This window comes from Halodesulfovibrio sp. MK-HDV, from assembly GCF_009914765.1.
Classification (GTDB): Bacteria; Desulfobacterota; Desulfovibrionia; order Desulfovibrionales; family Desulfovibrionaceae; genus Halodesulfovibrio.
On sequence record NZ_WYDS01000007.1, the window covers coordinates 1 to 57,671 of the forward strand.

Below are 57,671 nucleotides of genomic sequence, written 5' to 3' on the forward strand. Positions count from 1 at the left end.
GCGATTGCTACAACGATACCGCCTTTTTGCGGTGCCATCAAGCTTAGTAAGAATAATTTCATCAAGCTTTGCAACTTCGTTAAACAGCTTTGTCTGTGACAATGCGTTCTGACCGGTTGTTGCGTCGATGGTGAGAATTGTGCGATGTGGCGCACCGTCATGTTTTTTACCGAGTACGTTGCGAATTTTCTGCAACTCATCCATCAAACCGACTTTGGTCTGGAGACGCCCTGCGGTATCAATAAACAGCAAGTCATAACCGCCTTCAACAGCTCTTTCTACGGCTTCGTAGGCAACTGCTGCCGGATCTGAGTTTGCAGCTTTTGCATGAATATCAGCACCGACGCGATCAGCCCATACTTGCATCTGTTCGATTGCAGCCGCACGGAAGGTATCGCCTGCGGCGATAAGTACCTTTTTACCCTGAAGCTGTGCACGGTATGCAAGTTTGGCAATTGTTGTGGTTTTACCCACACCGTTAACACCAACCATGAGGACAACCTCCGGCATGTTAACAGCAGTAATGCGAGGACCTGTTTTGAAGATTTCTTCCAGTTCTTCGCGCATAAATTCTTTAAATTTGGCAGGATCTTTTGTGTCTGCTTTACGCACACGCTCACGAAGACGCCCAACAAGCTTCATTGTCGGTTCAAAACCAACATCAGACATGATGAGAATTTCTTCAAACTCTTCCCAGAAAGATTCATCAATTTCTGAGTGCGTTGCAAGCAACCCATCAATCTGTTTTGTAATCTGCTCTCTGGTCTTGGAAAGACTTTCGGAAAGCTTCAGGAACAGTCGGGAGCGTTCATCGTCTTCATCTTCGAGATCAAGAGCGAGTGCTAATCTATACTGAAGTTCAGATCGGAAATCGCTGACATAGTCATATTCCATGTCATCAAGCCAATCTGCAAACTTGTTAATGAATTCTTCAGTTTCATTTTTCGGAGCATCGAGTGCGTCAAAGAAGAATCGCAATCGGTCCCAAAGCGGGTCGCCAACTTCTTCAATACCGTCGAGAACAAGCTCAAGCCAGATGGAAAGCTTTGGCTCTGCACCACGAAGGGAAACAGTAAGATCTTTCTGCCACTGAGGCTGATCGTCTGTAATTACTTTTGCGGTTTCAGTCTGTGTTGGCTCGATAGGCGCAGTAGCTGGTGCTGAAACAGGAGCGGCGCCATGTGCGACAGGTGCGACAGGCGCAACAGGTTCAGGAGTTGGCTCAGGAATAACTTCCGGTTCAAGAGTTGACTCCGGTGTTACTTCTGGAGCAGGCGCGGCTGTCACTTCAGGTTCAACCCGAGGTTCCACAGCTTCGACTACTTCTACAACCGGTTCAGCTTCTTTATAGATAAACTCAGGCTCAAGAACAATTTCAGCCTCTACGCTTGTTGGAACTTCAACAGGCGCTTCCTGAACAGGTTCTTCTGACTCTGAAACCACTTCTTCCACAGCAGGTTCTGGCACTTCGGCAACAGGTGCTGCTTCAGGCTGCACTTCTTCTACGTGCAGGTCTTGTGGCGCAGGCTCCGCAGCTATCGGTTCAGTACTCTCTAATTCTTCCGCACCAGCTTCGATAGCACTTTCCGGTGCTTCCTGTTCTGCTGGCTTAGTAGAATCGTCAGTTGTCCAAAGTCGTTTCAGTTTAGAAAAGAACCCCATAGTCCATCCTTTACATACCAGAGATAAAATTCTCTGTTGTTTTTTATCTTATATACGAATCGGAATACTTTGCTCATTACTGCGTTAGAGTCAAGTCGCCAAGGGTCTCGGGGATTTTTTTATACCTGTTTTAAACATTTTCCCACTATTCTCATCCCCAATTATACGCACTACGATCCTTAAAGCATATCCGCGTATGTTTATTGACTATCTGTACTAAGTCTATAGTATTGTGGCTCGTTTTAACAGTGACCATATTTTTTGATTCGGGATTACAGGAGTGTACATGCAAGGCCCCAACTCTCGCACTTTAGTACGATTCTTCTGCGGCAATTCGCTCTCTCACAGTTTATTACTTGGCATTACTGTCACAGTATGTGGGATGATCATGCTACTTGGAGTCTTTCATTACTCACAACTATACAGCAGTGCACTCGATCAAGTTGAAAAAAATGCTACAAGTCGCATCCAGCGCATTTCTGAAATCCTCTCTATACCTATCTGGAATATTGAATATGACACTGTAGACAGGGTCATTGCTGTTTTCTCTGAATCTATCAGCGTACTTAGGATTCAAGTTGAAGAACCGAATGGGAAAATTATTGCTGATAAGATAAGTGATTCATCCGTTCCTGCAGATAGAATTATCTCCAGAGATATTTATTATAATGATCAACATATCGGTCGGCTGACCACACATCTTTCTTTTGCTGCGTTTAAAAAGAGTCAACATGAAGAGTTAATAAACTATCTCATGACGATTGGCTTTCTACTTATTGCTCTGCTCATTATTACTCATAGGATTCTGGAAATATATCTAAAAAAGCCTCTTGTACAACTGAGCAAGATGATCGATCAGTTGCGCACAGGGACATATCCAGAGCACTACCCCACGCTCCGCACACGGGAGTTACAACACATCGCCATCAATTTTAAAGAAATGGCGAAGCAAGTTGCGTTGCGTGAAACAGAGCTGACAAAAATAAACACACAGCTTCATGAAAATATTGAAGAAAGAAAGAATATTGAATACCAGCTGCGAACAAGTCAGGAGCAATTCAGTCTCATTGCCACGACCACTATGGACGGCATTGTTGACCGTAATTTTGATCAGGACTTTCTTTTGTACACGCCGCGTTGGAAAGATCTTTTGGGATATACAGATGCTGAACTGACAAATTCAGTTTCAATCTGGCTTGAACGAGTTCACCCTGACGACCGTGCACTTGTAGATTCTCTTACAAACGGAAAGTTGTATGATCCGGCAGGTCGAGCGGAGATGGAATACCGCATTAAACACAAAGACGGGGATTATCGCTGGTTCCTTGGTCGTGAACAAGTCCTGAAAAATCAAAACGGAACTCCGTACAGGCTTATCGGGACTCATTCAGATATCACGCCTAAAAAACGAGCCGAACAACGTCTCCTTTCTACAAAAGAAATGCTTCAAAATATTATTAACTGCATGCCGTCATTAATTGTAGGCGTCACAGAGCAAATGACTGTGACGTTATGGAATGACATGGTGGAAGGCAGCACAGGAATTTTAGCAAAAGATGCTGAAGGACAACGCTTTAGAGAACTGTTACCTGAGCTTTCGTTTATTGAGCGGCATATTCAAAAATCATTCAAAGCTGTCACACCGATAACTGTTCCCAAAGTTACTTCCATTCGAAATGGCGTGCCCGTTACGTACGACATCGTCATCTTCCCTGTTACTATCAGCACAAAACACGTTGCAGTATTGCGTATTGATGACATTTCAGAACGACTGCGTATGGAAGAGCGGATTATTCAGACAGAAAAAATGGCATCCATCAGCGGTTTGGCAGCAGGCATGGCGCACGAAATCAACAACCCGCTGGGTGGGATTCTTCAAGGAATACAGAACGTCCAACGCAGATTCAGCACCGACCTTGCGCCAAATATTCGAGTTGCCGATGAGCTTGATGTTTCGCTAAAAAAAATGAAAAATTACATGGAAGCACGGGAAATTTTCGGTCTACTGGATGGCGTTGCAGAAAGTGGAAAGCGCGCAGCTTCCATTGTTGCCAACATGCTTGAATTTAGCAGAAGTTCGAATATAAAACGAATCCCTAGCAGTGTGCATAGCATCATTGATAAATCCATTGAGCTTGCAGCTAATGACTACTTATTGAAGACACAGCAGAATTTTGATCAAATTGAAATCATCAGAGAATATGACGAGGCAGTTTCCCAGATATCCTGTGCGCCGCAGGAAATAGAACAGGTACTTCTTAATCTGTTAAAGAACGCGGCACAGGCTTTTTCAATGACGGTTCCTGCCATTGAAAATCCTACGATAGCCATTACGACTCAGCAATCAGCATCGGGCGTTATGATTACCGTGGCAGACAACGGCCCCGGCATGAATGAAGACGTACGCAAACGTGTGTTTGAACCGTTTTATACAACAAAACCCGTAGGCGATGGTACCGGCCTTGGGCTTTCTGTTTCCTACTTTATTATTACCAACAACCACAGTGGAACAATTTCGGTTACAGCAGCACAGGATCAAGGTTCTACATTTAATGTATACCTACCTCATGCAATGTAAGCAGGATAAGCTTTTGTAGGTTGGATAAGCTTTGGTAGCGGGAATTAGATAAAGACAATGGCAGAGCATAAAAACTGCTCTGTTCAAAATATTGAATTGAAAACTGACACCCGCCTGCAATAGACAATAAAAAAGTGCACATTTTCCGGTGACCGGCAAGTTCATGAATAAATTCAAGAACCTTTTTTGTGCACGAACTCAGGGCGACAATCCAACCCCACGTTGTGGGCAACTCTATTTGCCATTATGGTGATACCGATTTTCCGTAAGTCTGAACCTCCCGTTGGGGTTGTTCTTGTAAGCCGCCTATAACGCTCTTCTCTCAACTCGTCTCAACTCTTCTCAACTCGTCTTCTTCTCTCAACTCAACTCAACTCTACTCTCTTCTCTCAACTCGCGCAGACTATTGGTCAGTCTAATCGCCTGTGCTTCTAACCCACCACAGTGCGATGCGCCTTACAGGTTAACAGGATGCATGCATCAATCTTCACTTCACCGAGACTCCTGCGATAGCCCCTATCCAAACTCATCTAGGGACGCCTCACAGTTCTCTTTACCTAATTAGAGAATAACACACGATTTGAAACTGTCCAGTAGTAGCAGAATCACTCATTGCATCTATAACAATAAGCCCATTCATCGCATCATTTCCATGCAATACAACCGTAGAATCAGACTAACGACCATTCTTCAAAACAACCACATTACAATAACAATCTGTAATTATTATATTTTATAAAAACAAATTTATATTTAAAAATGTCGAATATAAGTCTGTTCGAAAAGTAAAAAATTTTTGACTACTTTCTCATCACACTAATTACCGCAGCCAGTTACCCACAAACCATTGGTAACAGCCAATCGCATTCTTCATTCGACTCTTTTTTACCGGAATGTCTTCTTCACCTGGTTAAAAATCCTATCCCAACGCTATTAGATTGCAGATTGAATCTGATTTTTAACCTGCACAAATTACGTCCAATATTTCTTGCCGCATTAGAACGTGATTAGAAAGCAGTTCTGGCATTATTTTTTGTATAGGTATCTCCTTCGTACACCGTAAAATTTGACACACAAAATCTAACAACAGCCAAATCGTGCAAAAATTTATACTGCTTTTATTGGACTTCACCCCCCTTAGTACAATTTTTTCTACAGTTATATTTCACAAGCAAATCATCAAAAAACTGCAACCACCTGCTTTTAAAGGATATGATCTAAAATTTGTCACTGTTCAATTTTTGGCACACATCCTGCTATATAAAAAGTACTTCTTAAATTCACTAAAGACATATTTTCGGCTTGAGGTGGCTCCTCAAGCCTTTGTCTTTTCTGAGGGTAAATTTTCGGGCCAGCGCGGTCGAATACAACCTCAGAGTATCTTCTTTTGAAAAAACGAAAAGGCCCTTACGGAATATCCGTAAGGGCCTTTTTTTATGTCTCAAGTAAAGAGGACTAATTTACCATGCCGCGTTCCCAGTCAATGCGGTCAATAATCTCCTGCGAGATCTCATCAAGCCCCATTCTGTTCTTTGCAGCAGCATGAATTGCATGCGGATACAAATGCATCAAAGCTTCCTTCTGTTCATTATCAAGTGCATCCCACTTGTTTAAGATCAGCGTTGTCGGAATCTCATGCAAATCCATATCTTCCAAAATTTTGTCAACGGCGGCAATTTGCTTTTCAAGCTCAGGATGCCCAGCGTCTGCCACATGCAAAAGTAAATCGGCAGCTTCAAGCTCTTCAAGCGTTGCACGGAATGCTTCGCGCAGCTCTTTCGGCAGATTTCGGATAAATCCTACGGTATCTGTCAAAATAAGTTCGCGGTCTTCTGGGAAACGCAATCTACGAGTTGTGGGATCAAGCGTTGCGAACAACTTGTTTTCAGCAAGCACTGTCGAGTTGGTTAACGCGTTCAGAGTGGTAGACTTACCCGCGTTGGTATAGCCAACAAGCGCTGCAACAGGCACGCGTGCCTTGTTACGACGGTCTCGCGCAAAAGAACGTTGCTTGCGCAGTGAATCCAGCTCTTTTTTAAAGCGGGAAATACGGTCACGTACTTTACGTCGGTCAGTCTCAAGCTTGGTTTCACCCGGACCACGTCCGCCGATTCCACCCATCAATCTGTCCATTGCGCGGTTTTTACCAACCAGACGCGGCAAAGAATACTGCAACTGCGCCATCTCGACCTGCAATTTACCAGCGCGTGTTGTCGCGTGCTGAGCAAAAATATCAAGAATAAGCTGCGTTCTATCGATAACCTTTCGTTCTGTTACTTCCGTAAGGTTACGTAGCTGCGCAGGGGAAAGCTCACCATCAAAAATGATCATGGAAGCATTGCCCTGCAGGCAAAGGATTTCCAGCTCTGAAAGCTTACCTCTGCCCATAATAAATTTGTGATTTACCTGACGCACCCGCTGCACAAGTCTACCTGCAACCGAAACACCGGCAGTGTCAGCAAGTTCTGCCAACTCGTTCAAGTGTGATTCCTGAACATCCTTTGGCAACGTGCTTACACTTACCAAAACCGCATGTTCAGTGCCGCCTTGTTTTCGAGCGCTGTCGGCTGTTCGTGCAAGTTCTTCTTCAAGGGCGTCTGTCTGCGCTTCAAAATCAATATCAACATTTTCCCATGAGGTGACGCCGTGCACATTGTACGCAGTGCCGTCTTCTGAAGGAACAGGAAGAATATGAGCAGACTGAAAAAGTCCAGGAGTACCCATGCCATCAACGGTGAGCACAGATATAGAATCCAAACGCAAGAAGAGCATATCCATTAAGTCTTCCTGCGAAAGAAGAGACTCGTTCAAATGAGTATGAACAAGACGCAGACCGCGTAAACGGTCGCTACTGGAACGAGCGCGAGGAAGTTCCGGAATGTAGATAGCACCAGTATCGCCCACCAGCACCATCTGAGGCTTGCCTTGGCGGTCGATAAGTAATGCGATCTGTCTGCCAACGATGCGGGAAAGAGCCGCAAGCTCGTGCGCCTGATCTGTAGTGTATCCCTCTTTTACTGGATAACGGCGGGCAAATAGCCGCTGGAGAGATTTTAACTGACTCGGTTTGAGTCCCTGTGTGTTGCCGAGAACCTTAGAGGCTATGACGAACTCCTGTTTTTTCTATTGCCTCCGGCAGCGCTTATCAGCGGGATTTGCCTCCGGCGGCGCTTGTCAGCGGGATGCCTTTGGCTACCTTGCAGAAATTGCCTCCGGCGGCCAGAGAACCTTTTTGAAAAAAGGCTTCTCTGGACTCTCCAAAAACTTTTATCCGCGAGGTCTAACCATTGTTTAAAACGTTGGTCAGCTTATACCTGCTCTCTTCAACTCCCATAAAGTAAATGTACTTCATCCAAACCCTAACGGTTTTTCAGGAGGGGGAGTCTGAGGGGGGAACCTCGTTTAAATCGAGGATGATTAGATTGAGACAAAGCTGTGCAGTGCAAGGTGCGAGGAAAAACCAAGATCGATGCATACATAAACGTATGTGAGGATTTGGTTTTTCCGAAGCAACGCAGCAAAGTGCGGGTTTGTCATCAATCTAAACGGGGTTCCCCCTCAGCCGCCGGAGGCATTTCAATCTATGTTTTTAAATATCTTTGCTAGCAAGATACTCCGTAATCATTCCATCGTACTGAGAAGTACGTGCGAATGTTTTTACCGCCATATCACGACGAAGCGCAAGCCCTACTCGCATTTCATTTTCGAGCAGTTCCTTCTGTACAGCGTTGTACTCGGAAGGATCAGGAAGAACGAGGATAGAATGGAAGTTTTTAGCTGCGGCACGAAGCATACAAGGGCCGCCGATGTCGATTTCTTCAACCGCACCACGTAAATCAAGACCGCGTGCTGCTGCATTTTCGAAATTGTAGAGGTTTACTACAATCAAATCGAACGCTGCAATCTCGTGTTCTTTAAGGGTAGCAAGATGTTCAGGGTTGTCCTTGTCTGCAAGGATACCACCATGAATGAACGGATTAAGAGTCTTTACTCTGCCGCCAAGGATTTCAGGGAATCCTGTAACATCACTTACAGGTGTAACCTTCAGCCCGGCTTCTTTAAGCATACGTGCTGTACCGCCGGTAGAAACCAACTCTACACCATTCTCGCTCAAAAACGTCGCAAATTCGACCAAACCAGTCTTATCTGTGGCACTCAACAGTGCTCGTTTAATAGGCAAAAGGTCCATTACTTCTCCAAAGTTTGTGAATTCCAGTCTATTAACAAAAATCCTTTTCGTACATTAAGACAGTTTGCTGCAAATACAAATAAAAATGCAAACAAAGCCTTACCATGCAGATTGAGACAAAGCTGTGCAGTGCAAGGCACAAGAAAAAGACAAGGTCAAAGCATACTTATCCGTATGCGAGAGTTTGGCTTTTTTGCAGTAACGCCGCAATGTGCGGGTTTGTCATCAATCTGCGTGGAGTGCCAGAATCATACCCACTTTGCAAGGGCGTCATCAGTCTGACAGGTTGAGACAGGTTGAGATGTCCCACGACGCGAAAAGCCTTATTTTTCAAGGACTGGCGCAACTCTTGCTATTCTTTATATATGGACATCTTTAATTTTGATATGGCAGAATTTCTAAGCTTTCTGCTCACACTTATGCGACTCAGCCTTGTAGTCTTTCTGCTGCCATTCTTCGAGGGAAAAACCATCCCCCGTGTGGTTAAAGCATCTGTGTGCCTCATGCTCACCCTTGCCATATTCCCGTCGATATCATTCGAAGCAACAGATTTTCCAGCACATCCATTTGAAATTGCACTAATAATGCTCAGTGAAATTCTACTCGGAGTTCTGCTAGGGCTTGCTGTTAAATTTATTTTTGCAGGAATTAGAACCGGCGGTATGGTTATCGGCTTCCAGATGGGTTTTTCCATGCTTACCCTTGCTAACCCATCATCAGGTGAGCAAGAAGGCATCACGTCTATCCTACTATACCAATTGAGCTTTACCGTTTTCATTGTTGCAAACGGTCACTTATATCTCATTAAAGCGCTAACAGATTCCTTTGACCTTATTCCGCCGGGAGGACTCGTCCTCTCTGCCATGCTAGGTCAACAAATTCTTACTCTGTCGATGACCATGTTCGTTTTGGCAATTAAGGTTGCCGCTCCAGTTATGATCTCACTTATGCTGGTTGAATTGACCCTTGGTCTTATGGGTCGAGCAGCGCCACAGATGAACCTTCTTATGCTTGGTTTTCCAGTAAAAATCGCTGTAGGTCTTGTCTTTATCGGCATGTTGTTCACCCTCATGGGACAACGAATGGAAGGACTTATTTTAAGCCTTGGCCCGATGTTCTCCCATCTCATGAAAGCCGGCTCTCCGCTGCTACAGCAATAAACAGGATACACAGACATGCCACAAAGTGATCCGAGTAAGACAGAACAAGCGACGCCCAAAAAGCGGGAAAAGACCCGCGAAGATGGTGACGTCGCCAAGTCGCAAGAAGTTCCTAAAGCCGCAACAACCCTTGCAGGCATCATTATTGTTTATGCGTGGATTGGTACCATTAACGAGCAGATACAGCACATTATGCGTACCTGTTATACATTTGACGCTACGCTCGACATGACAACCAAGTCTGCCATCAACTTTATTAATGAAATGGCATACGATCTTGCGGTAATGCTCCTTCCAGTCTTCCTCTTCCTGTTTCTTTTTGCGGGATTATCCATGCGTGTTCAGGTTGGGCACCTGTGGACAATGAAGGTCTTTAAGCCGAAATGGAGTAAGTTCAACCCGATTAAAGGGATGAAAAACATGTTTTTGTCCATGCAGACACTGGTGCGACTCATTAAAAGCATCGCGTTTGCAGCCGTTATCGGTATTGCACCGTACATTGTTATTACGGATGAGATGGACAACTTCATTCAGCTCTATAACGCCACACCGGAAGGCATCGCAGAATACATGCTCAGCCTTATCTATAAGGTATCTCTGTACGCCACCATTGCCATGCTCGCTATTGCTCTTGCCGACTACTTTTACACTCGCTGGGACTATGATGAGAACATCAAGATGTCCAAAGACGAAGTAAAAGACGAACACAAGCAGTCAGAGGGTGATCCTAAGATTCGTCAACAGCAGCGTCAAAAAATGGCCGAGATGTCCCAGCAGCGCATGATGCAGGATGTTCCAAAGGCAGACGTTGTTGTTACAAACCCGACTCATATTTCCGTAGCCTTGCGCTACAACGCCATGGAAGCACCAGCACCAATTGTTGTTGCGATGGGTGCAGATCTTATGGCGAAGCGAATTAGAGAAATTGCAAAAGAAAACGACATTCCTCTACGAGAAAACGTCCCTCTGGCACGCGCTTTGTATAAGTCAGTACAGGTGGGTGATCAAATTCCGGAAGACCTCTACAAAGCAGTAGCTTCCATCCTTGCATCACTCAACAAGTTTAAGCAAAAACAGTAAGTTACAAATACAATTTGCTTTTACTCAGGCATTATTAAACTCTTCGAAAAAGGTGTCGGAAATATGGCTGCCAGCGCAAATACCTCTACAATGAATTACGAACGCTTCTCACAGCACGGAGATTTACTCCTCGCTGGCGGTGTAGTGCTCATTCTTTTTGTAATGCTCATTCCTATCCCGACCCTGCTTATGGACGTCATGCTCAGCATGTCCATTTCCTTGTCGCTGCTGGTGCTTGTTACATCTATGTTTATCAAGTCGCCGCTTGAATTTTCCATTTTCCCGACCCTGTTGCTGGTAACCACTCTTTTTCGCCTTGCTCTTAACGTGGCGACAACCCGCCTTATCCTGCTGCACGGCAGTGAAGGCCCAGACGCTGCCGGTGACGTAATTCAGTCCTTCGGGCAATTCGTTGTCGGTGGTAACTACGTTATCGGTATCGTAATTTTCGCAATTCTTTTTATTCTGAACAAAATGGTTATTACCTCCGGTACAACACGTATCGCCGAGGTTGCAGCCCGATTCACGCTTGATGCTATGCCGGGTAAGCAGATGGCAATTGAGGCAGACTTAAACGCAGGTCTCCTTGATGAAAAAACTGCTACACTGCGCCGCGAAACCATCCGCCGAGAAGCTGACTTCTACGGTGCAATGGACGGTGCCGGTAAGTTTGTTCAGGGTGACGTAATGGCGGGTTTGCTCATTACTATAGTTAACATCACCGCGGGCATCATGATTGCTGTTTTCCAGAACGACATGTCATGGAATGACGCACTTTCTACATATACTCTGCTCACCGTTGGTGACGGTCTTGTATCTACAATCCCTTCCATCATTATCTCTACCGCTGCCGGTATCATCGTATCCCGTGCTGCAGCTGAAGCGAAAATGGGCGAAGAGTTCATCGGCCAGCTTACATCTAATTCAAAAGCACTCAACCTTGTCGGTTGCGTACTCCTCGTATTCGCTTTGGTTCCGGGTATGCCTTTCATCTCATTCTCATTCTTCGCAATCTGCATGTTTGTTATCGCAAGACTGACATCCAACGCCAGCGACGAAGTTGCACAGCGTACCGGTGCCAGTGGAACGAGCGAACAAGGAAGCGGAGACAATTCTCAGGAAGCGCTGGATACTCCGGAAGCAGTACAATCACTTCTTCCTCTGGATGCTCTGGAACTGGAAGTTGGTTATGGCCTTATCCCGCTTGTTGATGAAGCACAGGACGGCAACCTGCTCTCACGTATCAGAACAATTCGCCGACAGTTTGCATTGGACATGGGTGTCATTATTCCGTCCCTGCATCTGCGTGACAACCTGCAGCTCAAACCGGGGCAGTACACAGTACTTATTAAAGGCAACGAAATGGCAGGGGCAGAAATCCTCATCGACCATTTCCTTGCAATGGACCCGGGCGATGCGCGCCATTCCATTAAAGGTATTGAAACCCGCGAACCGGCATTTAACTTGCCAGCTCTCTGGGTACCGGAAGCACAAAAAGAAGAAGCCATACTCGCAGGGTATACCGTTGTTGACCCATCCACGGTTATTGCAACGCACCTTACCGAAGTATTCAAACGCAGCCTCGCAGACTTCCTTGGCCGTCAGGAAATTCAGTCTCTTCTGGATAACCTTGCCAAGCATGCTCCAAAAGCTGTGGAAGAACTGGTACCAAACGTACTTACATTGGGCGCAGTACAGAAAGTTCTGCAGAACCTCGTACGAGAAAATATTTCGATCCGCGACCTGCTCACTATTGTTGAAACTCTCGCGGACTACGGAACAAGCGTTAAAAACCCAGATGTACTCACAGAGTATGTCCGCGAACGCTTAGCACGTACAATTGTTAGACCGTATATGGATCAGGAGAACACACTCCCGATCATTATGCTGGACCCGAATGTGGAAAAAACTGTTCAGGAAGCCATCCGGCAGACAGAAGGCGGAGCATATCTTGCACTTGACCCTGCAACAGCACAGCAAGTTATTCAGGCCGTAAATTCATCTGTAGAAAACGCAGTCGTTACCGATGGTCAGCCAGTGATTCTGACTTCCCCGATGGTACGACCACATCTTTCCCAGCTGATTATGCGATTCATTCCAAACATTCCGGTTATATCTCAAGCAGAAATACCTGCAGACATTCGTTTGAACACTGTTGGTAATGTAGGAATTTAATATGCAGGTAAAAACTTTTTCAGGACAGACAACACGTTCCGTACTCGCTCAGATCAAACAGGAAATGGGCGAAGAGGCAGTTATCCTTTCTAAACAGGAAGGCAAAGATGCGGAAAACCGCTGGTGCCAGATTACTGCCGGTGTTGAACGTGCGGTAGATGAAATTCAGGAAGCTGAGACTCAGGAATACGCAGCGCCTGCAGGCTGGAGCCGCTGGCATGAAGAATGGTCAGAAATTAAAGAGTACATTGCGGAACTCGTTAAGCCACGTCTTCAACTGCATAAGCTTTCTCCGCGTCAGCGTCTCGCGCTTGAACATCTTCAGCGCCATGATGTTGACGACACTGTAATCCTTCGTCTGCTGCGTCCGCTTAAAAGCGACGCGAGCATGTCTATCCTTGCTCCGCTTGGTGATCTGATCAAATTCAAGCCTTGGGGTAACGAATGGAAAAGTCGTGTACATACTTTTGTAGGTCCGTTCGGTGTAGGTAAAACCAGTGCTGCTGTACGCATGGCATTGGAGCTACGCAGACAAAATCCATCTATGCGTATCTGTTTTGTCAATGCAGACTGCGCTCGAGGCAACGGTAGATTACTGTTACGCCACTATGCACAGCTTTGTGACATGGGGTACTACGAAATTCGTGATAGTATTACCTTCGCAAATACAATACGCGACGCTGCAAAAAGTTATGACCGCATCATTATTGACATGCCGGGACTGGGTCTGCGTGACTCTTTCAAGGAACAAGTTGAGCATTTTGGACTGCACGCTATCCGCGAAAACTCTTTCCACAGGGTGCTTTCACCTACAGCGAGTAGTAAACAACTCACTGCAACGCTGGAAAAGTATCGTGCAGTAAAGGGTGGTAGCATTGTCTGGACTAAGATCGACGAAGCTTGTACATTCGGTACCATAATCAATACAGCTGTTTCCACGGGACTTCCTATTTCAGCCTTTTCATACGGCTCCGGACTTAAGAGCACACTTGCTCCGGCAAAAGACGTAATGCTGTGGAGACTCATTTTTAAAAACCAGCTTCCCGGCGAATATACAATTCACCAGAATGCCTAAGGGCATATTGGAGATAATAGAACCATGAGTGGCAACCTTCCTCTTGTCCTGTCTGTAACCTCCGGTAAAGGAGGCGTAGGCAAAACAAACCTATCCGTTAACCTTGCGTATTCATTAGCGCAAAAAGGGAAACGTGTTGTTTTGCTGGATGCAGATCTAGGACTTGCAAACGTAGATGTTTTGTTAGGCCTTACGCCTGAGCAAAACCTCTTTCACCTGTTCAGCGAAGGGGTTGCCCTTTCCGATATTCTGTATTCCACCCCTTACGGGTTTGATATTCTCCCCGCCTCTTCCGGCATAGGTGAAATGCTTACGCTTTCCACCGGCCAAAAACTTGACCTGCTCGAGTCAATGGACAGTCTGGAAGACAAGGTAGATTTTCTTATTGTGGATACCGGTGCAGGTATTAACGATAACGTTCTGTACTTCAACCTTGCAGTCCAAGAGCGCATCGTAGTGCTTACAGCAGAACCAACCTCACTGACCGATGCGTACTCCCTCATTAAAGTAATGAAGTTGAACCACGGCGTTGAGCACTTTAAAGTAGTTGTGAACATGGCTGAATCTGAAAAGATGGCTAAAGAAATGTTCGTCCGCCTTTACTCTGCCTGTGATCATTTCCTGTCCGGAGTTTCTTTGGATTACGCTGGCTGCCTGCCGCGCGATCCTGCTGTACGTAAAGCTATTGTGGCTCAACGTCCTGTCTGTCAACAGAATCCGGTCGCGCCGGTTTGCCAATCTATTGGTAAACTCGCAGACAAGATTCAAAATTGGGAAATAGCTGCGAATCTTGATGGAAATATCAAGTTTTTCTGGAAAAAACTCCTCTTCCAGCAGTAATGCTTGGGAGCTATTGGAGTCCGGCGAGAAGGCCTGGGTAGTCATGTCTGACCACGAACAAGAAAACGTGGTTCGTCACTATGCGCCTAAGGTTCGGTATCTTGCATCCCGTTTGAAAGTTAAGCTTCCTAAAAATGTGGAGCTTGGAGAACTTATCAGCGCGGGTACGCTTGGGCTTATGGAATCGCTGGGCAAGTTTAAGCCGGAAATGGGCATCAAATTCGATACCTACGCAGAAAACCGCATCCGCGGCGCAATGCTTGACGAATTACGACGCCTTGACTGGTTCCCTAGAAGCTTACGCCAACGCGTAAGACAAATCGAAGAAGCCATGCAGCAGGTGGAAAACGACAAAGGACGTTCCGCCACAGAAGAAGAACTGCAACATGCAACTGGTCTTGATAGAGCTGGAGTCCGCGAAGGGCTTGTTGCACTGCAAAGCCAGTTATGTCTCAATTTAGATCTAATACAAGACACCGTATCTGCCGATGAGTTAAGTGATGCAGATAGTCAGCCCTTTAAAAAAACTGCTTCAAAAGAAACATTATACCAGATTTCACAGCTAGTTGAACAATTGACACCTAGAGAAAAGTTGGTATTGTCCCTCTATTATAGTGATGATTTGAATATGCGTGAAGCAGCAGAGGTTATGGGGGTGACTGAGGGTCGCATTTCACAGTTGCACTCTCAGGCGTTACTTAAGCTGCGTAATAACTTTTATGCAGTGCATGGAAAAGACAGCGGATTATAAAGACTTAAGGAGTCTATGATGGGCTTTGATCCTAATATGCGTGTTCTTGTTGTGGACGACTTCTCTACTATGAGACGAATTGTTAAAAACATTCTTCGTCAAATTGGCTTCACTAACATTGTGGAAGCAGATGATGGAACTACCGCATGGGAAGTTCTTAATAAAGACCGCATCGAATTTGTTATTTCTGACTGGAATATGCCACAGATGACTGGTATCGAACTTCTTAGAAAAGTTCGCAGTAGCGAAGAATTTGCTGACATGCCTTTCTTGATGGTTACTGCTGAAGCACAGCAGGAAAACATCATTGAAGCTGTTCAGGCAAAAGTTTCCAACTATGTGGTAAAGCCATTTACAGCAGAAATTATGAAGCAGAAAATCGATAAGATTTTCCCTTAACTGCTCTTATTGCTTATAGAAATAATGCATTCCGGTTTAGGAAACCACTACATGTCGTATAAACGCTTGTCGTCTTCCTCTGCCGGATTGCCTTGTTTTAGTGATATTGAAAAGTAAACCGCAAGCTAGGTAACAGATGGCAAAAGCTCCAACCAACAGACCCGGCAGCGCCGGTACGAAAAAGGCTCAACTAGACGTGGATACCCTTTCTACACCAGACTCCATACCGCAGACAAAAGACGACAAGGTAGAACTTGATCTTGATGACGCGCCGTTTCTAATGGAAGACGAGGAAGAGGAAGAAGAACAGGTTTTTGACAACTCCACGTCTGCTAATGCTGACTCTTTCTCCGCTGCTGAACTGGAAATGGACCCTGAAGCTGCACGCAAACGTAAACGCAAGATTATGTTTGGCGGCATCGGTCTGCTTGTTATCGCCCTTGTCGCTTTAGGATGGAAAATGCTTCCATCGAAAGATGCACCGATACCTGTTAAGCGCGTTATTAAGAAAGAAAAAGGCAAGTACGACACTCCGCCTATCGTTCAAAAAGATAAGTTCGACGTCACATGGGAACCGTTCTGGGTGGAACAGCGCGACGGCAAAAAGGAAATTCGATTCCTTGTTTGCAAGTTTGCAGTGTTCACTGATAACGAAAAACTCTCATGGGAAGCGAAGAACAAAAAAGTGACGCTCCGCGACGCAATTTTCTATTATCTGCGGAACAAGGATCTCAAGTTTCTTTCTGATAAAGACAATGTGCAGCTGCTCAAATCTGACTTGCTGACTGTTGTTAACCAGTACATGGGTAATGGCCAGTTCAAGGATGTTTTTATTGAAAACTACTTGGTGAAATAGATATGTCCAATGAAATGGATATCCCATTAGTCATCCAGCAGATGGGGCGTGTGCAAAAGATTGCAGAGCAAGAAAAGTCACGCCCTGAACGGCAGCAGGCAGCAGCCCGCGATGCCGCACGCAAGGGTGGCGAACTCGCCCGTGACCACGTGGCTGAAACACAATCCGCTGAACAGACTCATTTTGATATCGATGAGGATGGTCACGGAGGACAAAACCAGCACCTTCCTTCCGATTCCAGACAAGGAGCAACACCCGAACAGGATGTTGAAACCAACCCTACGTCTGAAAGCGCCTGGCAAGGCAAAATTATAGATACCAAAGTATAATAATGACATTTTCCCAGCTTATCTTGCTTTTTATCAGCGGCTCCGAGCTACTGTTACTTGTTCTTCTTATCGTATTTTACTTGCGCTTACGCAAAAGCGAAGCGCTTCTTACAGCCATGCAAGCAGGGCAGGAATCATTAGTTGCCAAAATGCATTTCAATGCTGAACTCGAGCAGGAAATCGTCGAATCTTTCGCACGACGCCAGCAGGAGCTTCAGGGACTGGAAGTGCAGTTGGAAGCGCGCTCAAGTGAATTGCGTTCACTTCTTGAGCAGGCAGAAGCTATCAGCCGTTCCCCTCAGTTCTTACGAGAACTGATTTTTACTGGTCGTAAGAAAGGACAAACAATTCCTCAACTGGCAAAGGCAACCAACCTTTCCATTGATGAAGTTGAACTCATTCTTATGAAAGCTGAGTAAGCCCAGCGACAGCTCGGCACATTGCCAAGATCAATGTTCGTCCATGCTGGTCGTAATACCAGCGTACTGCCGGTTCTTATGCCGATTATAATGTTACGTGTGTTGGCGGATGCAATGTCTGCACGATTCTTGTTCGCGCTGCCAACCACGATACAGACCTTATCCACCACAGGTGTTCCATGCGTATTTCCAACAACAGTAATCCATATGGCGGCGGCCAGCCCTCCTCTACAACCAACCGCGGTGCTATTTTCAAGCGCAAGGTTAAGGTAGGCCAGCTCCTTAAAGGCAGAATGCTCCGCGTTGAGCAGGAAGGCTTTGCTTGGGTGCTTATTGGGGATATGGAACTACTGGCACAGGTTGAAAACATGCCGGAAACGGGTCAGTGGCTGGAATTTCTCGTGCTCTCACTAGAGCCGTCTATTCTGCTGCGCCAGCTTCAACAAGGAGCTGACCCGCGAAGTTCAATTTTTCTTCGAGATTACATCCGCTCCTATCTGACGGAGAGAGATAAGCTTGATACTATGCTGGCCTATTCCCTGTGGGATTCGCTCAACATCACGGATGACAAGCCTTTCACAGCATACCGCACAGTACTTATCAATTTTTTGACACAAGCCCCCACCGCCCTTGATCAATTCACACGGGTCATGCGGCTCCACTCCAGCGTACAAAAAATGGTTACGTCGTCAAAACACGGAACATTCCACTACATGCCATGGCTTATGCCTTCTGCAAAAGGTGTAGAGCTGCTCATTTCCACACCGGAAAACAATATTTGCACCGTTACGGCAGGTGTAATATTACATGGGGCACAGCATGTACTCACAGTGGGTCAAATGAACCTATCTGCCAATCCTGTCTCTTTCGCCTATCGACTCCTGCTTGATAAAAACTGTAAAGCAGGTAACAACACCTCTCGAGCAAACTCCGCATCTACCAACTGTATCTGCCTCGGCACCACTGAGTTGCCCGCAGGAGCGCACGATATTCTGTCCTTAATCTTCAAAGAGATGCCTACACAACGTAGTGGACTAGATCTGCGCGCATAATCCGGACCACGCTGCACCTTGCCGTGCAGCTGTACAATGCTCAAAATAAAAAATTTCAAAACGGTACTACATACATGCAGTATACTGACAATACAGGCTTAAACATAAGCCCTGATCGCCCTTGGCTGGCTCCGCTTGCCGGATACTCTGACCTTTGCTTCAGACTCTTGTGTAAAGAGTTCGGTGCAGCTGTTGTTTGCTCTGAAATGGTTAGCTCTAAGGGGCTCTATTACAATGGTAACAGCACGCGTAAGCTGCTTGAAACAACAGAAAAGGAAGCCCCTGCTATCTTCCAGCTTTTCGGCAACGACGTGGACATCATGTCGTACGCCATGGATTATCTGGTAAAAGGCGGCTACACATGGTTTGATTTGAATATGGGCTGCTCTGTGCGCAAAGTATTCAAACAGGGCTGCGGCTCTTCCATGATGGGTGATCTAAATAATTCACTTGAAGTTGCGAAAGCTATGATCCGCATTGGCGGCAAAGGCAAAGTGGGCTTCAAGTTCCGCCTTGGTGTTGATTCTGAGCAGGAAGTTTACAAAGAACTGGCTCTGCGACTTGAAGATGCCGGTGCAGGCTGGATTACTCTGCATCCGCGTACTGCTGCGCAAGGCTTTTCCGGCACTGCACGCTGGGCTGCCATCAAGGAAGTTGTAGACGCTGTCTCTATCCCAGTTATCGCCAGTGGCGACCTGCTGGAACCTGAAGATGGTGTGAGGTGCATCAAAGAAACTGGTGCAGCTTCTGTTATGTTTGCACGAGGTGCTATCGGCAACCCTGCTATTTTTGGCGAGTACACCACGCTCTATAAAGGCGAAACGCTCAAGCGCCCTGATCCACTCAAAACCATGCACCTTATTCAGCGCCACAAAGAAATTGCACTTGAATACGCCGATGAGCGCACCGCTCTCTTTAAGATGCGAACCTTTGTTCCCCGCTACGTGCGGTTGTTCAAAGGATCTAAGTTACTTCGTCAACAGCTTGCTACCTGTGCGGGGTTGGAACAGATTGATGCAGTCATAGAAAAATTTTTTGCTCGCTGCGAAGCGATTGATTTGGACGACACTTCAGAAACAATCAGCATGCAGAATACATCGGAGTAAGTATGGAAGTACGTAGAGCTACAACATCCGGCTTTTGTTTCGGAGTTTCTCTGGCACTGCAAAAGCTTGATGCAGAAGTTGAAAAACATGATGCAAAGATTGCGACTCTTGGACCCATCATCCATAACCCGCAAGTTCTTGAGCGGTATGAGAATCTCGACGTACGTTGCCTTAAACGTGCAGAAGAGGCCGATGTAAATGAACGGGTTGTTATCCGGGCACATGGCGTGCCAAGAGAAACGGAAGCAACATTGAACGATGCATGCAAAGAAGTTGTTGATGCAACCTGTCCAAAAGTTAAACGAGCTCAGATTGGCATCCGTAACATGATCCGCAAGGATCGTTTTCTTCTTTTGTACGGAGAAAAAGACCATCCGGAAGTGCGTGGCCTTATGAGTTACGCCGGTGACAGAGCATTTTTGTTTAATTCACTTGAAGAGCTCAAGAATTTTCCACTTTCTGCCGATATAGAATATTGCCTCGCTGCGCAGACTACACAGGACAGAGAGGAATTTGACCGGATAGATGAGTACCTTCAGGGACAGTTGTTTGAACGACTACAGGTACTTAATACTATTTGCAATGCAACAAGAGAACGACAACAAGAAGCCATTGCGCTTGCTAAAGAAGTAGATGCAATGGTTGTTGTGGGGGGCTATAGCAGCGGAAACACTCGCAGACTTGCGGATGTATCCCGTGCTCAAGGGTGCCTCACCTTCCATGTTGAACAACCGGAAGAGCTTTCAGCCTCTGATTTTAAAGGCATGAAGGTAGTTGGCCTCACCGCCGGTGCTTCAACCCCACGTTCGATTATTGATTCTACGGAAGAATTCCTTAACAAGTTGTAGAAGTACAATCTTTTGATTAGTCTGCGTGAACTAGAACTACGCACCGGAGAACGCCATGCAGACGAACATACTTTTAGAATCCGGCACTAACGAGCTGGAAATTGTTGAATTTTTCCTAGATGAACTCGAGATAGACGGACAAGTCTATCGCGGTTACTACGGAGTAAACGTAGCTAAGGTACTCGAAATTATCAGAATGCCTACCGTGACAGCACTTCCTGAAAGTGGTCACACCTGTATTTTGGGTGCTTTTAACCTGCGGTCACAGGTTATCCCACTTGTCGACCTGTCCATGTGGCTTGGTAAAACCCGTGAAGAAACGGAACCACCAAAAGTCATTGTGACAGAATTCAACAACGTATGTACCGCATTCCAGGTATCCGGCGTCAACCGTATTCACCGCATCAGCTGGGAAGAGGTTGAACCGCCAAGCGGCTACGTAGCAAATTTAAGCAGCCAGTCCATCACCGGTGTCGTTAAAATTAGCGACCGTATCATCTTCTTACTCGATCTCGAGAGAATTGTTGCGAATCTAAATCCAGATCTTGCGCTCAAACTTGATGACGCAATCGACTGGGACAGTGGCGAAAGCCGCCGTGCACTGATTACTGATGATTCCGGTCTGATCCGAGAAATGCTCACTGATCTGCTGGAAAAAGCAAACTTCCAGGTTGAAGCACACAACAACGGCAAAGAGGCGTGGGATAGGCTGAATCAGCTCAAAGCCATAGCAGAAGAAAACAACAGACCACTCACGGACTACGTTCAGGTTGTTGTGTCTGATATTGAAATGCCTGCAATGGATGGTCACTCCCTCTGTAAAGCAATCAAGGAAGATTCCGTTCTTGGGCAGCTGCCGGTTATCCTGTTCTCTTCACTTATTACGGATAAGCTGCGCCACAAAGGCGACTCCGTAGGGGCAGATATGCAGGTATCTAAGCCGGAAGTAACCTTGCTTGCACAGCGCGCTGTCGAATTAATCGATGAACGCCGCCAAAAAACAGCATAATTTTATTTTTCTTTGTTATCAAAAGGGTAGAGCTCCGGCTCTACCCTTTTCTTATTTTGCCATTGCTTATTTTTATGGACAGAGCACACCAACGCTATCATAATCGGCAACTCAAAGAACATTAAGGCTGGCAACCGCCAGTTTGCAGCAGGATATATTTCAATGGCTAAAAAGAAAAATTCAAAACCGGCACCATTACCGCAAAGCCTTGCGTTACCATATACCGGTGTAGAGTCACACGCGCATCTCGACTTACCACCATTCTCTTCAGACATTGAAGAGGTGCTGGAGCGCGCAAAAGAGTCCGGCGTACGCTACATCTGCAACGTATTTCTCGGACATGAAGCATGGAAAAACAACCGTCAGCTTTTTGAAAAGCACGACGAAGTCTTCTTCATTCTCGGCACACATCCAAGTCACATCGACCAGTGCACTGAGGAAGAGCTTGATGCCATGCGTACAGCTTTTGCCGAAGACAGCAGACTTCGCGGGATCGGTGAGATTGGTCTGGACTACTATTGGGATCATTTCCCGCGCGAAGCGCAGAAAGAAATTTTCATCAAACAACTCCATCTTGCAAAAGAGCTGGACACCCGCGTCATCATTCATTCAAGAGACGCAGCAGAAGATACTATTGACGTATTAGAAGCAGAAGGTTTTGTAGATTACCCTGTGCTCTGGCATTGTTTTGGTGGCAATACAGAGTTAGCGGAACGCATCGTAAAGAACGGCTGGCATCTTTCAATTCCGGGTACCGTAACATATCCGAAAAACGAAGAAGCACGCGAAGCGCTCAAGGTAATTCCATTGGATCGTATGCTAGTGGAAACAGACTGCCCGTATCTTACGCCTGTGCCGTATCGCGGTAAGCGCAACGAACCAGCGTACACCGTATTCACAGCAAAATGTATTGCCAAAGCACTCGGTATCGAAATCGAAGAACTTTGGACAACCTGCGGCGACAACGCAATTCGCTTTTTTGAGTTGTAATATTTTTTTGCCTATTGATTTTTTTGCCTCAGGTGCTCACAACACTTGGGGCTTTTTTTGCGCCTACGATATTTTCATTCACATGTATGAGTTGCCTTCGGCGAGTCTCCGACGGGGAGGAGACCTCCTCCACCCGCAAGGGGGACGCCCCCTTGACCCATTTTGCGACAACATTTTACGATTGAAGCTGTTTTCGGCTTCAACTCATGTGAAGGGGAGCTTTCTTATATTTCATCTGAGAAGTTGATTATCTACACTATACTCTTCTACCTATTGCTAAAAACGCCATATACTTGTCCTCTCTATTTTTGAAGGAAAAGCATATGACGAAAAATTTACTTGTCATCACCAGCTCTCTTGCAGAACAGGTTCGACTGTTACTGCTCCTCACTGCCGCAGGATACATTCCCACCTGCTGTGAAAGTCTGCCGTCTGCACTTACAGCGCTAGAATCCTCACCGTTTGATGCAATTATCACCGATCCAGTAATATTGGATGCTCCGCCACAAAAAATGACGGCCGTAGAGCTTGTGTCACTCATAAAAGAAACAGCGCTCAATTCGTCAACACCGGTTCTTGTAATGGGAGATGTGATCTCGCTTCAATACATCATGAACACACTTTGCAGTGGAATCGCCCGTTTTATTCCCAAGCCATTTTCGCCAACAGAGTTTATTGAAACTATTTCAGCAGAACTCAACTTGGCAGAACATAAGCAGGCGTAAGCATGATGGATAAAAAAGGTGAGCTATGCCAAAAAAAGGCCAAAATATCGTTAGCGCCTATTATTCTCATTATAACTTTTACTAGAACCACCCAAATCCACCAATATTGCTTGGGTGAAGTATGTGATCGTGGTATGAAGAACGCGGTCTCACAAACCAACACACAACTAAATCGCCTAACAGAACTTTATTGATCCTTCCCACAACTTGGATCTTTGAAGGGACAACACAAGCATGGATATTCTGCAACGCAGATATCCATGCTTGTTCCTTTTGGAAGGTAAAAAAGTACTCAATACAAAAAAAGACTCCCTTTCTAAATTTAGAAAGGGAGTCTTTTCTGAACAATATATGAATCAACGTGGAGGTTGCTGCAAAGTTGTTTTTAGAGAAACTAAGAAACACTTGTGAAGTGCAAGAAAAAGTTTGGAGCAAAGCATTGGTAGATCTATGTGAGCATTTGTTTTTTTCGAAATAACGCGGTCAACCGTTGCCGAGTCATAGAGCCTTACAGGAACAAGTGCCCCAGAGATGCGCAGCAATGTACGGATTTGTAAGCAATCTGGTGGGGTGATAATTACAATTCGAGCTCCATATCAAGAGCTGGGAGATCAAGCAGATCAAGAATCTTCTCTTCCCCAACCACGACAAAACCAAACTTCTCAAAAAACGGTACGGCTTCAGGCGTTGATTCTAGATGAATTCTTTTTGCACCCACCCGTTTTGAAATTTCAACACATTTTTGTATGAGCGAGGAACCGACACCTGTAAAACGGTGCTCTTCCCCCACAACTATATGTGAAAGCTCGGCTGTTTCGCCCTGCAATGTCAGCCTTCCACATCCTAAAAGTTTTCTATTTTTTAAGGCAACCAGCAGTGTACTTTTATCTTCCAGATCATCTTGAATGTAAGAACGGGTTACCCGTCCAACTGGAAACAAATCCACTCGCCGCATTGCCACGGTCGGTTCATACAAGTCAGACTCTTTATCAATTTCTTCAACAGAATAAAGCATATACTACTTCCCCCCGAAAGAGCTTTATGTGTTGTATTCTGACCATAAAATTATCATAAACAAACGTATGATACACACCGGAATCTACAAATTATCACGTCTGAATTCTAATATGCCTATATTGCAACTAAAAGAATCTTCCAGTTACGATTGATCCGTAGAAAAGCCCATGAACAAAGGCTCATCACCAAATAGTAATGTGCAGCAGGGGAAACATGGTAAGGAGGAAAATAATGTATAGGGAAAGATTGCACCAGAACCTGATTAAACAATAAACCGTTCACAGTGCCTACTATTCCACTCATGGAAAAGGAGTATAAACATAATGAAAATATGCTGTAACCATGAACTCGGTTCAAAATGCTTTTGGCTTATGCCACTGGCTACGGTGTCTGTTGTCCCCGCAACAGATAAATAGCCGCGCATCAGAGGGGTCTGATGCGCGGCTATAGTAATTTTTGTGCCTTTTCTATTCTGCGCACTTAACGCACAACGTCGCCCCCGGCATTGCCATTAAGCGAGCATGCGGGATGGGGGCACCACATTCCATGCAGTACCCAAAATCTGGATCATCAATATTGCGCAGTACAAACTCAAGCCCTGCAAGGCGCGATTCCGCTTTTGTCAGAGCTGCTGTATTCACACTGTTATTTACTATATTATCCATACGTGAAAGCCTGCCGATAGAGTCATCCGGCGCAACTGGCTTTGTGACTTCTTTCAACCGGCCAACTTCCATTTTCAAACGGCCAACTTCCTCGTACATTTTCTGCACGAGTGCTTCTTTTTGAATATCTTGCATATCTTTGCTCTAATGTTGGAAATAAATTGCAGAAAGGATGGAATATATAAGCCTAAGTCATAGGGAAAAATTCCGACTTAAGTACACAATGTAACCAACTACTTTTCCATGATAAATGTATTTTTCACGCATGGCCACTTTTTCTGCTATACTTTTACATATCATAACACGTTACAATACAAGAACAATACATATGGATAAAAAGAATACAATTACACGTTACCTGCACGCTTCCGGTTGGCTCGAAGAACTGCAATGCCGAAGCCTATCCGATGTCTCATTCCTTGCAGCGGGTGAGTACAATGAAAACTGGATAGTCAGTGCCGCCTCGCAAGATCAGATATTCAACCAGAAGCATTTTGTCTTCCGCATTAACCATGGAAGTCAGCTTGGGTTGGATAAAGAACAAATCCGATATGAATTTGAAGTACTTTCTGCCCTCAAAAATTCAGCAGTCACCCCAATTCCATATTTTGAAGATGCACAAGCCGGAAACTTTGATCCTGCCTTTGATCATGGTGTGTTGCTCATGGAATATATTTCGGGAACACCGTTGGATTACACGCAGGATTTAGATCATGCGGCTAAAGTCTTTGCAGCTGTGCATACACAACCTGTTCCTGAGCAGAATAATTTTATCCATCAGAAAAACCCTGTTGCGGACATTGTGACAGAATCTCTCGGGCTGCTCGCACGTTTTGAAGATCATCCCAAAATTGATGCACGACGAAAGCTGGAAACATACAGCGAAAGAATTACCAGCCTTGGGGAGGAATACGCATCAGCCTTTGCAGCTGAGCCGCAGCTCATTGTAAATACCGAAGTAAATTCCGGTAACTTCATCATCAATAGAGAACGTAACAGCGCACACCTTGTGGACTGGGAAAAAGCGGTTGTCTCAAGCCGTTATCAAGATCTCGGACATTTTATCGTTCCCACAACCACATTATGGAAAACGGACTTTATAGCAACGCCGGAGCACAGACACCACTTCCTTTCACGGTACAAAGAGTATGCAGGATTACATCAATCGATAGAAGAGCTTGCCATTCTTACCGGAATACTAGAAAAAACAATCATCCTTAGAGGGTTATCGTGGTGCTATATGGCATGGTACGAGTACACTCAACAAGACCGTACTCTTAAAAACAACGATACATTTTCAACAATTGAACGCTATCTGGACAATCTTGAATGGTTTTTACAATAGATTCCCTGTGTAAGAAATATAGCGGAAAAGCAGTGCTTTCCGATGTCTCATTCTCTGTAGATAAAGGAGACATCGTTTCCCTGATTGGCCCTTCAGGCGTGGGGAAAACAACACTGCTGCGCATTCTTGCCGGACTGGAAGAGCAAGACAGCGGTTCAATTTCATTTGAAACACCACCATCCAAGAACAATCCTGTCATCATGGTGTTTCAAGATTATCTGCTGTTCCCAAGCCTCACCGTTTTCGAAAATACGGCGTTTGCTTTAAAAGCACGAAAACTCCCTGCGTCAGAAATCGCAAAACGCGTGAACACCATTCTTGAATTCTTTCATCTTTCAGACAAACGAAAACAGTATCCTGCGCAGCTATCGGCTGGACAAAAGCAACGAGTCGCCATTGCCCGCGCTATGGTGGTAAATCCAGCAGTGCTGCTACTCGACGAACCTTTCGCAAATCTGGATCGAAATCTGAAGCTGGAAACCGCTGAATTTATCCGCGACACGCAAAAAGAGTTCGGCATCACAACAGTTAGTGTGACGCACGACCTTGAAGAAGCCTTTGCCATGTCCGACAAAATCGGCATCATGCTTAACGGAAGACTGGAACAATTCGACACGCCATCTGCACTATACAATTCACCAGAATCCATTGACGTTGCACGTTTTCTAGGACCTGTGAATATTTTGACACCTGAATTGTGTACTCATCTGAACATTCCCGCAGCAACCATCCCCAAAGGACGCGACTACGCCATCATCAGGCCGGAGCAGCTGACCCTGACACAAGGAACAGAGGCACGCATCAACCGTGTGCAATTTGGCGGACACTACATCAAATATTCACTGCAAGTGCAAAATACAGAACTGACAGCCTATGGCTTCACAGCACAATTTGCAGAAGGCGATACCGTTGGGATTCAAGTAAGTCAGCAATAGCAAAGTAGCTAGCTGGCCTTACAGGGATCTCGACAATAAATTTGGTACGTACCGAGCAAACGGTAATGTACCCGAAACTTATTAAAATGCTTTGGGATTAACCGGAAGCAACTCTCCAAGCTCAATCCCAGCTTCCGTAACAGTCGCTCTGTACGGGTATACCTCAACGCCAAGTTCCAACGCCTCATAAAAAAGATCTGCATACGCCGGATCAATCACATCTGCCGGAGCAAAACAATGCCCATCCGGACGTTGAATAAGATAGAAAAATGCTGCGCGCTGCCCTTGCTTCACAAGGTTGATCATATTGTTAAGATGTTTTCGTCCACGCTCTGTGACGGCGTCTGGAAAACAAGCAACTTCGTCTTCAACCATGGTTACGTTTTTACATTCAATCCATAGCGGCGGTAATGAGTCATCCGCTGTCCGCAACACACCGTCCGCACGGCTATCGCCAACCTTTGCTTCACTTTTAAAGAGAGTGTAGCCCTCTGCCCAATGCAATCTACCCGCCTCAAAAGCAGCTTTGAGCATTTTATTCGGCGTCTGAGTATTCACGCCGACCCATTTAACTCCGGATGCCATATTCAAACCAACTGCTTCCTGCGTCCATTTCAATTTTCTATTAGGATTCGCAGCAGGCGAAGCTAAAATTGGGGAACCCTGACGTAACAGCCCCATCATTGAGCCGGTATTATTGGAATGTATCCAGACGGACTCACCATCCACAAGAATTTCTACGCTAAAACGTTTCACGCGGCGAACAAAGGAACCGGCAATGCATCCCTCTGGATATGAAATAAGTGGCTCGTGTGTAGACATAAAATTTCCTAACTATTTATGTTTGATTACCAAAAAAGTTGGTAAGGAAACCGGTTCTAAAAGTTTACATGTGTGTTGTTAACTGGTACTCGGCAGAAAGCTAGAAGGCATCATAATTATTGTTTAAACGCACTGCATTTTAGCGCACGACGTTAACAGCAATTATTGCGGAGGGCTGCACAACAGTAAAATTCTGACTGTGCCCATTATCTGCTTTCGGTATACTTCTGGTTTTTTGATACGCCCACCATGTACGCATAAATTTTATTTTAGAGAGAGGCAACGAATGAAGACTTCAAGCCGTATCGCACAACTAAAACCGTCTGCTACCTTGGCCGTTAACGCAAAAGCTCTTGAGCTCAAAGCACAGGGTAAAGAAATTATTAGCCTAGCTGTTGGGGAACCTGATTTTCCAACGCCAGACTATGTACGTGACGCGTGTAAACGCGCGCTGGACGAAGGTTTTACCAGATATGGTGCTGTACCGGGGCTTCCTGAACTTCGTACTGCTGTAGCTAACTACTTCAACGTTATGTATGGCACGTCCGCACGTGCTGAACACACCATGATCACAAACGGTGGCAAGCAGGCGCTCTTCAACCTGTTCCAGAGTCTCATCAACCCTGGCGATGAAGTCATCATCCCAGCACCATACTGGGTAAGCTATCCGCCAATGGTACAACTCGCTGAAGGCGTACCTGTAGCGGTTGCAGCCTCTGCTGAAGCAGGATTTAAAGTTACCGTTGAACAGCTCGAAGCTGCACGTACTGAAAAAACAGCTGTGCTACTGCTTAACTCTCCATCCAACCCGACTGGCGCTGCGTACTCCCGAGATGAAATTAACGCCGTCGCGGAATGGGCTATCAGTCATAACATCTTTATTATTTCCGACGAAATTTACGATCAACTCGTATATGCACCAGCAGAGCACGCTTCACTTGCTCCATGGTGGGAAAAATTCCCAGAACAGGTCTGTATCGTAAACGGTCTGGCAAAAAGCTTTGCCATGACAGGTTGGCGCATCGGCTACGTTCTTGCGCATGTTGATCTCATCAAAGCAATGAGCAAGATTCAAGGTCAGTCCACATCAAACGTCTGCTCTTTCGCACAAAAAGGTGCTGTTGCAGCGCTTACTGGCGGCTTTGAAATCGTTGAATCCATGCGAGCCTCTTTCCGCAACCGCCGTGACCTTGCCATGAGCATTATCGGAAAATGGCCTAATGTTGTATGTCCTGTGCCACAGGGTGCGTTCTACCTTTTCCCAGATGTCCATCGTTTATACAACGAAACATACCCAGACTCTGCTGCAATGTGCACATACCTGCTTGAAGAGGCAGGCGTTGCGTTGGTTCCGGGTGCTGCATTCGGTGATGACAACTGCATTCGCATTTCATACGCAGTGGACGAAAAAACACTCGAAGAATCTTTGCATAAAATTGCTCGTATCCTTTTTAGATAAGAGAAATATAATATTGGGCTTTACACTTTTTCCCTACGCTTCATCAGACGAACCTCTGCCCTTTTTTATACTCGGGCGGCTCTACTTTTATACAAAGAAGCGGGGTAATACTTTATGACAATAAATACACTTGATTGGACAGGAGCATGGAACGGACGCCTTTCCGAAAAAGACGAGCAGCGTCATGCTGCCCGCTGTGAAAAGCTCGCCACGCACCTATATGAAGAAATTGACGGTGACAGACTGCCGTTTATCAACTTGCCCTATCGAGAAGAACTTGAGAAAAATCTCATAGAACACTCTCCGTGGCTGCAATCTTTTGACCATATGCTGCTTTTGGGCATTGGTGGCAGCGCATTAGGAACAAGAGCACTCCAGCGTGCATTTTTTCCTGAACAGGATATGCCGAATCATACCGGCAAACGCCTGTGGATTTCAGATAACGTTGATGCCGGAACAACAGAAGAATGGCTGACACGTTTACCTGCAGAAAAAACAGTCGTTATTGTTATTTCTAAATCCGGTGGAACCATTGAGACCATTGCACAGTACTTTGTTGTGCGTGAATGGCTTAAGGAGCACCTTGGCGACGCATGGACTGATCACATTATGCTCATTACAGATGCCCACAACGGTTATCTGCGAGATGAAGTGAACAGACTTGGCGTGCGTTCTATGCCTGTGCCAGAGAACCTTGGCGGTCGCTACTCCGTGCTCAGCGCGGTTGGACTTGTTCCGGCAGCGTTCCTTGGTATTGACTGGAAAGCTTTGCTTGATGGTGCTATGTCAGTTGGTGACAGCCTATGTAAACATGGATGCGGTGAGCGCACTATGTTGACCCACCCTGCATGGAAAATTGCATCGTGGGCAAAAACACTTATGGAAGAAGATTACAACATTCTGTTGTTCTTTACCTATATTCCTAAGTGGGCTTCCTTTGGTGACTGGTTTGCACAACTCTGGGCTGAAAGTCTTGGCAAAGATGGAAAAGGTTCTACACCGCTTCCTGCCAAAGGCGTTACAGACCAACATTCAACGCAGCAGCTCTACCTTGGTGGACCACGCGACAAAGGTTGTTTGTACCTCACTTGTCCAAATCAGCCGGAAGGCATTACCTTTGCCAAAGATCTGCCTGAACGATGGGACTACCTTCGCGGTGAAAAGTTTGGCACCTTACTGCAGGCAGAAACTCTTGGTTCCCGCGTGGCTCTCGGTCAAACCGAGACACCACTTGTAGAAATTAGAGTGGGTGAAGCAACAGAAACTGAAGCCGGACGCCTTATTGCACTGTTGGAAATTGCCACAGTACTTACAGGCTGGCTGCTTGAAATAAATCCGCTTAACCAGCCGCATGTCGAACTCGGCAAGCGATTGGCTAATGCACGGCTCGGTGCCACTGGCTACGATGAAGAAAGCAAACAGCTTGAACACTTCTTAGGCAGGGAGCCCGACATTCAGGAGTTCTAGTTTGATTTTAAGGTTCTTCAAGGACGAAAAGCCATTCGGTTTTGTACGAGTCCTCTCATGGGCAATGCTCATAGTTATCATTATCTCAAGCCTGCTCATGTCCACATTTATTGCGGATCAAGCTCGGAAGACCTTAATTGAAAAACAGAAAAACTTTGCACTATTACTGGCGGAAAATCTGAACCATCAGATTTTCCGTCGTTTTACGCTTCCTACCATCATCGGTTACGGGCGCATTGCGCTGCGTAACCCGACCCAATATCAACGCCTTGAGCAGGTAGTTCAAAACACCATTCACGGCCTGCATGTTAAGGGTCTGCGCATTTACGACAACAAGCAGATCACTTCATACTCCACCAACAAAGATGATCTCGGTAAAACAAGTATTGCCGGAATTGCTGCGCAAAAAGCTGTAGAACAGAACACCTACACTTTTGAAATCGAATCAAAAATTTCTCCGATAAAAGCACTATTCTTGCCCAACCTTCCAGATGACACCTTTACGTTGCGTACAACCTATCCGTTACGCCTTGAAGGAAAACTCGGGGAGGAGCCTAAAGAATTGCCTATCATGGGCGTACTGGAAATTACGCAGGATATTACGCAGGACTACATGAGTGTACTCAGCTTCCAGCGTCTTATCTTTATATCTATTTTCTGCTCGTCCATGTTCATGTTCATGATTCTTGTGTTCATCATCAAGCGGGCAGAACGTGTCCTGACAAACCGCCTTGAAGAAAAAGAAAAGCTTGAACACGACCTGCATCAGAACGAAAAACTGGCAGGCATGGGACGAATGGTTTCATCGATTGCACATGAAATCCGCAACCCGCTTGGCATTATCTCTTCCAGCGCGGAAATGATGATCAAACGTGACAGTACAGACGACTTCACCAAAAAAATGCTTACGGTCATTTTTGAAGAATCAAAACGGCTTGCCCAGACCGTTACAGACTTCCTCGACTACGCAAAGCCTAAGCCGACTCGCCATGACAAGGTAGATCTTGCGCTTATCATCAATCAGGCGCTTGGCTTCCTTGAAAATGAGCTCGAATCCAAAGGCATCACCGTCGCACGGGATTATAATTTAAAATTCTTTATAGAGGGTGATAGCGACTTGCTCTATCGTGCTGTATACAATGTTGTTTCTAACGGCATTCAAGCGATCGAAGGCGATGGGGAAATTCGAATCTGTGGTACTCATGGAAAAACTGCAATATTACAATTCCATGATTCCGGCAGCGGATTTGATGAAGCGCATTTAAGCAAGATGCTCGACCCGTTCTTTACTACACGAGACAACGGAACCGGACTTGGTCTGCCTATCGTAAACAGCATTGTTAAAAGCCATCACGGCACACTGACACTAGGCAAATCTCCCCTTGGCGGCGCACTCGTTACTATGGAATTTCCACTGAAAACACCGGGCAGGTAATCAGATATGAAAAAGAAAAAGCACTTACTCGTTATTGATGACGAAAAAAACTATCTGCTTGTTCTCGAAGCACTTCTCACGGACACTGGATACAAAGTTACAGCACTGAATGATCCAGAAACAGCACTCACATTCCTTGAAGAATCTGATGTTGATGTTGTTCTCACCGATATGAAGATGCCAAAAATTTCCGGCGCAGAAGTTCTTGAACACGTACGCAAAAACTATCCCGGCCTTCCGGTTCTTATTATGACCGCCTTTGGCACCATCCAAAGCGCTGTTGAAGTTATGCGTACCGGTGCGTTCGATTATATCGCCAAGCCGTTTTCAAATGATGAACTACTGCTTTCTGTGCAGAATGCCGTTGAGCTTTCTCAGGCACGCCAGAATTACCAGTTGCTCACAGAAAATTTTCAGACCCGATACGGTCGCAACAACATCATCGGTAAGAGCAGCGCCATTCGCTCTGTTCTTTCCCTCGTTGACCGCGCAGCCCCAAGCAAATCCACAGTTCTCATCTCTGGTGAGTCCGGTACAGGTAAAGAGCTTGTCGCTCGCGCTATTCACTTTTCGTCACCACGTAAGAGCGCACCGTTTATCAGCGTAAACTGCATGGCGCTCAACCCCAGCCTGCTGGAAAGCGAACTTTTCGGGCACGAAAAAGGCTCCTTCACTGGTGCAATCGCTTTAAAACGAGGCCGCTTTGAGCTTGCTGACACAGGAACCCTGTTCCTTGATGAAATAGGTGAACTCTCTCACGACATGCAGGTTAAGCTCTTGCGTGTTTTGCAGGAACGCCGTGTTGAACGCGTGGGTGGTACAGAAGAAATTGAAGTGGATATCCGTATCGTTGCCGCGACAAACAAAGATCTTCTGGAAGAAGTAAAAAAAGGCAACTTCCGCGAAGATCTTTACTACCGCCTCAATGTTGTTCACATGCAGATCCCGCCTTTACGTGAACGTCGCGAGGACATCCCGCTTCTGGTAGCTCACTTTATTGAAAAAATTTCAGAGCAGCAGGAAGTAACAGAGCGAACCTTCACCGTTGAGGCTCTCGACTATCTTTCCGGCTACGAATGGCCGGGAAACATTCGTCAGTTAGAGAACGTCATTGAACGTTGCCTCGTTCTTGGTACCGGCACTGATATCAGTGTTGATGACCTGCCTCCAGAAGTACGCGATGAAGAAAGCCAATTAAAAAGTGCGGTAGACTTGTTACCTGTCCAGCTCGATCTCAGTGACACACTGGAAAAAATTGAAGCTGCTCTTATCCGCAGAGCGTTAGCTCGCGGAAACTTCGTACAGGTAAAGGCTGCTGAATCTCTTGGTATTTCAAAAAGCCTGCTGCAATACAAACTTAAAAAATACAATATCACTGGGCACTAGTACTTTTTAGACTATACTGTGTTGTGCTTTACGAACGTTGTACGTGTTGTGTTTACCAAGTATTTTTGCTGGTGATCATCGCACGGGGCAACATGTTACGACGACTAAGCCGAGCCTAGCTCCGCTTTCATCATTACGCTCAAAAGTAGCTTAGTTTCACTTCCTGTTCGTGATGTATGCACAACAACATAACCTAATCGTATAATTTGATCTGCATGGTTTGAAAAACTTGGAGCCCCTATGCTGAAAGTTGCAATCCCCGGTTTTGCACCGATGGAATTTGATCATCTTGTTTTAGATTTTAACGGCACCATTGCCTTTGACGGCAATATTATTGACGGTGTCGAACCTGCAATCGCAATGCTTTCTCAGCTTCTTACAGTACATATCGTTTCCGCTGATACGAACCAGAATGTCGTACGCGAAGTAGCGCACCTCCCCGTAACAACACGCGTTGTAAACAGTGCCTACCAGCAACAGGAAAAATTGGAATATATTGAAAAACTCGGTCCAGAAACCGTATGTGCCATTGGCAATGGTAATGTCGACACCGACATGCTGAAAAGGGCTGAACTCGGCATAGCCATTTTAGGACCTGAAGGGCTCAGCCCCAAAGCATTAGCTGTAGCAGATGTACTCATGCCTGATATCGTCAACGCTCTTGAGTCTCTTGTAAACTCATCGCGACTCAAAGCTACACTACGCAACTAAGCCTGTAGCCAAATAGTACCATTTCTAACCCCCGTGTGTTTCTAAAACACACGGGGGTTTTTTGTTAGAAAAAGAGCAGAGAACAACGAACGATCAACAACGAATCATGGAAAAAACAGTTTCTTATCAGTACCCATTGTTCTTTATACCCATTGATCTGGGTAACAACAAATTCGACCTATTTTCCAATTACAATTGTTCCAATGTGCAACCTTGAGTTACGTGTCCCCCTGCAAACTGTTAACAGCAGTTTGCAGCAAAAAATACTCACAACATCACAGAATCATGATAATTCAGTGCCTTGTGAAATTTATCTCAATAGGCATGCATTTTGTATTATTTGTAGTGCTCTAGAAAATAGGTTCTGAGTTATCTTGAGGAGGATACAAAAGTATGTCTACAATTTCACGTCGTCAGATGATAGCAGGTGTTGGGGGAGTAATCGTGGGTGGCGCAGTTGCCACAGCTCTTCCTGCAATGGCAGCTCCGTCTAACTTTGCAGCTACAGCAGAGTGGATTCCACATAAAGTCGATCCTGCAATCGGCGAACGCTTCGGTTACGACGGGTACTACAATAAAGGCTACGGCTGCTGTTACGGCGCATTCTACGCTATCGTAGGCCAGATGGCTGAACAGCACGGCGCTCCATATAAAGATTTCCCATTCCATATGATGGAAGTTGGTAAATCCGGTATTTCAAACTGGGCAACCATCTGTGGCGCCCTACTCGGCGCAGCTTCCGCATTTGCGCTGTTCTACGGTCGTAAAGAACGTAAAGCCATGGTTGATGAATTGTTCCGTTGGTACGAACAAACTGCTTTCCCTATCTACAAGCCTACGAGCGATATTTATGTAGATAAAGAAATCCCGACAAGTGTAAGTAACTCTGTTCTCTGTCACGTGTCTGTTTCACGTTGGTCTTACACTACCGGCATTCCAGCTAAGTCAAAAGTTCGCTCCGAACGTTGCGGTCGCCTTACTGGTGACGTTGCTAAAAAAGCTATTGAAATTCTGAACGCAAAAATCGACGGAAAATTTGAAGGTCTTTACGGCAAACAAGAATCCGTTGAATACTGTGAAACCTGTCACGGTAAAGGCAAAGAATCCCCAATTGCCAAAGGCAAGCAGGACTGTACTCCTTGTCACTCCGGTTCAGAAGCCACCGAAAATAAATTTAAAGATCACCCATAGCGCTTTCTTCCAGTGGCAGCTGGAAAACGCATACTCGCACCTCATAAATCAGGGCAGTTTTGTAGCAACTCTACAAGGCTGCCCTTTCTTTGTGTGTATATAAACTTCATCCTTTCCGCAGGTTATACTGTGGCTCTCTTTTCTATGTAGTGTATTTTTAGATATTGCACAGAACATTCGAAGATGAGTAAGGAAGGAGCCATATGTCTCGTACACTTTTTTATTTCAGCCTACTCGCCGCGCTGTTAACGCTTCAGCTCACGACTACAGCGGTTGCAGAATCGACCGCATTCCAAAAGTCACGTAATAACATTACTGCCAAGACCTCTGGTCCTCTGTCGCCACCGGACACAACCAGTCCGCAGGCGACGCTTCGCAGTTTCATGGTTAATACAACCCGTGCGTACCAGCTTATGAAGCAGGCTTATGCGCTGGATATGGAATCTGACAATTTATTCACACACACTCCGCAGGTAACTGCACTGTCAGATCGCGCAATGCTCTATTTCGAAAAAGCAATCAAATGCGTTAACTTCAGCGAAATACCCGCCAGCTATCGAGCCGAATTTTCTTACGAAGCCGTAATCCAGCTTAAAGAAGTCATAGATAGAATAAAACTACCGCGCATGGGGGCAGTACCAGATAGTGACGACATGATGGAGCTCGATTACTGGCGCGTTCCGGGCACATCATTCGAAATCCAATACGTAAAAGAAGGTGACCGTTCTGGAGAATACCTTTTCAATCCGGAAAGCGTTCGCAATATAGAAGCACTCTACAATCGCGCCAAGTACCTCCCGTACATTAAAAAAACTACGGAAGGTTTTTACCGATTCTATAGTTCCACCCCTGGCAGGCTCGTGCCGCCTAAGTGGTTTTCTTACATTCCAAAACCACTTTCGGCCGAACTCTATCACGAGCAAACAATCTTTCAATGGGTCACTTTCTTCCTCAGCATTCTATTTTTCATATTCCTGAGCATCATCTCTTTCAAACTGACACGCAGAAGAAATCTAAAAAAATATCCCATCACCAACGAACTCCTACACCTCGTTCTCCCTCTGCAGCTCGTTATTTCATGCCTGTTACTCGCATACATTTTTGACGACATCATAAACCTTACAGGTCGTTTCCTCGTGCTCTCTGTGGGAGTCTTGCAAATCGTACAATGGCTCTCAGCCGCATGGGGTATACTCATTCTCGGGCGTGTCGTTGCAGAATCTATTCTAGCAACACCTAGTATAGATCCACGCGGAATTGATGCCAGTCTTGTAAATACCGTCACCAACCTTACTTGCATATTCCTCGCTGTGTGCGTTCTCTTCTACGGTGGCACAAAACTTGGCATCCCACTTATTCCTGTGGTCACAGGTTTTGGTGTCATCGGTCTTGCCATCTCTCTCGCTGCGCGTCCGACAATCGAAAACGTTATCGGCGGGCTCACCCTTTTTGCAGACAAACCCGTACGCATCGGAGATTTCTGCATGTTCGGTAAAACACGCGGCAAAGTCCTGCACATCGGGCTGCGATCAACCAGAATCCGCGCCAGTGACCGGACAATCATGTCTATCCCAAACGCTGAGTTCTCACATCTTCAGCTCATCAACCTCACACACCGCGACAAATTCAAGCTCGATCTCGACATCGGTCTTAGCTACGTAACGACTTCGACTCAGTTACGGTGGATCATAACGAAATTATACGAGATGCTTTACGCACACCCAGAAATCAGTAGAAAGCCACTCCTCTGGGTACGTTTTGTCAACTTCAATTCTTACTCGAAAGACATAAATATTCGCGCCTACATCAACACAACAAGGCTCAGTCATTTCTACAGAATTCAAGAAGATGTCCTATTTCGTATTGGTGAAATTATCGAAGAAGGTGGCGCAGCCTTTGCCTATCCAACAAGTTCAACCTATCTCCACACCGTTGATGAGGACCTCACAGAGCCATCCAATCTAGCAAACGAGTTAGAAGAGTTCTCGAACGAAACTCAGTTCCCATTCCCTGATTTCCCAGCTGACCGGATCGACCAAATAAACAACAAACTCAAATATCCGCCGGAAGCCGAAAAAGACTATTCAGGGCTTCCGCTACGAACCAATGATAAGGATACCAAGGAAGACAAAACCGCCAAGGAAGACAAGCATGGCAAGCCTTACACTGAGTAATGTTTTGGTGACTATCTCCAGTAGTAACCTTTTGTGTCTCCGACGGCTCTCCGAGGGGGAAGGGCGCTGCCCTCCACCCGCAAGGGGAACGCCCCCTTAACCGCGGTTTATTGCGACATCATCCTACTGTTTATGCCTTCACGCGGCTTAACCACCACGACCTTTCGTTGAAGCTAATAAAAAACGAAGTAGGCTGCCCATCATTCAATGGACAGCCTACTTCGTTATGGAAAGTTAGTTGTTATCGCGGCTTCCAACGTAATAGCTTTCTAAAAGTACTCGCGTATAATTGGGTCAAGGGGCAAGCCCCTTGCGGGTGCAGGGCAGAGCCCTTGCCCGTCGGAGACCTGCCGGAGGCTCGTCGAAAACAACCTAAAAGCAATACATTTACACAGTTCTACTTCTGACAAGTTTCGCAGAAGACAGTTGTGCGCCCAGCAACTTTTTCGGTCTTGAGCGGCTCACCGCAAACGCGGCAATCCTGCCCTGTGCGCCCGTAGACGAGGAAATTATTCTGGAACGATCCAGCATCACCGTGCGCATCGCGGTAATCACGGATGGATGAACCACACTCACGGATGGCTTGTTTGAGCACTTCCTTGAGCTTTACATGCAACAGCCCGAGCTTTTTCTTTGGAATCTCATTCGAAGGCGTATCGGGGCGAATGCCTGCTCGAAAAAGTGACTCATCTGCGTATATGTTGCCAATTCCAGCGATTACTTTTTGGTCGAGTAAGGCTGCTTTTATGCGGGTTCTGCGTGACTGAAACAGAGCTACGAAGGCGTCAGTCTTAATGACGAGCGGCTCTGGACCTAGCTGCTGCCAGAACTGCCAATTCAGGTAATCACATGGAGCTAGAGCACGGCAAAAACCGAATTTGCGCATGTCGTCGAAGAACAAACGGTTGCCGTTGCTCAAATCAAAAATTATTCGAGTATGCCGTGCTGGCGGAGTATTTGGCGGATAGACAAACAACCTGCCGGACATTTTTAGATGAAAAGCAAGTTGTAGAGGATATTCCGAGCGCGGGACGGGAAGTTCGTCTTCATAAATTTGCGGAATTGAAAGATCCATAAGCAACAGCTTGCCCCGCCTGTGCACGTGCGTGATCTCACGCCCAGTGATAAGACCTTCCAGCGCATCGCGCCTTCCTTCTACACTGCTGTCGTTAAGGATGGTGACTTCTTCTATGGTCTGCTCTGCCAGCATCGGCCATAGACCTGCAGCAATGGTTTCAACTTCTGGTAATTCTGGCATTATTTTCTGTGTGGGTGTTCCGGTACGGGCATTGAGATTGTGCACTCTTTGCCGTCCCTGATTACTGTAAAGACCATGTCTTTTCCCTCTTTGGCGGCTTTTACGCCTGCTCTGTGAAGGGTCATCATGGAGTCGACGTCCATTCCACTTACTTTGACGATATTGTCGCCAGCAAGAAACCCTGCTGTGTGCGCAGCAGATTTATCTTTTACATCTAAGATTGTTGCACCATCGCCTTCCATACGCAAGGTAAAGCCAAATCTGCTCTGTTTTGTAAGCGGGCAATAAAACTGTATGTGCCCTCTCTCTGCAACAATCGGCTCTCTGTTTCGCCATGGAACGATAAGCAACACTTTGGCATCTGGATCAAGCTTGGATAGGCGGTATGAAATGCCCCAACCGTGTTCTACGTGCCCTGTGCCAGTAAGAATGACTATTGGTAAATTTGTTTTCTTGCGAATGGCCATCGCCTGCTCTGCCATTCCGGTATCCCACATGGACTGAATCAGGAAAAAGCGCTTACGGTAATGAGCGAGTGATTTTTTTGCGACCTCTGCCGCTTTGGGATCATCTTTCCCCTCTGTCATCAGTTCCACATGCTTATCGTGGATTCGAGTTAAATCCTCTTCTTGCGCTTCCATGCTTGGAATATGATTTTTAGGCAGATACTTGCGCTCTTCAGGCGTAAGACTCTCCATTCCATCATCACCAATTTTTTTAGCTATCTCAAAGGGAAAATTGAGCGCATAGAGCTCTATTTTGTGTGCATAGATTTCTTCGATAATGGGTTCATAAAGCGAATACGAAAAACCCCAGGCATCTTTCCAATCAACTTTGGTTGGGAATTCAGCAAGGGAGACTTTGCCGTTATTTACGGCATCAAGCTGCGGTTGTTTTTCCTGTGCAAACATTTCCATGCCCACAGTAAAGCGCATTCCGGATTCTGCTAATGCAGCAATAATTTTTGCTTGAACAATATGATCGCAGGCGACGTTATGAGTTTCGCCAATGAGGATGTAGTCGTATGATTTTGCGGTAGCGAGGAGGTCTGAAAGAGAGGCTTTGGTTCCGTTGGCGTTAAAGAATTCGCCTTCAGCCAATTGGGGACTGGCTTGTGGGGTAACGACAAGCTTGGTGTTAGTCGCTTTAGATACGATTGGCGCAGGGGCGGCGCGGGAAAGAGGCGGTTGCGCCAAAGCGCAACCACCCATTATTACTACTACAGAAAAAAGAATTCTGTGGGCTAATCCCATATCCTTTTGTCCTCGATAGGACGAATCTGCGGAGGCAGTGAGCCAGGAGTAAGCACCTTGAGCTCCGGACGAAGTTTAATTTTTTCACGGAACTGGTGCAGCAGTTCATCCCCACGTTTGAAGTTACTTGCTTCAACGTACAGGGTCATTTCGTCAATGCCACCCGGGTTGGTAACTTCGATCTGCCAGCGCTTGATTTCCTCAAAGCGTGACATAACCTGTTCAACCTGATGTGGATAAACGAACATACCTTTAATACGAGCGGTGGTATCTACGCGGCCAACAATGGAGCCGAGACGCGGAGAGGTACGACCACATGGGCAAGGAGATCTGTCGATGTAACCGAGATCACCGGTAGCAAGACGAATAAGCGGGTAGGTTTTGTTGAATGCGGTAACAACAATTTCACCAACTTCGCCGTCTTTAAGAGGAATACCAGTGTCAGGATGACAGATTTCAACAAAAGTTCTGTTGGCAATGTGCAGGCCGGTTTTGTGGTAACATTCGTAACCAATACAACCAACGTCTGCGGTGCCGTAGCCCTGACGCATGATGAGGTCGAACTTCTTCTCAAGGGAAGCACGCATTTTCTCAGAGATACGCTCGCCAGTTACAAAAGCAACTTCGAGGTAGAGATCTTTACGCAGGTTCAAACCTTTTTCTTCTGCTTTCTGGGCAAGGTGCATCAGGTAGCTTGGAGTTCCAACATACCCGCTTACACGTAATTTTTGCATGATTTCCAACTGAGTCGCAGCATTGCCGGGACCAGCAGGAACTGTTGCACAACCAAGATTACGCAGTGGCTCTTCAAACATGAGACCAGCAGGCGCAAGATGGTAGTTGAAAGTAATCTGCGCTACGTCGCCTGGACGGAAACCAGCAGAGTAGAAACCTTCGGTGTAACCCCAGTAATCGTCTGTGCGATCTTCAGGGTCAAAAATTGGTCCAGGAGAAAGGAATACACGCTTCAATTCACCAAGGTCTTTAGTAAGAAGACCACCAAGACGCGGGCCCATGGACTGTAAGAAGATAAGTTCTTTCTTCTTAAGGATAGGAATGTGTTTAAGGTCAGAAAGAGTTTTAAACTTTTCTACCTGAAACTGGGCACGGTCAAAACGCTTTTTGACATCTTCTGAGTAGCGGTATGCGTAAGTAAGAAGGTCTTTAAGCTGGATAAGGTAAAACTGACGACGTTCGCTTTCGTCGAGCACTTCACGTCGGCTATATATGCCTTCTGTACGGTCTTTACGGGTCATGTGGGTACTCCATACAAGAAATTTTTATGCGGAACTAAACCCCGACCTTACAGTATATTTAATCGAAAATCAAGTTTTTTCTATTTTTCACTGATATTTCAGATATATACCACAGAATCTAAGAGGCGCAAGTTTTTTTCGTTTTTGCAAGATCCAAAAAAATCCCGACTCGTAACAAGTCGGGATTTTGAATCTATTTGATATGGCGCATTGCACCGGAAGAAAGCTATTCTGCTGATTCTTCCTGAGCAGCAGCAAGACGTTCTTTACGTGCTGCTTCCTGTTTACGTTCGCGTGTGCCAACGTATTTGTGACCTTCGAGTGCATCAAGGCCTTCCTGATGACGAGCAAAGATAAGGAAGCCTGTGTGAGCTACCATACGGTCACTTGGACGCAGACGGTCCGGTACTGCTTTCCAGTTACGAACGAGAAGTTCGGAAACTTCAACTTCGTCAAATGGACCTTTTTCCAGTTCTGTAAGAAGGCTGGAAACCTGATCTACTGTAGGAACGAGGAAGCCGATCATTGCGCCGGGCTTAACCGCACCTGGAATAAATCTTACGTAATCCCAAGGGTCACGAACATCGAGGAAAAGTGCATCGGCATCATCAACGAGGAAGCCGTTTTCGATGTTGTGGTTGTATAAGGTTACGTTTTTACCAACGCCTGCCCAGTCAAGGTTACGACGAGCAAGGTTCATAAATTCTTCACGGGCTTCGTGGGTGTGAATTTCACCCTTTTCGCCTGCAAACCAACTCATAGCGAGAGTAAGGCTACCGGAGCCGGAACCAGCTTCGATGATTTTAGAACCGTTACCCACACCAAGCTTCATGCAGATGTAGCCGATATCTTTTGGATAGATAACCTGTGTCTGACGCTTGACGCCTTTCACAAGATCATGCAACGAAGGGCGTTGCACACGGAATGGCTTTCCTTTATGAGAAAGAACAACGCTACCGTAACCGGCAGCCATGATGTCTTCCATTTTAAGAATGCCGTCATTGCCATGTATATCATTACCAAGTTCTACACGACGCATAACGCGTTTTCCGCGCGCGCCGACAAGCAGAACCAATTCGCCTTGCTTAATCATATTTTTTTTCCTCCGTGGTTGGAGCAACGCCCTACTTTTATATATGGAGCCTGTCAAGAGACAGCCTGTTCTTGAAAATTCAAGATTTATATACAATTCAGGCCGAGAATCGGCTCTTTTTTGATTGAAATAATAGCTGTCTTTTTGTGCCACCTGTACGTATAGTAACTAATCCTACCAGAGTGCGGAACATAATTGCCATGAAGTTTACATATATTTTTGGTCCGGTTTATTCAGGAAGACTCGGTCATTCCCTCGGTCTAGATCTCCTCGGAGAGAGGATCTGCTCTATGGACTGTCTTTACTGCGAAGTAGGCAGAACAAATGAATTGACCCTGACACGAAAGCCGTATGTTCCAGCCGAAAAATTGCTGGATGAATTACGCCACTGGCGTGATGAGCATAGCGATAATCTACCCGATTACGTAACTCTGGGAGGCTCAGGGGAACCGTGTCTCAATAGTGATTTAGACACTATAATAAAAGGCTGTAAACAGATTCTTCCTTCTGTCCCTGTAGCTGTTCTCACTAATAGTACACTCTTATGTGATCCCGAGGTGCAAGAGGCACTCATGGAAGTAGATGCCGTACTTCCTTCTTTGGACTCACTTGTAGATAAAGAATTTGCAAAATTGAATCGCCCCTGCGGGGGGGTCAAAGCCGCACACGTTGCTGAATGCCTCGTAAAATTCAGTGACACATACAACGGCAAAATTTTTCTAGAAATATTACTGTCGCAGGGCGTTAACGATTCACAAGAGAATCTTACCCTGCTCAAGGAGTATGTAACTTCGTTACAGCCTCATCGTGTTGACGTAACAACCTTATCCAGACCCGGTGCCTTTTCTTTGGCAAAAGCTGTTGACCCTGCCGTACGTAAAGTATGGCAAACCGCACTCTCTGAATGCATTACTAGATTTGATGCCAATGGCTCAGCTAACCAACAACACGCTACACAAGAAAACGCACCCCCAGCAGCTGCAACGCAGTCTGCCACTGGAAACTTTGCGGACTTGCCGGAACAAGACCGGTCAGCTGCAAAACAACGTGTCCTAGAGTCGCTCACACGCAGACCGCAGACACCTTCGCAGCTTGCAATCGCTCTCACCCTTCCTCTATCCAACGTTCAAGAATCATTGAACATACTGGAGAATGAAGGTGCTATTTACAAATCAGAGCAAGACCGCACTGCAACACTCAACACAGATGAGCCTTTCTACTCCTGCCAGTAGTCCGATTGCCCCGACAGCACTCGGAAATGATTTTTTAAAGGACTCACAATGGTCAGACCACGCAAAGGCAAGCGTAAGATGTTTATCAGCACCTTGCCGGGCGAACAGGTTGAAGTATTACTAGCCGAAGAAGGCGTAGTACAAGAGTATTATGTTGAAATGGTTCATCAACAGAAAACCAAAGGTAACATCTACAAAGGTATTATCAACAACATAGACACTAACCTTCAAGCCGCATTTATCTCATACGGCGCAGAAAAGAACGGATTTCTTCAGATTGATGAAGTGCATCCGGAATATTTCCTTTCGCCGCATGATCCAAATCGGGGTAAAAAATACCCTCCAATTCAGAAAGTTCTGAAAGCCGGACAAGAAATTCTGGTACAGGTTGTTAAAGAACCTACCGGAACCAAGGGTGCGTTTCTTACTTCGTACCTCTCCATTCCCGGCCGTTTTCTCGTTCTTACACCGGGTCGCGAACAAATTGGCGTTTCCCGTAAAGTGGACGACGAAAAAGAACGCGCACGCTTAAAAGCAATCTTTGATGAGCAGAAACCGGGTGATGATCTCGGCGTAATCGTTCGTACCGTCAGCATGGCTCAGCCTAAAACTTCCCTGCTGCGCGACTTACGATTCCTCAAAAGAATGTGGAAAGATGTACGCAAAAAAGCCACCACAGAAGAGTCTCCTTCCCTTCTTTATCGTGAACGCGATCTCGCTACCCGCGCAGTACGCGATTATCTCACAGACGAAGTAGGCGAAGTTTGGATTGATGACGAAGGCACCGCAGAGGCAGTGGAAGAGTTCGCAGGACTCGTATTCCCACGCCGCGGACTTCAGGTTCGAATCCACAACCAGCCGGAACTCTCCATGTGGGAACGCTTCAATCTGCAAAAGCAGCTTGAACAAATTTACTCCCGCGAAGTTGTATTGCCTTCCGGCGGACGTCTTGTTTTTGACCAGACAGAAGCACTCATGGCAATCGACATCAACTCCGGTAAAATTGCCGGTAAAACAAACTTCGAATCCATGGCGCTTAAAACCAACATGGAAGCAGCCGAAGACATCGCACAGCAGCTTAAACTGCGTGACATCGGTGGTCAGGTTGTTATCGACTTTATTGAAATGCGCGATCGCAACCACTGGCGCGAAGTAGAAAAAACTCTTCGTAATGCTATGAAATTCGACCGTGCTCGACACGATGTTGGCAAAATGAGCCGCTTCGGCCTGCTCCAGATCGTCCGTCAGCGCCTCGGTTCTTCTGCACTGTCCATCAGTACAGAAGTCTGTCCATGCTGTAACGGCTCCGGCTCACGTCGAAACATGGAATGGCAGGCATTACAGTCCCTCAAGGACTTACTGCGCCGCCTGCGTCACAATAAAGATGCTTTCGCTAAATTTGAAATTGAAGAAGAACGTGAACTTGCCATGTACCTGCTTAACCAAAAACGCGAACGTCTTCTCGAGCTGGAAACCACATACAAAGTTTCCATCGAGATTAAGATCGCTAAGGCATAACAATGGCTCGTGTACTTTTGCACATGTGCTGCGGCCCTTGCTCCATAACAACGATCAAGGAACTGCAAAGCGAAGGACTCGAAGTTACCGGATTCTTCTACAACCCCAACATTCACCCGACAAAAGAATATCTGCGTCGTCGTGAAGGGGCTCTCGAAGTAGCCAAGCGGTTCAACATCAAAGTCATTATGCGTGACCAAGATTATGATCCGCAAACATGGTTCCGTACCATGTGCTACCGAGAAGAAAACCGCTGCTTCCACTGCTACGCCATGCGCATGGAACGCGCGTTCTCAATAGGACGCAACGGCAACTTCGACTATGTGACCACAACCCTGCTCTATTCCAAAATGCAAAAGCATGAGGATATTAAAAAGCTCGGGGAAGATATGGCACAAGGTGGCAGCGCCAAGTTCCTCTATCGCGATTTCCGCACCGGCTGGAAGGAAGGTATTGAAACCTCCAAAGACTGGGGCGTATATCGCCAGCAGTACTGCGGCTGCCTCTACTCCGAAGGCGAACGATACGCCAAAGAGTTTAAAGACACCTGCGGACTGAAAAAGTAAATAATTAAAGAAGGCTGTTCTACAAATGTAGGACAGCCTTCTTTTGTTTTATTCAAGGAAGGCGTTTGAGATGTCTTCGACGAGCCTCCGGCAGCTGGGCTGAAACTGTTTCACTGTCTTAATCCGTAATCTCTCATTCTTCGAGCACGGCTAAAGCTTTGCAAAGTTTCCCCCAGACCCCCATCAAAACTTTTTAGTTGCGAGGTCTTTCTTTTCTTAAGTTCACCACGCGGCTTATGCTCCACTACCTTTCGTTGAACATGAAAGGGCTGTCCTACATAAGTAATCAGCCTTTTTTCTTTTTATTCGAAGAAAGTCTTTGGAATGTCTTCGACGAGCCTCCGGCGGCTGGGCTGAAAACTTTGGAAAGTTTTCCCCCAGACCCCCTTTCAAACTTTTTAGTTACGAGGTCTTTCTTTTCTTAAGGTTACCTCGCCGCTTATGCTCCATTACCTTCCGTTGAATAGAAAAGGGCTGTCCTGCATATGTAGGACAGCCCTTTTTTGGTTGTGGAAAGTTAGCGACCATCGCGACTGCCAACAAAATATGAGACTAGATGACCATCGCGTATAATCGGGGTCAAGGGGCGAGCCCCTTGCGGGAGGTGAAGGAGGGTGGAACCCTTCCTGCCCGTCGGAGACAAACTCCTACCCTATTCAATATAGCCAGGATCGTCTTCATCATTCATGCTTAGCGGCAGTGAACCTTTTTTAACCATAAACCAGACGAAACAACCAACACTGGCGGCGATACCGAACCAGCAGGAAACGTCGTACGGCAAATTGAAACCGATTTTTGCGTTTGCGAGATATGTGCTGACTACGCCTGTCATGAACACGGCAGGAATAACGGCGATCCAGTAGTTTTTGACATGCCTGACGAGATAAACTGCTGCTGTCCAGAGAACGACGGTTGCGAGTGTTGAGTTTGCAAAACCGAAGTAGCGCCAGATAACGGAGAATTCAGTTCTTGTGATGAGGAAACCTATGGCAAACAAAGGCACAGCAATAATGAGACGTTTGATGCTTTGTTTTTGAGGCATCTTAAAGAAATCTGCGATGATAAGCCGTGCAGAACGGAAGGCGGTATCACCGGAAGTAATCGGCAATACGATTACGCCAATAATGGCAAGGAACCCACCGATTGGCCCCATGAGAGTCATGGATATTTGATCAACAACGGCTGCTGGACCACCATTTGAAATAACGGCTTGGAGTGCTTCCGGAGTTTTGTAGAATGTCATACCCAAGGTTGCCCATACGAGTGCGATAAGTCCTTCACCGATCATTGCGCCGTAGAATACAGGACGTCCGCATTTTTCGTCTGGAATACAACGTGACATAAGCGGCGACTGTGTGGCGTGGAAGCCGGAGATAGCACCACAGGCAATGGTAATGAAAATAAGCGGCCAAAGCGGTAATCCTTGCGGGTTAGTGTTGGCAAGGGAAAGACCGTTTGGATAGAAATCGTAACCATCCCAGATGAGCATGAAGGTTAAACCAACTGCCATGATGATGAGAGTTACGGCAAAAAGTGGATAGAGGCGGCCAATAATTTTATCCACAGGAAGAATTGTTGCGATGAAGTAGTAAACAAAAATGAGTGCTGTCCAAGTGTATTTTGCATATGTCAGATCTTCAAAACCAAAGCCTACTTTTTTGGCTAAGAGCTCTGCAGGTCCGAGAACGAAAACAACACCGACGAGAAGCAGAAGAATGATGGAAAAAACATTCATGAACTGCTTGGCGAATGCACCAAGGTTATAGCCTACGGCATCCGGAATTGATTTACCGTCATATCGAACGGACATCATACCGGAAAAATAGTCGTGTACCCCGCCAGCAAAAATACTGCCTATGACAATCCATACAAGAGCTGTCGGGCCGTAGAGTGCGCCAAGGATAGGACCAAAAATGGGTCCAAGACCTGCGATGTTCAAAAGCTGGATAAGATATGCCTGCTTCTTGTTCATCTTAACAAAGTCTACACCGTCTTCCAGTCTACATGCTGGAGTGGCCTTACATGTATCGATACCAAAGTTGGCTTCAACCACCTTACTGTAAAAAAGATAACCCGCAATGAGCGCAGCTACTGCCAAAAAGAAATATACCATACCCTTCTCCTTAATTTGCTTTTTCTCATTAACGTATAGGAATGGGTGTACGGTGAATAAGATCGGGCATTATAGATAGTATATTATCTCTATCTATGTGTAATTGAGGATGTTTTTTCACAATCAAACTGTGGATTTTGGATACAAAAATGGGGAAAACTTGAATCTTCAAGTCTTCCCCACCTATGGAAAAATGTTCGTTCTTAAACACAAGGCAGCAATACCGCCACCTGCTGCGTTACTATTCTTCTGTTACAATCTGCGGAAGCATTTGCATAAGGTGATCCCTTACATCAAATACAAACTGGTTCAGAAGATTGGAACGATATTTCTGCCGGTTCATAACGGCATAAAGGCTGCGTTTAAGGCGTATCCCTTCGAGCTGCACAGGAAATAATTCCCCTTTTGCTAACTCGCGCTGGAAGCAGAACGGAGACATACAACTAAGCGTTCCCGGGTTTTTCAACACGGACTTAATTGCTTCCATATGTTCAAGTTCCATAAATATGTTCAAATCTTTTTTGGACTGCCCCAAGTGGTTCCACATTGTCTGGCGAGTACCGGAGCCCTGCTCACGCAGAATCCAGTCTAGATCTAACAGCTCAGACAATCTGTACTCTTGTAAGCCAGCCATATATTTGTCAGCTGTTACAACAACGAGCTCTTCTTTAAAAATTTCCTCAAACTCTGCGGAATGTGATTCATAATCACCTTCGATAAAGCCTAAGTTAATTTCACCACTCTCAACGTGCTCAACAACCTGCTCTGAGTTGTAGTTAATAACTTCAATCTGGCTCTGAGGATATTTGGTTTTGAACGTATAGAGAACTTGCGGCAGGATGTAATCCGCAAAGGTAGAGCTCGCGCCAACGCGAAGTACGCCGGCCATTCGGTCACGTTTGAACAACGTTTCTACATCACGTATCTGCTCAAACGCAGGCTCGAGACACTCCATAAGAATTTTACCATTCTCGTTGGGTACGAGTCTATTGCTGATTCGGTCGAACAATCGTTCACCCACAGTCTGCTCTAGTGCTTTAATCGCCATTGAGACAGCAGAATGAGTCAAAAAATGCTCCTGCGCTACTGCCCCGATATGTGGATTACGCATAAGCGAAAGGAATAATTCGATTTGCCTGATGGTAATATTCATAGGATCCTCTTTCAAAAAAAATGAATGAATCTTTCAATATTATAAACTTGAAATTTAATCTACTACGGTTATTGTCTCCTCACAGACGAATTCTACTATCATACTAGTACTGCCATATTTTGTACGATAGACGAATATATATGACCTACTTCCTCCTTTTTGTGAAAAATCTCCTGTACCACGAACGGGAGATTTTTTGTTTTTGCAGGCGTATCTCTAACTACAGAACTGTTTGGAATTACTAGCATATTTCAAAAGTTCATATGTCAGAGGTATTCAAAGGAGTGCGCTTTTCTGGTGCACACACTAGAAAAGCGTTGCTCCTTGGGTTTTCGTTCTTCTGGCTGAGACAAGCTAGTGCAGTGCCCGGTCACATAACTCTTATACAGAATACGTACTGTATTCTTTGTAACAAGTTATTTACGAACCGAAGCAGGTTGCACGCGTAATCAGCCGGTTACACTATGAGCTGCCCCTCATAGTGTTTGTTGGAATTTCCCGGGTCTTTTGAGTTTGACTAAACAACTTCTTTTTACCCTATGCGCACCAGCTTTTGAGTCTGGAGACAATGCACCCATGCGTGCCCGGACTTACAAGCAAGAAGATGTTTATGTACTCATACTAAGTATACCATACATCGCACATTGATAACTATAGGCTTGATAACGCCTGCACAGGAACTGTTGTTCCACGCAGTTGGCCATTGTTATCTCTGAGTAAGGTTTGCTTTTGCACTTCAAAAGACCCGGGAATCCGATAGACCTATAATGCCGTCCGGCATTATCCTCATCCGAAGCTTTCCCATTTGCACGGTCAGGACAAATACGTACCTGCACCCGTAACCGCGTCACTTTCTATACATTGCGTGCCACATCATACTTTGATATAGCCGCCCTGTTTCCTTGCCCAATCTACTCTTACAAAATACAATACGCTTATTTTACGAGACTTTTTTTCATTTCATCTGTGCGCTCAACCATGCACTTTTTGTTTGTCCATATAATATACCAATATAATTAGTATACTGTGTGGATTTGTTTGTTTTTTTTGCCTATTATCTCGCAACTAATAATTTATTTATGGAACTTGTATGGAGGATGAATAATGAACTCTAGCACCATTACTCTGCACGCCCCCGCAAAAAGCAAGACACAGGGACGTTTGGATTTTTTCCAAATGATTTCCGGCGTCCTGCTTATCCTTTTTTTATGGGCACACATGCTTCTTGTTTCCAGCGTGATCATCAGCCCTAGCCTCATGAACGCTATCGCGTGGTTCTTTGAAGCTACGTACATGGCACAAGTTGGCGGTCCGTTGATCGGTATCCTTATTTTTGCGCATTTTCTGCTTGCTGCACGCAAAATGCCTTGGAAAGTTTCAGAGTCAGACGCATTCATCAAACACAGTATAATGATGAAGCACCGTGACACTTGGATGTGGCTTGCTCAGGTTGCCACCGCTCTTATCATCCTCATTATGGCCAGCATCCACATGTGGGTTGTGCTTACAGACTTGCCAATTACTGCCGTTAAAAGTGCGGCGCGCATTCAGCACGGTGGCTGGCTGCTATTCTATCTAATCCTTCTTCCAATTGCAGAAACCCACGTAGGCATCGGTTTTTACCGCATCGGCGTAAAATACGGGGTCATCACTAAGGAAAATCGCGCTTGGTATAAAAGGAAAGAATACGCGCTCATGGGCGGCTTCATCTTTATCGGTCTGATCACGCTTGTGCGCTTTATGTATCTGCCTCTACACAGTGGCATGTAAGCTAGAAGGAACATACGTATGCAAATTTTCTACACTGACTTATTATGCATTGGCGCAGGACTTGCCGGAGAGCGCGTAGCCGTTGAAGCTGCCAAAGCCGGATTTAACGCAACATGCCTTTCCATTGTTCCTCCACGCCGTTCTCATTCATCCGCGGCTCAGGGCGGAATGCAGGCTGCACTCGGTAACTGCGTTATGGGTGAAGGTGACTCACCGGACATTCATTTTGCAGATACCGTAAAAGGCTCAGACTGGGGCTGCGATCAGGAAGTTGCCCGAATTTTTGCGGACACAGCTCCCATTGTAATGCGTGAAGTAGCGCATTGGGGCGTGCCGTGGAACCGCGTTGAACAAGGTCCAGCCACCTACTACAAAGGCGGCAAACCCTTTGACGCCGTGGAAAGCAAAGAAAAGCACGGTCTCATTCACGCCCGTGCTTTTGGTGGCACCGCTAAATGGCGTACATGCTACACAGCAGACGGCACAGGCCGCTCTGTTCTTAATACTCTGGACTCCATGTGCCTACGCTACGATGTAAATATTCATGACCGCACTCAGGCAGAAGCCCTTATTCATGACGGTGAAAATTGTATCGGTGCTATTGTCCGCTGTCTGCGTACAGGCGAGCTTATGGCGTACTATGCAACAGCAACCCTCATTGCGACTGGCGGCTATGGACGAATCTACAAAGCCACAACCAACGCGGTTATCTGCGACGGTGGCGGTCAGATTGCAGCACTCGATACAGGACTCGTTCCTTTGGGCAACATGGAGGCAATCCAGTTCCACCCGACAGGAACCGTGCCTACAGATATTCTGGTAACAGAAGGCTGTCGTGGTGATGGCGGTACACTCCTAGATGTTAACGAATACCGCTTTATGCCGGATTACGAACCGGAAAAAGCTGAACTTGCTTCCCGAGACGTTGTTTCCCGCCGGATGCAGGAGCACATGGCAAAAGGGTTTGGAGTAAAATCTCCATACGGCGACCATTTATGGCTCGACATCCGTCACCTTGGCGAAAAGCACATCACTACTAAACTTCGTGAAGTATATGACATCTGCACCAGTTTCCTTGGTGTGAATCCGATTACCGGACTCATTCCGGTTCGCCCTACTCAGCATTACTCAATGGGCGGTTTGCGCACGAACAAAGACGGCGCAGCATACGGCCTTAAAGGTCTGTTCTCCGCTGGTGAAGCAGCTTGTTGGGACATGCATGGATTCAACCGCCTTGGTGGTAACTCCCTTGCTGAAACCGTTGTTGCGGGTCGCTATGTCGGGCAGAAGGTTGTGGAATTTCTGCAAGGCAATTCTGTCGATTTTAAACAAAGTGCACTGCGTGACGCCCACATGAAAATAGATGGGCGCATCAAGTTTCTTGCAGGCAACTCAGGAAAAGAAAGTGCCATTGTTCTGCGCGACGAAATGCAGGATATAATGATGGACTACGTAGGAATCTTCCGTAATGGTAAGGACCTGCAGACAGCAGTAGACAAATTGGAAGAACTGCACGCACGCTCCATGAGCATCGGTCTGCAAGGTAACGCCATCGGGTTTAATCCGGAAATTTCGTTAGCCTTACGCATCCCGGGAATGATCAAACTTGCACAGTGCACCGCATTCGGCGCGCTGAAACGCACAGAATCCCGCGGCGCACACACTCGCGAAGATCACCCTGAACGTAACGATAAAGAGTGGCTCAACCGCACGCTGGCGTACTGGAAAGAAGGCGATTCTTTGCCGACTCTCAAGTATGAAGATGCCTCACCTTACTTTGAAATTCCTCCGGGAGAACGCGGATACGGCGGCGGAAAAATCCTCTATGCGGATATTCCGGCTGACAAGCTGCGCGTTCCTGAGAAGAAATCATCCGAAACTGCCGCACCTGCGGAAGACAAAGAGTAAGGGAGTAAATTATGAGCCGTCGTCTCCATATCGAAGTATTCCGTTATAATCCACTTGATCCAAATTCCGAACCGCAGATGCAGTCATTCTATATTGATGAATATGACTCCATGACCTTATTTATCGCGCTGAACATTATCCGCGATCAGCACGACGCGACATTACAGTTTGATTTCTGCTGTCGCGCAGGTATCTGTGGTTCCTGCGGAATGGTCATCAACGGACGCCCCGGCCTTGCCTGTCATACACAGACAAAAGATCTGCCGACTCATATTGTTCTGCACCCGTTGCCGGTATTCAAACTTATCGGCGACCTTTCTGTTGATACGGGAGTGTGGTTCCGTGATGCAGGAACACGCATTGAAGCGTGGGTACACAACGATCATGAAGCACTTGACCCTACGCAGGAAGAAGCTCGCATGGAAAATTCCCTTGCAAATGAAATCTTCGAGCTTGATCGATGCGTGGAATGCGGTTGTTGCATAGCAGCCTGCGGTACAGCCCGTATGCGTCCAGACTTCCTTGGTGCAGCCGCCATAGCCCGTGTTGCCCGCTTCTACCTTGACCCTCGTGACGAAAGAAACGTGGAAAACTACTACGAAGTAATCGGCAACGATCAAGGCGTATTCGGCTGCATGGGACTACTCGCCTGCGAAGATGTCTGTCCTAAACATATTCCTTTGCAGGATCAGCTCGGCATTATGCGTCGTATGCTGGCTCTGCATTCCGTAAAAGGAATTGTGCCTAAATCGCTGATTAACAAACTCTCGCATAAGGGATGTTGCCATGAGAACCATCAAAGCTGAAACAATTCATAATGCAGTGGTAGACCTTGTTCTTACCGCTGCACGTTACCTGCCTGAAGACGTAAAACAGGCAATTGCAGACGCGAGAGAAAATGAAGACTCCGCATCTGCGCGGGAAATACTCGGTCAGTTGCTTGAAAACGCAGAACTCGCTGCAAGCTCCGGACTTCCGTTGTGTCAGGATACAGGCGTAGGCATTTTCTTTGTTGAACTTGGTGACCAAGTACATGTTGAAGGCAACCTTATTGAAGTCATCAACAAAGCAATGATCGAAGGGTACGAAAAAGGATTGCTCCGCAAATCCTTGTGCCATCCGCTTACACGCGCCAACACCGGTGATAACTCTCCGGCAGTTGTACATGTGGACATTGTTCCCGGCGATAAAATCAACATTAAGCATATGGCAAAAGGCGGCGGTTCAGAAAATATGTCCCGCTGCACCATGCTTACTCCGGCTCAGGGCTGGGAAGGCATTAAAGAATTTGTCGTACGCCGTATGGCAGAAGCAGGCCCGAACCCGTGCCCGCCTACCATTGTAGGTATCGGTATCGGCGGAACCTTCGATCTGGCTCCGGCATTAGCGAAGAAAGCACTATTCCGTCCGCTCAGCGAACCGAACCCCGATCCGGAACTGGCGAAAATGGAAGAAGAGCTGCTTGCAGAAATCAACAAGCTCGGCATCGGTCCTATGGGGCTTGGCGGTAAAACCACAAGTCTCGGTGTAAAAATAGAAATGCGTCCGTGTCACATCGCAAGCTTACCGCTTGCTGTGAATGTGCAGTGTCACTCTTCACGCATCAAGGAGGTCGAAATCTAATGGCTACGTATGAACTGACCGCCCCGTTGTGTGATGAAGATGTGAAAAAACTCAAAGCCGGTGATGTGGTAAAGCTTACGGGCATTATCTACACAGCCCGCGATGCAGCACATAAACGGTTATGCGACATGCTCGATAAAGGTGAAGAACTGCCATTCGATCTGAAAGGCGCTGTCATCTATTATGTCGGCCCGAGCCCAGCACCGGAAGGCCGCCCTATCGGCTCCGCAGGCCCTACCACCAGTTACCGTATGGACTCCTATGCCCCGCGTCTGCATAGCCTTGGCGTAAAAGCCACCATAGGCAAAGGCAAACGCAGTGCAGAAGTACGCAAAGCGCTTGAAGACCATACAGGCGTATACTTTGGAGCAACAGGCGGCGCAGGTGCGCTACTGTCGCAGTGTATTGATAAAGCTGAAGTCATCGCTTTTGATGAATTAGGCCCTGAAGCAATCAGAAAACTCACTGTGACCAAATTCCCGCTGCTCGTGGTAAACGATTCATATGGCAACGAGCAATACGCCAAGCCGAATTATGATTTATAATTAAGATGGTTATTATATATTAAAGTGCAATTCAGCAAAAAAAAGACTGCTTTGTGCTGAAACGCGCACAAGATCCCTTCAATTGTGAACTTCCCAGATATGTGTTGTGCCTTAGAGCATACATAACGCTGAATGGGAAAAGCATTCTTATGATGTTTATGTAAACCACAACAGTGCTGCTCTGGAGAAATCTGGGGCAGCACATTTCAAACCATAACTGGGAATAATGTGCGGTTCGTTGCAAAGCGAAACAGCCATACAGTACAATTTGTGCGGGCGAAACTGCATTCCCACATACACGACACTCCCTTCCAAATGGAGCAAAGTAACGCTGTTCAACTTTCTTGGCTGCATGTTAGTGCTTCACTAGTTACGGAGTGACGTGTTAGGAGAATAATTATCTTGCTGCACGTCGTCTCGTTAGTCCGGTGCGCTCGAGGGACTCCCTCGCTTTTCAGGCCGCACCTTGCCGCGACATCAGGAGACGTTAAAACTTGTCAGGGGTTTTACCGTGTCCTTGCTCACAGCCATCTTCACAGATGACATCTAACGAACGACTATTGTTCTAGGCCCCGATACGTACTGTACTCGGCTACAATCTGCTCGGCCTTTTTTTAAGGCTGACATGCGCTTCCAACGCACAAACATTTCCGCTGTCGCTGTATTTTCTCACACGGCGGAACAGGTATGATTATGGCTAATAAAATTCTTAAAAAAGAACAGTTAATCCCAGGACAAACCAGCAAGCTGGTTATTGATGCGCCGCATATTGCGGCAAAAGCCAAGCCCGGCAACTTTGTTATCCTACGTGTAACGGAGCGAGGCGAGCGTATTCCGCTTACTATCGCTGACACTGATCCTGAAAGCGGTACCATCACTATCGTGTATCTGGTACTCGGCAAGTCAACAGCGTTACTTGAACAGCTTAACGAAGGCGACGACATTCTTGACCTTTGTGGCCCGCTCGGAAAAGCAACCGAACTACACTCCGGCGGCACAGTTATCTGTGTTGGCGGCGGTACCGGCATTGCTGCTATGCATCACATTGCTAAGGGTAATCACGAAGCTGGCAACCACGTTGTTGCTATCATCGGTGCCCGTAACAAAGACCTCCTGCTGTTTGAAAAAGAACTCAAAGAGTTCTGCCCGGAAGTTCTCATCTCTACAGATGACGGATCTTACGGTCACCATGGCCTTGTAACTGAACTGCTGAAAGATCGTCTTGAAAAAGATGACTCTGTTATTGAAGTAGTAGCTGTCGGCCCTGTGCCGATGATGGCTGCTGTTTCAAAAACCACCGAACCATTCGGTACTCCAACCACTGTAAGTCTTAACTCCATTATGGTTGATGGCGTTGGCATGTGCGGCGCTTGCCGTGTAACAGTTGGCGGAGAAACCAAATTTGCTTGTGTAGACGGTCCTGAATTTGACGGTCACAAAGTAGATTTTGGTGAATTACGACAGAGACTGGCTGCATTTTCCAGCCTTGAAAAAAAATCTTTCGACCATCACTGCAGGTGCAAGTGCAATGACAACAGCTAAAAAGACTAAAAAAACAGATTGCCCCTCGTGTTCCAATGCCTAACCAACCGGCTGAAGAACGCGCCCGCAATTTTAAAGAAGTGGCACTGGGTTACACCAAAGAAATGGCAATGCAGGAAGCTGCACGTTGTCTGAACTGTAAAAAGCCTAAATGTGTTCAGGGCTGTCCAGTACAGGTACCAATTGCAGATTTCATTGCTGAAGTAGCCAAAGGCAATATTGAAAAAGCCTACTCCGTAATCAAAAGCACCAACAGCCTCCCTGCTATTTGTGGACGTGTTTGTCCGCAGGAAATTCAGTGCGAAGGCGCATGTATTCTCAATGCGAAAGATCAGCCAATTGCTATCGGTCGTCTTGAACGCTACGTAGCAGACGAATACATGTATCTGGATGCGTGTGACCTCATCAGCGCTAAGCCTGAGTGTCCATTTATTGATGAAGAGAAAAAGGTTGCTTGTATCGGCTCCGGCCCATCCAGCCTTACCGTTGCAGGCTATCTTGCCAGCCGCGGTTGCAAAGTAACTATCTTTGAAGCACTGCACGAAGTAGGTGGCGTACTCGTTTACGGTATTCCTGAGTTCCGCCTGCCTAAAGAAGATGTTGTTGCTAAAGAAGTTGGTGCTCTTAAAGATCTTCAGGTTGATTTTGTAACCAACTACGTTGGCGGCAAAACATTCTCCATTGAAGACTTAAAAGAGCAGGGTTACAAAGCTGTATTCGTTGGTGTCGGCGCAGGCCTGCCACGCTTCTTGAATATTTCCGGCGAAAACCTTTGTGGTGTTTTCTCCGCAAACGAATATCTCACACGCGTCAACTTAGGACGTGCATACGACTTCCCTAACTACGACACTCCTATCATCAAAGGCCGCAAGGTTACTGTATATGGTGGTGGTAACGTAGCAATGGATGCTGCCCGTACTGCACAGCGCCTTGGTGCTGAAACTGTACACATTGTGTACAGACGTACAGCAGACGCTATGCCTGCTCGACT

General features: G+C 46.2%; 48 protein-coding genes (1 of these 48 running past the window's edge). 36 read left to right on the top strand and 12 right to left on the bottom strand.

The window, feature by feature from the left end; genetic code table 11:
• The coding region (ftsY, locus tag MKHDV_RS06890; protein ID WP_371416016.1) for a signal recognition particle-docking protein FtsY at nt 1–1,662 on the bottom strand (1,662 nt) is incomplete at its 3' end.
• 286 nt (nt 1,663–1,948) lie between these two features.
• On the opposite strand from ftsY, the gene MKHDV_RS06895 reads away from it, so the two are divergent.
• Nucleotides 1,949–4,240: an ATP-binding protein gene (locus MKHDV_RS06895; protein WP_160713625.1), complete on the top strand. Its 2,292-nt coding sequence runs from the start codon at nt 1,949–1,951 to the stop codon at nt 4,238–4,240.
• Nucleotides 4,241–5,695: 1,455 nt separating this feature from the next.
• Here the strand turns inward: MKHDV_RS06895 and hflX are convergent.
• The gene (gene hflX, locus MKHDV_RS06900) at nt 5,696–7,153 is read right to left on the bottom strand and encodes a GTPase HflX (protein ID WP_162859842.1); all 1,458 of its coding nucleotides are present in this window, start codon (nt 7,151–7,153) and stop codon (nt 5,696–5,698) included.
• A 676-nt stretch (nt 7,154–7,829) separates the two neighbouring features.
• On the bottom strand, nt 7,830–8,429 hold the full coding sequence (locus tag MKHDV_RS06910) for an IMP cyclohydrolase (RefSeq protein ID WP_160713629.1): 600 nt from the start codon (nt 8,427–8,429) through the stop codon (nt 7,830–7,832).
• A 386-nt stretch (nt 8,430–8,815) separates the two neighbouring features.
• Between MKHDV_RS06910 and fliR the strand changes: the two genes are divergently transcribed.
• The 16 genes from fliR (at nt 8,816) to MKHDV_RS06990 (ending at nt 23,243) form a co-directional block, all read left to right on the top strand.
• Nucleotides 8,816–9,589, top strand: a complete 774-nt coding sequence (gene fliR / locus MKHDV_RS06915; RefSeq protein WP_371416017.1) for a flagellar biosynthetic protein FliR — start codon at nt 8,816–8,818, stop codon at nt 9,587–9,589.
• 15 nt (nt 9,590–9,604) lie between these two features.
• Complete coding sequence (gene flhB / locus MKHDV_RS06920) at nt 9,605–10,669, top strand: flagellar biosynthesis protein FlhB (RefSeq protein ID WP_160713633.1); 1,065 nt, start codon at nt 9,605–9,607, stop codon at nt 10,667–10,669.
• Between the two features lie 63 nt (nt 10,670–10,732).
• Nucleotides 10,733–12,844 carry a flagellar biosynthesis protein FlhA gene (flhA, locus tag MKHDV_RS06925; RefSeq protein WP_160713635.1) on the top strand — a complete coding sequence of 704 codons (2,112 nt, stop codon included), beginning with the start codon at nt 10,733–10,735 and terminating at the stop codon, nt 12,842–12,844.
• A gap of 1 nt (nt 12,845) precedes the next feature.
• Entirely contained in the window at nt 12,846–13,919 is a 1,074-nt protein-coding gene (locus MKHDV_RS06930; RefSeq protein ID WP_160713637.1) for a flagellar biosynthesis protein FlhF, read from the top strand.
• Nucleotides 13,920–13,943: 24 nt separating this feature from the next.
• Nucleotides 13,944–14,759 (top strand): MinD/ParA family protein, encoded by an 816-nt coding sequence (locus MKHDV_RS06935; RefSeq protein WP_160713639.1) that lies wholly within the window; start codon nt 13,944–13,946, stop codon nt 14,757–14,759.
• On the top strand, nt 14,713–15,510 hold the full coding sequence (locus MKHDV_RS06940) for a FliA/WhiG family RNA polymerase sigma factor (protein WP_160713641.1): 798 nt from the start codon (nt 14,713–14,715) through the stop codon (nt 15,508–15,510). The genes MKHDV_RS06935 and MKHDV_RS06940 overlap by 47 nt, the downstream gene beginning before the upstream one ends.
• A gap of 18 nt (nt 15,511–15,528) precedes the next feature.
• The gene (locus MKHDV_RS06945; protein WP_160713643.1) at nt 15,529–15,909 is read left to right on the top strand and encodes a chemotaxis response regulator CheY; all 381 of its coding nucleotides are present in this window, start codon (nt 15,529–15,531) and stop codon (nt 15,907–15,909) included.
• Between the two features lie 136 nt (nt 15,910–16,045).
• Complete coding sequence (gene fliL / locus MKHDV_RS06950) at nt 16,046–16,765, top strand: flagellar basal body-associated protein FliL (protein WP_160713645.1); 720 nt, start codon at nt 16,046–16,048, stop codon at nt 16,763–16,765.
• Between the two features lie 2 nt (nt 16,766–16,767).
• Nucleotides 16,768–17,094 (top strand): hypothetical protein, encoded by a 327-nt coding sequence (locus MKHDV_RS06955; RefSeq protein WP_160713647.1) that lies wholly within the window; start codon nt 16,768–16,770, stop codon nt 17,092–17,094.
• A gap of 2 nt (nt 17,095–17,096) precedes the next feature.
• Nucleotides 17,097–17,513, top strand: coding sequence for a hypothetical protein (locus tag MKHDV_RS06960; protein WP_160713649.1), 417 nt, complete (start codon nt 17,097–17,099; stop codon nt 17,511–17,513).
• A 179-nt stretch (nt 17,514–17,692) separates the two neighbouring features.
• Complete coding sequence (locus MKHDV_RS06965) at nt 17,693–18,565, top strand: hypothetical protein (protein WP_160713651.1); 873 nt, start codon at nt 17,693–17,695, stop codon at nt 18,563–18,565.
• A 74-nt stretch (nt 18,566–18,639) separates the two neighbouring features.
• Nucleotides 18,640–19,671, top strand: coding sequence for a tRNA-dihydrouridine synthase (locus tag MKHDV_RS06970; RefSeq protein WP_160713653.1), 1,032 nt, complete (start codon nt 18,640–18,642; stop codon nt 19,669–19,671).
• A gap of 2 nt (nt 19,672–19,673) precedes the next feature.
• Complete coding sequence (gene ispH / locus MKHDV_RS06975; protein ID WP_160713655.1) at nt 19,674–20,519, top strand: 4-hydroxy-3-methylbut-2-enyl diphosphate reductase; 846 nt, start codon at nt 19,674–19,676, stop codon at nt 20,517–20,519.
• Nucleotides 20,520–20,574: 55 nt separating this feature from the next.
• Complete coding sequence (locus MKHDV_RS06980; RefSeq protein WP_160713657.1) at nt 20,575–21,528, top strand: chemotaxis protein; 954 nt, start codon at nt 20,575–20,577, stop codon at nt 21,526–21,528.
• A gap of 162 nt (nt 21,529–21,690) precedes the next feature.
• On the top strand, nt 21,691–22,518 hold the full coding sequence (locus tag MKHDV_RS06985; protein WP_160713659.1) for a TatD family hydrolase: 828 nt from the start codon (nt 21,691–21,693) through the stop codon (nt 22,516–22,518).
• A gap of 323 nt (nt 22,519–22,841) precedes the next feature.
• Nucleotides 22,842–23,243 carry a response regulator gene (locus MKHDV_RS06990; RefSeq protein ID WP_160713661.1) on the top strand — a complete coding sequence of 134 codons (402 nt, stop codon included), beginning with the start codon at nt 22,842–22,844 and terminating at the stop codon, nt 23,241–23,243.
• A gap of 577 nt (nt 23,244–23,820) precedes the next feature.
• On the opposite strand, the gene MKHDV_RS06995 is transcribed toward MKHDV_RS06990, so the two are convergent.
• Both MKHDV_RS06995 and MKHDV_RS07000 read right to left on the bottom strand, forming a co-directional pair.
• The gene (locus tag MKHDV_RS06995) at nt 23,821–24,258 is read right to left on the bottom strand and encodes a GNAT family N-acetyltransferase (protein ID WP_160713663.1); all 438 of its coding nucleotides are present in this window, start codon (nt 24,256–24,258) and stop codon (nt 23,821–23,823) included.
• Between the two features lie 469 nt (nt 24,259–24,727).
• Nucleotides 24,728–25,060, bottom strand: coding sequence for a TraR/DksA family transcriptional regulator (locus tag MKHDV_RS07000; RefSeq protein WP_160713665.1), 333 nt, complete (start codon nt 25,058–25,060; stop codon nt 24,728–24,730).
• A 193-nt stretch (nt 25,061–25,253) separates the two neighbouring features.
• Between MKHDV_RS07000 and MKHDV_RS07005 the strand changes: the two genes are divergently transcribed.
• Nucleotides 25,254–26,270: a phosphotransferase family protein gene (locus tag MKHDV_RS07005; RefSeq protein WP_160713667.1), complete on the top strand. Its 1,017-nt coding sequence runs from the start codon at nt 25,254–25,256 to the stop codon at nt 26,268–26,270.
• Nucleotides 26,255–27,205 carry an ABC transporter ATP-binding protein gene (locus MKHDV_RS07010; protein WP_160713668.1) on the top strand — a complete coding sequence of 317 codons (951 nt, stop codon included), beginning with the start codon at nt 26,255–26,257 and terminating at the stop codon, nt 27,203–27,205. Before MKHDV_RS07005 ends, MKHDV_RS07010 begins: the two co-directional genes overlap by 16 nt.
• An 81-nt stretch (nt 27,206–27,286) precedes the next feature.
• Here MKHDV_RS07010 and sfsA read toward each other — a convergent pair whose 3' ends face one another.
• The gene (gene sfsA / locus MKHDV_RS07015) at nt 27,287–28,027 is read right to left on the bottom strand and encodes a DNA/RNA nuclease SfsA (RefSeq protein ID WP_160713669.1); all 741 of its coding nucleotides are present in this window, start codon (nt 28,025–28,027) and stop codon (nt 27,287–27,289) included.
• Between the two features lie 286 nt (nt 28,028–28,313).
• On the opposite strand from sfsA, the gene MKHDV_RS07020 reads away from it, so the two are divergent.
• The 7 genes from MKHDV_RS07020 (at nt 28,314) to MKHDV_RS07050 (ending at nt 37,850) form a co-directional block, all read left to right on the top strand.
• Nucleotides 28,314–29,486 carry a pyridoxal phosphate-dependent aminotransferase gene (locus tag MKHDV_RS07020; protein ID WP_160713670.1) on the top strand — a complete coding sequence of 391 codons (1,173 nt, stop codon included), beginning with the start codon at nt 28,314–28,316 and terminating at the stop codon, nt 29,484–29,486.
• A gap of 114 nt (nt 29,487–29,600) precedes the next feature.
• A complete protein-coding gene (locus MKHDV_RS07025; protein ID WP_160713671.1) occupies nt 29,601–30,953 on the top strand; it encodes a glucose-6-phosphate isomerase in 1,353 nt (450 codons plus the stop codon).
• Between the two features lies 1 nt (nt 30,954).
• Complete coding sequence (locus tag MKHDV_RS07030) at nt 30,955–32,388, top strand: sensor histidine kinase (protein WP_371416018.1); 1,434 nt, start codon at nt 30,955–30,957, stop codon at nt 32,386–32,388.
• A 6-nt stretch (nt 32,389–32,394) separates the two neighbouring features.
• Nucleotides 32,395–33,774 (top strand): sigma-54 dependent transcriptional regulator, encoded by a 1,380-nt coding sequence (locus tag MKHDV_RS07035; RefSeq protein WP_160713672.1) that lies wholly within the window; start codon nt 32,395–32,397, stop codon nt 33,772–33,774.
• Between the two features lie 240 nt (nt 33,775–34,014).
• Nucleotides 34,015–34,485 (top strand): HAD family hydrolase, encoded by a 471-nt coding sequence (locus MKHDV_RS07040; protein WP_160713673.1) that lies wholly within the window; start codon nt 34,015–34,017, stop codon nt 34,483–34,485.
• Between the two features lie 393 nt (nt 34,486–34,878).
• Entirely contained in the window at nt 34,879–35,676 is a 798-nt protein-coding gene (locus MKHDV_RS07045; protein WP_160713675.1) for a C-GCAxxG-C-C family protein, read from the top strand.
• 203 nt (nt 35,677–35,879) lie between these two features.
• Nucleotides 35,880–37,850 (top strand): mechanosensitive ion channel family protein, encoded by a 1,971-nt coding sequence (locus MKHDV_RS07050; protein ID WP_160713677.1) that lies wholly within the window; start codon nt 35,880–35,882, stop codon nt 37,848–37,850.
• Between the two features lie 397 nt (nt 37,851–38,247).
• Here MKHDV_RS07050 and mutM read toward each other — a convergent pair whose 3' ends face one another.
• The 4 genes from mutM to MKHDV_RS07070 form a co-directional block, all read right to left on the bottom strand.
• Nucleotides 38,248–39,108: a bifunctional DNA-formamidopyrimidine glycosylase/DNA-(apurinic or apyrimidinic site) lyase gene (gene mutM, locus MKHDV_RS07055; RefSeq protein WP_160713679.1), complete on the bottom strand. Its 861-nt coding sequence runs from the start codon at nt 39,106–39,108 to the stop codon at nt 38,248–38,250.
• Entirely contained in the window at nt 39,108–40,361 is a 1,254-nt protein-coding gene (locus MKHDV_RS07060) for a ChaN family lipoprotein (protein ID WP_160713681.1), read from the bottom strand. Before MKHDV_RS07060 ends, mutM begins: the two co-directional genes overlap by 1 nt.
• Nucleotides 40,352–41,617, bottom strand: coding sequence for a phenylacetate--CoA ligase family protein (locus MKHDV_RS07065; protein ID WP_160713683.1), 1,266 nt, complete (start codon nt 41,615–41,617; stop codon nt 40,352–40,354). Before MKHDV_RS07065 ends, MKHDV_RS07060 begins: the two co-directional genes overlap by 10 nt.
• 226 nt (nt 41,618–41,843) lie before the next feature.
• Nucleotides 41,844–42,710, bottom strand: a complete 867-nt coding sequence (locus tag MKHDV_RS07070) for a tRNA (adenine-N1)-methyltransferase (RefSeq protein WP_160713685.1) — start codon at nt 42,708–42,710, stop codon at nt 41,844–41,846.
• A gap of 290 nt (nt 42,711–43,000) precedes the next feature.
• On the opposite strand from MKHDV_RS07070, the gene MKHDV_RS07075 reads away from it, so the two are divergent.
• From MKHDV_RS07075 to MKHDV_RS07085, 3 genes are read left to right on the top strand one after another with little or no spacing between them, the layout of a single operon-like run.
• Nucleotides 43,001–43,942 carry a radical SAM protein gene (locus tag MKHDV_RS07075; protein WP_254060427.1) on the top strand — a complete coding sequence of 314 codons (942 nt, stop codon included), beginning with the start codon at nt 43,001–43,003 and terminating at the stop codon, nt 43,940–43,942.
• Between the two features lie 48 nt (nt 43,943–43,990).
• A complete protein-coding gene (locus MKHDV_RS07080) occupies nt 43,991–45,460 on the top strand; it encodes an Rne/Rng family ribonuclease (RefSeq protein WP_160713689.1) in 1,470 nt (489 codons plus the stop codon).
• Nucleotides 45,461–45,462: 2 nt separating this feature from the next.
• A complete protein-coding gene (locus MKHDV_RS07085; protein WP_160713691.1) occupies nt 45,463–46,026 on the top strand; it encodes an epoxyqueuosine reductase QueH in 564 nt (187 codons plus the stop codon).
• Nucleotides 46,027–46,678: 652 nt separating this feature from the next.
• Here MKHDV_RS07085 and MKHDV_RS07090 read toward each other — a convergent pair.
• Both MKHDV_RS07090 and MKHDV_RS07095 read right to left on the bottom strand, forming a co-directional pair.
• Nucleotides 46,679–48,139, bottom strand: coding sequence for a carbon starvation protein A (locus tag MKHDV_RS07090; RefSeq protein ID WP_160713693.1), 1,461 nt, complete (start codon nt 48,137–48,139; stop codon nt 46,679–46,681).
• A 241-nt stretch (nt 48,140–48,380) separates the two neighbouring features.
• Entirely contained in the window at nt 48,381–49,292 is a 912-nt protein-coding gene (locus MKHDV_RS07095) for a LysR family transcriptional regulator (protein ID WP_160713695.1), read from the bottom strand.
• A gap of 1,104 nt (nt 49,293–50,396) precedes the next feature.
• Here MKHDV_RS07095 and MKHDV_RS07100 point away from each other — a divergent pair.
• The 7 genes from MKHDV_RS07100 to gltA form a co-directional block, all read left to right on the top strand.
• On the top strand, nt 50,397–51,062 hold the full coding sequence (locus tag MKHDV_RS07100) for a succinate dehydrogenase/fumarate reductase cytochrome b subunit (protein WP_160713697.1): 666 nt from the start codon (nt 50,397–50,399) through the stop codon (nt 51,060–51,062).
• A gap of 18 nt (nt 51,063–51,080) precedes the next feature.
• A complete protein-coding gene (locus MKHDV_RS07105) occupies nt 51,081–52,970 on the top strand; it encodes a fumarate reductase flavoprotein subunit (protein ID WP_160713699.1) in 1,890 nt (629 codons plus the stop codon).
• A gap of 11 nt (nt 52,971–52,981) precedes the next feature.
• The gene (locus tag MKHDV_RS07110; RefSeq protein WP_160713701.1) at nt 52,982–53,776 is read left to right on the top strand and encodes a fumarate reductase iron-sulfur subunit; all 795 of its coding nucleotides are present in this window, start codon (nt 52,982–52,984) and stop codon (nt 53,774–53,776) included.
• Nucleotides 53,757–54,593, top strand: a complete 837-nt coding sequence (locus tag MKHDV_RS07115; RefSeq protein ID WP_160713703.1) for a fumarate hydratase — start codon at nt 53,757–53,759, stop codon at nt 54,591–54,593. Before MKHDV_RS07110 ends, MKHDV_RS07115 begins: the two co-directional genes overlap by 20 nt.
• Complete coding sequence (locus MKHDV_RS07120) at nt 54,593–55,138, top strand: Fe-S-containing hydro-lyase (RefSeq protein WP_160713705.1); 546 nt, start codon at nt 54,593–54,595, stop codon at nt 55,136–55,138. Before MKHDV_RS07115 ends, MKHDV_RS07120 begins: the two co-directional genes overlap by 1 nt.
• A gap of 693 nt (nt 55,139–55,831) precedes the next feature.
• Nucleotides 55,832–56,680 carry a sulfide/dihydroorotate dehydrogenase-like FAD/NAD-binding protein gene (locus MKHDV_RS07125; protein WP_160713707.1) on the top strand — a complete coding sequence of 283 codons (849 nt, stop codon included), beginning with the start codon at nt 55,832–55,834 and terminating at the stop codon, nt 56,678–56,680.
• A 35-nt stretch (nt 56,681–56,715) separates the two neighbouring features.
• Nucleotides 56,716–57,671, top strand: partial view of an NADPH-dependent glutamate synthase gene (gene gltA / locus MKHDV_RS07130; RefSeq protein WP_160713709.1) — the 5' portion only. Its footprint extends 430 nt past the window's final position; only the first 956 of its 1,386 coding nucleotides appear in the window; its start codon is at nt 56,716–56,718; its stop codon lies beyond the right edge, outside the window.

Coding starts and splice junctions, on each gene's coding strand:
- sfsA (WP_160713669.1), bottom strand. CDS start 28,027: ATGTCTACACACGAGCCACTTATTTCATATCCAGAGGGATGCATTGCC.
- MKHDV_RS07050 (WP_160713677.1), top strand. CDS start 35,880: ATGTCTCGTACACTTTTTTATTTCAGCCTACTCGCCGCGCTGTTAACG.
- MKHDV_RS07100 (WP_160713697.1), top strand. CDS start 50,397: ATGAACTCTAGCACCATTACTCTGCACGCCCCCGCAAAAAGCAAGACA.
- MKHDV_RS07120 (WP_160713705.1), top strand. CDS start 54,593: ATGGCTACGTATGAACTGACCGCCCCGTTGTGTGATGAAGATGTGAAA.
- MKHDV_RS06995 (WP_160713663.1), bottom strand. CDS start 24,258: ATGCTTTATTCTGTTGAAGAAATTGATAAAGAGTCTGACTTGTATGAA.
- flhB (WP_160713633.1), top strand. CDS start 9,605: ATGCCACAAAGTGATCCGAGTAAGACAGAACAAGCGACGCCCAAAAAG.
- MKHDV_RS07060 (WP_160713681.1), bottom strand. CDS start 40,361: ATGGGATTAGCCCACAGAATTCTTTTTTCTGTAGTAGTAATAATGGGT.
- MKHDV_RS07080 (WP_160713689.1), top strand. CDS start 43,991: ATGGTCAGACCACGCAAAGGCAAGCGTAAGATGTTTATCAGCACCTTG.
- MKHDV_RS06985 (WP_160713659.1), top strand. CDS start 21,691: ATGGCTAAAAAGAAAAATTCAAAACCGGCACCATTACCGCAAAGCCTT.
- MKHDV_RS07040 (WP_160713673.1), top strand. CDS start 34,015: ATGCTGAAAGTTGCAATCCCCGGTTTTGCACCGATGGAATTTGATCAT.
- MKHDV_RS07110 (WP_160713701.1), top strand. CDS start 52,982: ATGAGCCGTCGTCTCCATATCGAAGTATTCCGTTATAATCCACTTGAT.
- flhA (WP_160713635.1), top strand. CDS start 10,733: ATGGCTGCCAGCGCAAATACCTCTACAATGAATTACGAACGCTTCTCA.
- MKHDV_RS07000 (WP_160713665.1), bottom strand. CDS start 25,060: ATGCAAGATATTCAAAAAGAAGCACTCGTGCAGAAAATGTACGAGGAA.
- MKHDV_RS07070 (WP_160713685.1), bottom strand. CDS start 42,710: ATGATTAAGCAAGGCGAATTGGTTCTGCTTGTCGGCGCGCGCGGAAAA.
- MKHDV_RS06990 (WP_160713661.1), top strand. CDS start 22,842: ATGACGAAAAATTTACTTGTCATCACCAGCTCTCTTGCAGAACAGGTT.
- MKHDV_RS07010 (WP_160713668.1), top strand. CDS start 26,255: ATGGTTTTTACAATAGATTCCCTGTGTAAGAAATATAGCGGAAAAGCA.
- MKHDV_RS06930 (WP_160713637.1), top strand. CDS start 12,846: ATGCAGGTAAAAACTTTTTCAGGACAGACAACACGTTCCGTACTCGCT.
- MKHDV_RS06980 (WP_160713657.1), top strand. CDS start 20,575: ATGCAGACGAACATACTTTTAGAATCCGGCACTAACGAGCTGGAAATT.
- MKHDV_RS07020 (WP_160713670.1), top strand. CDS start 28,314: ATGAAGACTTCAAGCCGTATCGCACAACTAAAACCGTCTGCTACCTTG.
- mutM (WP_160713679.1), bottom strand. CDS start 39,108: ATGCCAGAATTACCAGAAGTTGAAACCATTGCTGCAGGTCTATGGCCG.
- MKHDV_RS06960 (WP_160713649.1), top strand. CDS start 17,097: ATGACATTTTCCCAGCTTATCTTGCTTTTTATCAGCGGCTCCGAGCTA.
- MKHDV_RS06965 (WP_160713651.1), top strand. CDS start 17,693: ATGCGTATTTCCAACAACAGTAATCCATATGGCGGCGGCCAGCCCTCC.
- hflX (WP_162859842.1), bottom strand. CDS start 7,153: ATGGTGCTGGTGGGCGATACTGGTGCTATCTACATTCCGGAACTTCCT.
- MKHDV_RS07085 (WP_160713691.1), top strand. CDS start 45,463: ATGGCTCGTGTACTTTTGCACATGTGCTGCGGCCCTTGCTCCATAACA.
- MKHDV_RS07045 (WP_160713675.1), top strand. CDS start 34,879: ATGTCTACAATTTCACGTCGTCAGATGATAGCAGGTGTTGGGGGAGTA.
- MKHDV_RS06940 (WP_160713641.1), top strand. CDS start 14,713: ATGGAAATATCAAGTTTTTCTGGAAAAAACTCCTCTTCCAGCAGTAAT.
- MKHDV_RS07115 (WP_160713703.1), top strand. CDS start 53,757: ATGAGAACCATCAAAGCTGAAACAATTCATAATGCAGTGGTAGACCTT.
- MKHDV_RS07065 (WP_160713683.1), bottom strand. CDS start 41,617: ATGACCCGTAAAGACCGTACAGAAGGCATATATAGCCGACGTGAAGTG.
- MKHDV_RS07125 (WP_160713707.1), top strand. CDS start 55,832: ATGGCTAATAAAATTCTTAAAAAAGAACAGTTAATCCCAGGACAAACC.
- MKHDV_RS07095 (WP_160713695.1), bottom strand. CDS start 49,292: ATGAATATTACCATCAGGCAAATCGAATTATTCCTTTCGCTTATGCGT.
- MKHDV_RS06955 (WP_160713647.1), top strand. CDS start 16,768: ATGTCCAATGAAATGGATATCCCATTAGTCATCCAGCAGATGGGGCGT.
- MKHDV_RS06910 (WP_160713629.1), bottom strand. CDS start 8,429: ATGGACCTTTTGCCTATTAAACGAGCACTGTTGAGTGCCACAGATAAG.
- MKHDV_RS07025 (WP_160713671.1), top strand. CDS start 29,601: ATGACAATAAATACACTTGATTGGACAGGAGCATGGAACGGACGCCTT.
- ispH (WP_160713655.1), top strand. CDS start 19,674: ATGGAAGTACGTAGAGCTACAACATCCGGCTTTTGTTTCGGAGTTTCT.
- MKHDV_RS07075 (WP_254060427.1), top strand. CDS start 43,001: ATGGACTGTCTTTACTGCGAAGTAGGCAGAACAAATGAATTGACCCTG.
- fliR (WP_371416017.1), top strand. CDS start 8,816: ATGGCAGAATTTCTAAGCTTTCTGCTCACACTTATGCGACTCAGCCTT.
- MKHDV_RS07105 (WP_160713699.1), top strand. CDS start 51,081: ATGCAAATTTTCTACACTGACTTATTATGCATTGGCGCAGGACTTGCC.
- MKHDV_RS06970 (WP_160713653.1), top strand. CDS start 18,640: ATGCAGTATACTGACAATACAGGCTTAAACATAAGCCCTGATCGCCCT.
- MKHDV_RS07005 (WP_160713667.1), top strand. CDS start 25,254: ATGGATAAAAAGAATACAATTACACGTTACCTGCACGCTTCCGGTTGG.
- fliL (WP_160713645.1), top strand. CDS start 16,046: ATGGCAAAAGCTCCAACCAACAGACCCGGCAGCGCCGGTACGAAAAAG.
- MKHDV_RS07090 (WP_160713693.1), bottom strand. CDS start 48,139: ATGGTATATTTCTTTTTGGCAGTAGCTGCGCTCATTGCGGGTTATCTT.
- MKHDV_RS06895 (WP_160713625.1), top strand. CDS start 1,949: ATGCAAGGCCCCAACTCTCGCACTTTAGTACGATTCTTCTGCGGCAAT.
- MKHDV_RS06935 (WP_160713639.1), top strand. CDS start 13,944: ATGAGTGGCAACCTTCCTCTTGTCCTGTCTGTAACCTCCGGTAAAGGA.
- MKHDV_RS06945 (WP_160713643.1), top strand. CDS start 15,529: ATGGGCTTTGATCCTAATATGCGTGTTCTTGTTGTGGACGACTTCTCT.
- MKHDV_RS07035 (WP_160713672.1), top strand. CDS start 32,395: ATGAAAAAGAAAAAGCACTTACTCGTTATTGATGACGAAAAAAACTAT.